This window comes from Vibrio sp. ZF57 (assembly GCF_001691235.1).
Lineage (GTDB): Bacteria > Pseudomonadota > Gammaproteobacteria > Enterobacterales > Vibrionaceae > Vibrio > Vibrio crassostreae_C.
In genome coordinates, this window is the sequence record NZ_MAKD01000085.1 from 57,672 (window position 1) to 115,342 (window position 57,671).

At 45.2% G+C, this 57,671-nt stretch carries 44 protein-coding genes and 2 pseudogenes (1 of these 46 only partly in view); 26 read left to right on the forward strand and 20 right to left on the reverse strand.

Annotated features, from left to right (window positions below; genetic code table 11):
• Positions 1-56 precede the first annotated feature (56 nt).
• The 5 genes from A6D97_RS22210 to A6D97_RS12240 all read right to left on the reverse strand — a co-directional run bounded on the left by A6D97_RS22210 (position 57) and on the right by A6D97_RS12240 (position 7,166).
• Positions 57-281 (reverse strand): hypothetical protein, encoded by a 225-nt coding sequence (locus A6D97_RS22210; protein WP_081324486.1) that lies wholly within the window; start codon positions 279-281, stop codon positions 57-59.
• Between the two features lie 351 nt (positions 282-632).
• Entirely contained in the window at positions 633-2,123 is a 1,491-nt protein-coding gene (gene putP / locus A6D97_RS12225) for a sodium/proline symporter PutP (protein ID WP_065584497.1), read from the reverse strand.
• A gap of 183 nt (positions 2,124-2,306) precedes the next feature.
• Entirely contained in the window at positions 2,307-3,011 is a 705-nt protein-coding gene (locus A6D97_RS12230) for a 1-pyrroline-5-carboxylate dehydrogenase (RefSeq protein ID WP_065584474.1), read from the reverse strand.
• Positions 3,012-3,022: 11 nt separating this feature from the next.
• The gene (gene putA / locus A6D97_RS12235) at positions 3,023-6,160 is read right to left on the reverse strand and encodes a bifunctional proline dehydrogenase/L-glutamate gamma-semialdehyde dehydrogenase PutA (protein ID WP_017065151.1); all 3,138 of its coding nucleotides are present in this window, start codon (positions 6,158-6,160) and stop codon (positions 3,023-3,025) included.
• A gap of 181 nt (positions 6,161-6,341) precedes the next feature.
• Positions 6,342-7,166, reverse strand: coding sequence for an AraC family transcriptional regulator (locus tag A6D97_RS12240; RefSeq protein WP_017065150.1), 825 nt, complete (start codon positions 7,164-7,166; stop codon positions 6,342-6,344).
• 264 nt (positions 7,167-7,430) lie between these two features.
• Here A6D97_RS12240 and A6D97_RS21580 point away from each other — a divergent pair.
• Positions 7,431-7,607: pseudogene (locus tag A6D97_RS21580) on the forward strand (SUMF1/EgtB/PvdO family nonheme iron enzyme); the annotation flags it as partial.
• A gap of 364 nt (positions 7,608-7,971) precedes the next feature.
• Positions 7,972-8,754, forward strand: coding sequence for a helix-turn-helix transcriptional regulator (locus tag A6D97_RS12245; RefSeq protein ID WP_032546410.1), 783 nt, complete (start codon positions 7,972-7,974; stop codon positions 8,752-8,754).
• 102 nt (positions 8,755-8,856) lie between these two features.
• On the opposite strand, the gene pdxH is transcribed toward A6D97_RS12245, so the two are convergent.
• Positions 8,857-9,492 carry a pyridoxamine 5'-phosphate oxidase gene (gene pdxH / locus A6D97_RS12250; protein WP_017061203.1) on the reverse strand — a complete coding sequence of 212 codons (636 nt, stop codon included), beginning with the start codon at positions 9,490-9,492 and terminating at the stop codon, positions 8,857-8,859.
• A gap of 167 nt (positions 9,493-9,659) precedes the next feature.
• Between pdxH and A6D97_RS12255 the strand changes: the two genes are divergently transcribed.
• From A6D97_RS12255 to A6D97_RS12285, 7 genes are all read left to right on the forward strand, one after another.
• Positions 9,660-11,582, forward strand: a complete 1,923-nt coding sequence (locus tag A6D97_RS12255) for an ATP-binding protein (protein WP_065584475.1) — start codon at positions 9,660-9,662, stop codon at positions 11,580-11,582.
• 84 nt (positions 11,583-11,666) lie between these two features.
• Positions 11,667-12,953 (forward strand): response regulator, encoded by a 1,287-nt coding sequence (locus tag A6D97_RS12260; protein WP_065584476.1) that lies wholly within the window; start codon positions 11,667-11,669, stop codon positions 12,951-12,953.
• A 112-nt stretch (positions 12,954-13,065) separates the two neighbouring features.
• Positions 13,066-14,457 (forward strand): HlyD family type I secretion periplasmic adaptor subunit, encoded by a 1,392-nt coding sequence (locus A6D97_RS12265; RefSeq protein ID WP_017061206.1) that lies wholly within the window; start codon positions 13,066-13,068, stop codon positions 14,455-14,457.
• 59 nt (positions 14,458-14,516) lie between these two features.
• Positions 14,517-15,185: a transglutaminase-like cysteine peptidase gene (locus A6D97_RS12270; RefSeq protein ID WP_019823329.1), complete on the forward strand. Its 669-nt coding sequence runs from the start codon at positions 14,517-14,519 to the stop codon at positions 15,183-15,185.
• A gap of 5 nt (positions 15,186-15,190) precedes the next feature.
• On the forward strand, positions 15,191-17,101 hold the full coding sequence (locus A6D97_RS12275) for a LapD/MoxY N-terminal periplasmic domain-containing protein (protein ID WP_017061208.1): 1,911 nt from the start codon (positions 15,191-15,193) through the stop codon (positions 17,099-17,101).
• A gap of 18 nt (positions 17,102-17,119) precedes the next feature.
• On the forward strand, positions 17,120-19,234 hold the full coding sequence (locus A6D97_RS12280; protein WP_017061209.1) for a type I secretion system permease/ATPase: 2,115 nt from the start codon (positions 17,120-17,122) through the stop codon (positions 19,232-19,234).
• A gap of 167 nt (positions 19,235-19,401) precedes the next feature.
• Positions 19,402-20,595 carry an ISL3 family transposase gene (locus A6D97_RS12285; RefSeq protein WP_083190233.1) on the forward strand — a complete coding sequence of 398 codons (1,194 nt, stop codon included), beginning with the start codon at positions 19,402-19,404 and terminating at the stop codon, positions 20,593-20,595.
• 63 nt (positions 20,596-20,658) lie between these two features.
• On the opposite strand, the gene A6D97_RS12290 is transcribed toward A6D97_RS12285, so the two are convergent.
• The 4 genes from A6D97_RS12290 to A6D97_RS12305 all read right to left on the reverse strand — a co-directional run bounded on the left by A6D97_RS12290 (position 20,659) and on the right by A6D97_RS12305 (position 27,134).
• Positions 20,659-22,329: a FapA family protein gene (locus tag A6D97_RS12290; protein ID WP_065584477.1), complete on the reverse strand. Its 1,671-nt coding sequence runs from the start codon at positions 22,327-22,329 to the stop codon at positions 20,659-20,661.
• Positions 22,330-22,749: 420 nt separating this feature from the next.
• On the reverse strand, positions 22,750-24,843 hold the full coding sequence (locus tag A6D97_RS12295; RefSeq protein ID WP_065584478.1) for a GNAT family N-acetyltransferase: 2,094 nt from the start codon (positions 24,841-24,843) through the stop codon (positions 22,750-22,752).
• Between the two features lie 93 nt (positions 24,844-24,936).
• Positions 24,937-25,911 (reverse strand): ParB/RepB/Spo0J family partition protein, encoded by a 975-nt coding sequence (locus A6D97_RS12300; RefSeq protein ID WP_017065141.1) that lies wholly within the window; start codon positions 25,909-25,911, stop codon positions 24,937-24,939.
• Between the two features lie 5 nt (positions 25,912-25,916).
• Positions 25,917-27,134, reverse strand: coding sequence for a ParA family protein (locus A6D97_RS12305; RefSeq protein ID WP_017061213.1), 1,218 nt, complete (start codon positions 27,132-27,134; stop codon positions 25,917-25,919).
• A 1,260-nt stretch (positions 27,135-28,394) separates the two neighbouring features.
• On the opposite strand from A6D97_RS12305, the gene A6D97_RS12310 reads away from it, so the two are divergent.
• Positions 28,395-30,374 (forward strand): replication initiator protein RctB domain-containing protein, encoded by a 1,980-nt coding sequence (locus tag A6D97_RS12310; protein WP_017061215.1) that lies wholly within the window; start codon positions 28,395-28,397, stop codon positions 30,372-30,374.
• A gap of 380 nt (positions 30,375-30,754) precedes the next feature.
• Here the strand turns inward: A6D97_RS12310 and A6D97_RS12315 are convergent, their stop codons facing one another.
• Positions 30,755-31,273, reverse strand: coding sequence for a transcriptional regulator (locus A6D97_RS12315; RefSeq protein ID WP_065584479.1), 519 nt, complete (start codon positions 31,271-31,273; stop codon positions 30,755-30,757).
• Positions 31,270-32,124: pseudogene (locus A6D97_RS12320) on the reverse strand (ATP-binding cassette domain-containing protein); the annotation flags it as partial. The pseudogene A6D97_RS12320 and the gene A6D97_RS12315, both read right to left, overlap by 4 nt.
• 218 nt (positions 32,125-32,342) lie before the next feature.
• Between A6D97_RS12320 and A6D97_RS12325 the strand changes: the two are divergent.
• Positions 32,343-32,537, forward strand: a complete 195-nt coding sequence (locus tag A6D97_RS12325) for a hypothetical protein (protein ID WP_017061218.1) — start codon at positions 32,343-32,345, stop codon at positions 32,535-32,537.
• A gap of 189 nt (positions 32,538-32,726) precedes the next feature.
• Positions 32,727-33,287 carry an NADAR family protein gene (locus A6D97_RS12330; protein ID WP_050643559.1) on the forward strand — a complete coding sequence of 187 codons (561 nt, stop codon included), beginning with the start codon at positions 32,727-32,729 and terminating at the stop codon, positions 33,285-33,287.
• Positions 33,288-33,461: 174 nt separating this feature from the next.
• Here the strand turns inward: A6D97_RS12330 and A6D97_RS12335 are convergent, their stop codons facing one another.
• On the reverse strand, positions 33,462-34,220 hold the full coding sequence (locus tag A6D97_RS12335) for a transporter substrate-binding domain-containing protein (protein ID WP_065584480.1): 759 nt from the start codon (positions 34,218-34,220) through the stop codon (positions 33,462-33,464).
• Positions 34,221-34,308: 88 nt separating this feature from the next.
• Here A6D97_RS12335 and A6D97_RS12340 point away from each other — a divergent pair, with 88 nt between their 5' ends.
• Complete coding sequence (locus A6D97_RS12340; RefSeq protein ID WP_065584481.1) at positions 34,309-36,741, forward strand: hybrid sensor histidine kinase/response regulator; 2,433 nt, start codon at positions 34,309-34,311, stop codon at positions 36,739-36,741.
• 151 nt (positions 36,742-36,892) lie between these two features.
• Here the strand turns inward: A6D97_RS12340 and A6D97_RS12345 are convergent, their stop codons facing one another.
• Both A6D97_RS12345 and A6D97_RS12350 read right to left on the reverse strand, forming a co-directional pair.
• Positions 36,893-37,645: an SDR family NAD(P)-dependent oxidoreductase gene (locus A6D97_RS12345; protein ID WP_017061222.1), complete on the reverse strand. Its 753-nt coding sequence runs from the start codon at positions 37,643-37,645 to the stop codon at positions 36,893-36,895.
• A gap of 12 nt (positions 37,646-37,657) precedes the next feature.
• Positions 37,658-38,353 (reverse strand): sulfite exporter TauE/SafE family protein, encoded by a 696-nt coding sequence (locus A6D97_RS12350; RefSeq protein WP_017066352.1) that lies wholly within the window; start codon positions 38,351-38,353, stop codon positions 37,658-37,660.
• 362 nt (positions 38,354-38,715) lie between these two features.
• Between A6D97_RS12350 and A6D97_RS12355 the strand changes: the two genes are divergently transcribed.
• Positions 38,716-40,032 (forward strand): aspartate aminotransferase family protein, encoded by a 1,317-nt coding sequence (locus A6D97_RS12355; protein WP_017065135.1) that lies wholly within the window; start codon positions 38,716-38,718, stop codon positions 40,030-40,032.
• Positions 40,033-40,199: 167 nt separating this feature from the next.
• Here the strand turns inward: A6D97_RS12355 and A6D97_RS12360 are convergent, their stop codons facing one another.
• Positions 40,200-41,714, reverse strand: coding sequence for a PLP-dependent aminotransferase family protein (locus A6D97_RS12360; protein WP_017066354.1), 1,515 nt, complete (start codon positions 41,712-41,714; stop codon positions 40,200-40,202).
• A 239-nt stretch (positions 41,715-41,953) separates the two neighbouring features.
• Here A6D97_RS12360 and A6D97_RS12365 point away from each other — a divergent pair, with 239 nt between their 5' ends.
• From A6D97_RS12365 to A6D97_RS12380, 4 genes are all read left to right on the forward strand, one after another.
• Positions 41,954-42,820 carry a transporter substrate-binding domain-containing protein gene (locus tag A6D97_RS12365; RefSeq protein ID WP_065584482.1) on the forward strand — a complete coding sequence of 289 codons (867 nt, stop codon included), beginning with the start codon at positions 41,954-41,956 and terminating at the stop codon, positions 42,818-42,820.
• Positions 42,821-42,951: 131 nt separating this feature from the next.
• Positions 42,952-43,593 carry an amino acid ABC transporter permease gene (locus tag A6D97_RS12370; protein ID WP_017066356.1) on the forward strand — a complete coding sequence of 214 codons (642 nt, stop codon included), beginning with the start codon at positions 42,952-42,954 and terminating at the stop codon, positions 43,591-43,593.
• A gap of 115 nt (positions 43,594-43,708) precedes the next feature.
• A complete protein-coding gene (locus tag A6D97_RS12375; protein ID WP_016767936.1) occupies positions 43,709-44,374 on the forward strand; it encodes an amino acid ABC transporter permease in 666 nt (221 codons plus the stop codon).
• Entirely contained in the window at positions 44,367-45,221 is an 855-nt protein-coding gene (locus tag A6D97_RS12380) for an amino acid ABC transporter ATP-binding protein (protein ID WP_065584483.1), read from the forward strand. The genes A6D97_RS12375 and A6D97_RS12380 overlap by 8 nt, the downstream gene beginning before the upstream one ends.
• A 104-nt stretch (positions 45,222-45,325) precedes the next feature.
• Here A6D97_RS12380 and A6D97_RS12385 read toward each other — a convergent pair whose 3' ends face one another.
• Positions 45,326-46,054 carry a UTRA domain-containing protein gene (locus A6D97_RS12385; RefSeq protein ID WP_065584484.1) on the reverse strand — a complete coding sequence of 243 codons (729 nt, stop codon included), beginning with the start codon at positions 46,052-46,054 and terminating at the stop codon, positions 45,326-45,328.
• A gap of 211 nt (positions 46,055-46,265) precedes the next feature.
• Between A6D97_RS12385 and A6D97_RS12390 the strand changes: the two genes are divergently transcribed.
• The 6 genes from A6D97_RS12390 (at position 46,266) to A6D97_RS12415 (ending at position 51,706) form a co-directional block, all read left to right on the forward strand.
• Positions 46,266-47,390 carry an ABC transporter substrate-binding protein gene (locus A6D97_RS12390; protein WP_065584485.1) on the forward strand — a complete coding sequence of 375 codons (1,125 nt, stop codon included), beginning with the start codon at positions 46,266-46,268 and terminating at the stop codon, positions 47,388-47,390.
• Positions 47,391-47,451: 61 nt separating this feature from the next.
• Positions 47,452-48,351, forward strand: coding sequence for an alkaline phosphatase family protein (locus A6D97_RS12395; protein ID WP_065584486.1), 900 nt, complete (start codon positions 47,452-47,454; stop codon positions 48,349-48,351).
• Positions 48,348-49,241: an ABC transporter permease subunit gene (locus A6D97_RS12400; protein ID WP_065584487.1), complete on the forward strand. Its 894-nt coding sequence runs from the start codon at positions 48,348-48,350 to the stop codon at positions 49,239-49,241. Before A6D97_RS12395 ends, A6D97_RS12400 begins: the two co-directional genes overlap by 4 nt.
• Positions 49,241-50,026 (forward strand): ABC transporter permease, encoded by a 786-nt coding sequence (locus tag A6D97_RS12405; RefSeq protein ID WP_004732591.1) that lies wholly within the window; start codon positions 49,241-49,243, stop codon positions 50,024-50,026. Before A6D97_RS12400 ends, A6D97_RS12405 begins: the two co-directional genes overlap by 1 nt.
• Entirely contained in the window at positions 50,026-51,045 is a 1,020-nt protein-coding gene (locus A6D97_RS12410) for an ABC transporter ATP-binding protein (RefSeq protein WP_065584488.1), read from the forward strand. The genes A6D97_RS12405 and A6D97_RS12410 overlap by 1 nt, the downstream gene beginning before the upstream one ends.
• A gap of 1 nt (position 51,046) precedes the next feature.
• Positions 51,047-51,706: an HAD family hydrolase gene (locus A6D97_RS12415; RefSeq protein ID WP_065584489.1), complete on the forward strand. Its 660-nt coding sequence runs from the start codon at positions 51,047-51,049 to the stop codon at positions 51,704-51,706.
• Between the two features lie 75 nt (positions 51,707-51,781).
• On the opposite strand, the gene A6D97_RS12420 is transcribed toward A6D97_RS12415, so the two are convergent.
• From A6D97_RS12420 to A6D97_RS12430, 3 genes are all read right to left on the reverse strand, one after another.
• On the reverse strand, positions 51,782-52,447 hold the full coding sequence (locus tag A6D97_RS12420) for a response regulator (RefSeq protein ID WP_017094156.1): 666 nt from the start codon (positions 52,445-52,447) through the stop codon (positions 51,782-51,784).
• On the reverse strand, positions 52,444-53,814 hold the full coding sequence (locus A6D97_RS12425; RefSeq protein ID WP_065584490.1) for an ATP-binding protein: 1,371 nt from the start codon (positions 53,812-53,814) through the stop codon (positions 52,444-52,446). Before A6D97_RS12425 ends, A6D97_RS12420 begins: the two co-directional genes overlap by 4 nt.
• Before the next feature lie 288 nt (positions 53,815-54,102).
• Positions 54,103-54,348 (reverse strand): hypothetical protein, encoded by a 246-nt coding sequence (locus tag A6D97_RS12430; protein WP_010432281.1) that lies wholly within the window; start codon positions 54,346-54,348, stop codon positions 54,103-54,105.
• 301 nt (positions 54,349-54,649) lie between these two features.
• On the opposite strand from A6D97_RS12430, the gene A6D97_RS12435 reads away from it, so the two are divergent.
• Both A6D97_RS12435 and hppD read left to right on the forward strand, forming a co-directional pair.
• On the forward strand, positions 54,650-56,698 hold the full coding sequence (locus A6D97_RS12435; protein ID WP_065584491.1) for a DUF3466 family protein: 2,049 nt from the start codon (positions 54,650-54,652) through the stop codon (positions 56,696-56,698).
• Between the two features lie 437 nt (positions 56,699-57,135).
• Positions 57,136-57,671, forward strand: the 5' end (the start) of a protein-coding gene (gene hppD, locus A6D97_RS12440) for a 4-hydroxyphenylpyruvate dioxygenase (protein WP_065584492.1). 538 nt of this gene lie beyond the right edge of the window; the window shows 536 of its 1,074 coding nt (coding positions 1-536); it begins with the start codon at positions 57,136-57,138; its stop codon lies off the right edge, out of view.

Genomic DNA, 57,671 nt, shown 5'->3' on the forward strand with positions numbered 1-57,671 from the left:
AAAAACCTCCTAGCACGGAGGTTTTTTGAATCAAGTTAGTAAGCACTTACTATGAGTTAGGCTAGGCCAACTTGGGGAACAGCACTTCCAGTTTCGCAACGACAATTGCACGTGCGGCAGAAGTGCTGAGTTTCCATATCGTAGTACAGGTTTCCACTAAATAGTTTTGACGTCCATTGCATCATACGGCCAGAAGCTGTCTCGGGCTCTGACTCACAACGTTTCATTATAGACTTATGTAGTGTTGTTTTTTTACATCCTTTGCAATAGAGATCAGGCATACCTTTGTCCTATAGGTCTTTAGTGGTTACTGACAATTGACACATCATGTCCAATTCGGTTCCACAATTCACCGAGCTAATGACAAAAGTGAGCGCCAAGTTCAAAAAATAGCCATTTTTCTATTTTATTTTTTGACATCAAACGCCACCAACAAGACAGACCTTTCATTTCTCGCTCAAGATCCTTCGCTTTCGATTTACATTGTAAACCCCCATTTCAATATCAGAAAACCTCGAATAAACTTAATTTGAAATAAGACAAAGGTCGTACTCACATAAAAAAATAGAGCCACCGAAGTGACTCTATTGTTCATGTCTTTTGCTAATTCATTGGTATTTTTACAATGTAAATTAGTCTAGCTCAACAAGGTTCTTCTCGAACTCAGCGTGTTGCTTCTTAACTTCGTCTTCTGGCTCGCCAGTGATTAGGCTCACGATAACGATAGAGATAGTTGATAGGATGATTCCCGGTACGATTTCGTAAACATCGAACCAACCGCCCGTGAACTGTTTCCAAAGTACAATCGTAACACCACCAACAACGATACCCGCTAGAGCGCCGTTACGGTTCATACGAGACCAGTATAGGCTCAACACGATAGCTGGACCAAATGCAGCACCGAAACCAGCCCATGCATAAGATACAAGGCCAAGAACTGAACTGTCCGGCGTCATCGCTAGCACAAGAGCAATCAGAGAAATTAGGATAACCGCGAAACGGCCAACACGAACAATCTCTTCTGACGTTGCGTCTTTCTTCAGAATTTGCTTGTACAAGTCTTCTGCCATTGCAGATGAAGAAACAAGAAGCTGTGAATCAGCAGTACTCATGATTGCCGCTAGGATTGCAGCAAGTAGGATACCGGCGATGACTGGGTGGAACATTGCGTTAACAAGAAGCATGAAGATCTTCTCGCCATCGTCTAGTTTAGGCGCGCCAGAGTTAGTCACGTAGATTAGACCAACCAGACCTACTAGCATTGCACCAACCATAGACAGAGCAGACCATACCACCGCGATACGACGCGCTGTTGTTAGGTCTTTGTTGCTACGTGTTGCTTTGAAACGAGCAAGGATGTGTGGCTGACCGAAGTAACCTAGACCCCATGCCGCTAGCGAGATGATCGCGATAGCAGAAAGTGGCTCACCTTTCACATCATTCCATAGCGTGAGAAGCTCTGGGTTGATGTTGTGAAGATCAGTCGATAGCTGACCAAGACCACCGTTCATCGCTGCGATTGGTACAATCAATAGCGCAGCAGACATCAGCAGACCTTGAACCAAATCCGTCCAAGATACCGCAAGGAAACCACCAAATAGCGTGTAAGAAACCACACATACTGTACCGATGATTACCGCTGTTGTGTAATCTAGGCCGAATACTGTTTCAAACAATTTACCACCTGCTACCAAGCCAGAACTTGTGTAGAAAAGGAAGAATAAAAGGATAAAGAAAGCAGAAATTGTTTGGATCAGCTTAGAATTATCATTGAAACGACGAGATAGGAACTCAGGTAGCGTCAGTGACTCTGTTGTAATGCTGTAAGTACGCAGACGCTTAGCACTGATTAACCAGTTCGCCCAAGTACCAACTAGCAGGCCACCAGCAAGCCAGAATGCTTCAAAACCAGCAGCATAAGCGTAACCCGGTAGACCAAGTAGTAGCCAACCACTCATGTCTGATGCACCAGCAGAAAGTGCAGCAGGCCATGGGCCTAGCGAACGACCACCTAGGAAGTAGTCTGTCGAGCTAGAAGTACGTTTGTAAGCAATAACACCGATTGCCAGCATCATAATTAGATACGCAATGAACGTCGTCGTTATTGCAAAACTGTTTTCTATCATTTGATAGTCCTCATTTGTAAAAAGCCTTCCATACCTAATTCAATGCAAGACACTCACCGTAAAGGCAAGCGAGTGCATTGAGTTAGGTATTGAGGCTCCAAGGCACTATGAGTTAAATCCAAAGATGGTGAAACCAACAATGGAGAAAACAAAAGTGCTTAGAGCCAATGTTACTGAAGGTTAGTGAGCTTCGCTTCCAAGTTCGAGCAAGGTCGCGTTACCGCCCACGGCTGTTATATTTATAGTTCGCGTACGCTCGGTAATGAAACGCAGCGATAAGTGTGGATCGTGAGCAACATGCATTGCTGTCAGATCCGTTTCAGCTACTAAACTGACGATGGCACCGTCACGCTTAGCAAGTTGTAAATTGATAGCTTGAGCCGTTTGTGAGTTACCTACGTAACCTGCGCTACGTACATCGCAAGACAGCAGCTTTTGAGCCGCGTCGTACGAAGCAACCTGCACCAAGTTCGTCGGTAAATTCGCTTGTTTCGCTGCATCAGCGATCAAGGTGTTGAATTGCACGTCATCACTGCACAATTGCACGCTGTTACCCGCTAATAGTGCTGCGGTAATCATCGCGGTTGCTGTTTGCAGTGCTGGCACTTTCTCTTCGCAATCATCAACAATCACCAAAGCCACACCACGTCCTGCAGCATACAGCTCGTTTGTTTCACCAGTCGGGCCAGCCATTAGGTGCTGCTCAGAAAGCAGCGCAGAGGCTTGCTCTAGGTGATAAGTTGCCACTGCCGCCAAAGACGTAGATTGGCTTTCGATCTCTGATTTGAATGCAAGTACCTGAGCACTCTTATGATCAAAGTCGGTAAGATTCCATTGTTCCCACGCTAACAAAGCATCAGAAAAACCTGTCACTTGATGAACCATGATACTGCTCCTTATGCCTTGTCTTGTGATTGAGAAAAATGAACATCAGTAAAGCGGTATAGGTAGTGAGGACCACCCGCTTTAGGGCCAGTACCCGACAAACCTTGACCGCCGAATGGTTGAACACCAACAACAGCGCCCACTTGGTCACGGTTGATGTAGCAGTTACCCACACGAATGTGTTTCTCGATCCAACGGTAAGTTGTTTCGTTACGGCTGTGGATACCCATAGTTAGACCAAAACCGGTTTGGTTAATTTGGTCTACTACTTGTGTCAACTCACTCGCTTTGAAGCGAACGATATGCAGTACAGGACCAAACTGCTCTTCTTTCAAGCAGCTGATGTCATCGATTTCAAACGCACTTGGTGGAACAAAGTCACCATGTTCACAATCCGCTCCTAGAGAAAGTTGAGCCACTTTCTTCTGGGTCTTAGTCATATTTTCTAGGTGCGTCATCAACTTCTGCTTCGCGTTTTGGTCGATAACTGGGCCCACATCCGTTTTATGAAGATGTGGAATACCAACGCTTAGCTCATCCATCGCACCGTGAATTAGTCCAATCACGCGATCTGCAATGTCTTCTTGAATGTAAAGCACACGTAGCGCAGAACAACGTTGACCTGCAGAAGCGAATGCCGAACGAATAACATCACGGACTACCTGTTCAGGCAGTGCGGTACTGTCGACGATCATCGCATTCTGACCACCGGTTTCCGCGATAAACGGAACAGGCTTAGCGTTACGACTCGCCAATGACACGTTGATACGTTGTGCTGTTGGTGTTGACCCCGTAAAGGCAACGCCCGCAATCGCATCATGACTGGTTAGCGCACTGCCGATCTCAGCGCCACGACCCGGTAGTAACTGAATCGTGCCAGCAGGGAAACCCGCTTCATTCATCAATTCCACTGCGCGAGCTGCAATTAAGCTTGTTTGCTCTGCAGGTTTCGCCACAACCGTGTTACCCGCCACTAGTGCAGCTGTAATTTGGCCAAGGAAGATCGCCAATGGGAAGTTCCAAGGGCTGATACAAACGAATACACCACGACCTTGTCGCGAAGCGATTCGAGTTAGACCATCAAAGCCTTTTAGCTCAAAACCTTGTAGGTTGTTCGCTTGTTTTGCGTAGTAACGACAGAAGTCGACCGCTTCACGCACTTCATCAATGCTGTCGTGAATTGTCTTACCCGCTTCTTGATGACAAATTGCCACCAGCTCAGCCAGGTTTTCTTCCATCAGATCCGCCAACTTCTCAAGCGCAGCGGCTTTGGTTTCAACCGATGTCGCATTCCAATCAGCAAATGCGGCGTCTGCACCAGTGATCGCTGCGGAAACATGATCAAGGTTTGCAAAAGCCACCTGACCCACGCTAATACGACGATCGTAAGGTGCTGTTACTTGTTCAACATTCTGATCAGCCTTGATCATGCTTTCGGCAAGAGATTCGCCGTTGATCACAGGTCCAGCAGTCCATTGATTGTTCAAAAAGCCTTTTACTTGCTCTTCAAACTGATGCGCTTCGCTCTCGATATCAATGTTCACACCGTATGAGTTCTTACGCTCAGGGAATACCGCTGGCGGCAGAGGAATCTTAGTGTTGTTCAACGTATCGAATGCCAAAAGCATGTCGACTGGATGCTGTGTTAGCTCTGCTACAGGGCAACGAGCATCAACCAAACGGTGTACAAACGAGCTGTTTGCACCATTCTCTAACAGACGACGTACTAGGTATGGCAGTAGATCTTTATGGCTACCAACTGGCGCGTAAATACGTACCGACTGTTGGTAAGCTTCCATTGCATGGTTGTAAAGTGAATCACCCATGCCGTGTAAGCGTTGGAATTCAAAGTCTTTATGGTCTGTCATCACTGCAATAGCGGAAACCGTATGAGCATTGTGGCTAGCAAACTGCGGGAAGATATTGCCACGAACACTTGGGCTCAATAGATAACGCGCACACGCTAGGTAGGCTACATCAGTCGCTTCTTTGCGAGTGTAAACAGGGTAGTTATCGAAACCAGCTTGTTGTGACCATTTGATCTCACTATCCCAGTAAGCACCTTTAACTAGGCGAAGTGGGATTAAGTCACCCTGCTCTTTTGCTAGGCGGTTTAGCCAAACTAGAACCGGTAACGCACGCTTTGAATACGCTTGAATAACCAGACCAAACTTGCCCCAGCCTTTCACTAGCTCGCTGCGATACAGTTTTTCGAATAACTTAAGCGAAAGCTCTAGGCGATCCGCTTCTTCTGCATCAATCGTGATCGCAACATCAAGCTCAATCGCACGGCGCAGTAACTGCTCTAGCGTGTCGCATAGCTCAGTCAGTACGCGGTCTTCATTCGCCACTTCATAACGTGGGTGAAGCGCAGAAAGCTTGATAGAAACAGACGGTGCTGGGCTAGATTTTGAAGAGACGTATGTGTCTCGACCTACGGCTTCAATCGCCATTAGGTAATCTTTGAAGTATTTGTTTGCGTCAGCAGTGGTCAGTGCCGCTTCACCTAGCATGTCGTATGAGTAGGTAAAACCTTTGTCACGCATAGACTTACCGTTCTTCTGCGCTTCAGCAATGCTGCGACCAAGAACGAATTGGTGACCCATCACCTTCATCGCTTGGTGCATCGCTTTACGAATCACCGGCTCAGAAAGCTTGTTCACTAAACGGTTAACCGCTTGACCTGCACTCTGCTCTTTAGATGAAAGTCCAACCACCTTGCCTGTTAGCATTAGGCCCCAAGTTGATGCGTTAACAAAAACCGAGTCAGAATTCTTCAGGTGAGATTTCCAATCCGCAACGCTAAGTTTGTCGCGAATCAACGCATCAGCGGTTGCCGAATCAGGAATACGCATCAAGGCTTCCGCCAGACACATTAGCAAGATGCCCTCTTGAGTATCTAAGCTGTATTCAAGCAACAAGGCGTCGATCATCTGAATAGATGTTTTATCCGCACGGATAGACTCAATCAACGACGTCGTTTTGTCTGTAATTTGCTGCTTTTCAGACTCAGAAGGGGTAGCTAGCGGCAGAAGTTGCTCTAGCCATTGGGTTTCATCCACCATATATAATGGTGAGATAAGCGTCCAAAGATCAGCAAGCGACTGCTCATTGAATTCTGGCTTTAACACATCAGTAGCTGTAAACATGCGTTTTCCTTAATCTCACACCCGAAAAGAGTTCGGGATCTCTACAATGGCTGCAGTGTATTTAGAGTATATAAGGATTACTTGTCAAAAACTCCGAGTTTTTTGCTAAAAACTCGCTTTATTAACAAAACAAACACAAGGTCACATATGAAACTTTAAAATAATATGCCGTTTTGTTTCACTATTTAACAGAAATTTTCTTTTTGTATTGGGATGGTGACATGCCTTGAAGGCGTGAAAAGGTGTGAGTAAAGGAAGATTGACCGGAGAAACCAGCCAGTTCAGCGACCTGACCAAGGCTTAGATTACCTTGTTCAATTAAACGACGAGAACGGTCGATGCGCTTGCCAAGAACGTACTGGTGAGGGGTAATGCCCATTTGCTCTTTGAATAACATATGGAACTGGCTTTCACCCAAGAACACACTACCCGCAAGCTGCGCGACGGAGATCTTGTTTGCTAAATGCTGTTCTATGTAGCGATCCAACGCTTCAAGATCAAAGCGTGAATCTTTGATTGAGGTTTCAAATGCCGAGATGTGCCTTTGCATCAATGCAATCACCGTATCATTGCACGCACGGCTTAATAACAGATCATCAGGACTGGCCTGCATCTCTTGCACCAACATATGGATAAGCTTTTGAATTTGCGCATCTAATTGGAAGTAGACGTTCGATGATTCTAACTGGTTAATCTTCTCTAGCATCAGAGGGTCATCATCGGTTGGCATAGGCATGTTGAGCACGAGAATATCCGACTGACCAACCACTCCGCCGAAAGCATGATCAGAGCTCGCTGTCACCACACAACCTTGTCCTGGGCCAACAAGATTCCCCTTACCACTCACTTCAAATTCCGCCTGACCTTTTAAACCAATCACCACCTGAGAATAATGGTGATCGTGGCAATCCATATGCGATGGCAAAGTGATGATCTCAGCAGGACGAGGGCCAGTAAGGCCTAGCGGAGAAAGGTCTAGGTTAGGAAAGGGTAAAGGTTTAGACATGACAGAAAAATACTCGGGTCAACATAGTAAGAATAATACTCTTAAATGCGCATAAGATGAATTTGTAAATGCTCATGAGAGTTATTTGCTCGCGAGAATGAAAAGATCATTATCGCGATCATCTTGATCATGCCTCCGGAAGGATGATCAAGAGTGTACAAACTACGGGCATTGTAAAACCAATCGTTCCGGCGAGTTTAGGGACTTCACAAGCAATCACACAAGCACGAACACGAACACGAACACGAACACGAAAAACATTTTACAGGCTTCTACGACATGGTGGGTAATGTATGGGAATGGACAACCGTTCAGAAAGGCCTAGCGAAAGGTGGCGCGTGGAGCTTCTCTCCTGAAGAAGCAAAAGTGTTTAACGAACTGTACGTACCGCCTTCAACGGCAGCGAACTATCTAGGATTCCGAGTAGTACGAGAGCTGTAGGCTCCCAGTCATAGGCTCAGAACCCCAAATATTTACTCTAGGTTCTCAATTATCACATTGAGCAGCATTTATAGGGGAATTCCCCCCTTATGCATAAGCACTCCTAAGAGTAGATTCGTCGATAGAGTAGTAAGTCACTCTGGGTATCAAATTGATGCCTCAGTTTAATTTACCTGACCCTCGTAAATTAGACTGAAAATCTTCTACATGTCGACAAGGCATATCTTGTCTTTAGCCAGCCCCTCTTCAGGCTGGCTTTTTTTTGCCTGATTATCACCCTTTATGCCCATCGATTCTCCGTGATTGACACAGTTAGTCAGCAGTCCGTTTAACTGTCAGTCCCCCCTTATTTTTCGTACTCTAATTGCCATTGCAGCGCTATAAGAAACTGATATTATTGCAACATCGCAACACACGAGATAAAACCTTGCCAGATCCACTCAACTCCATACATCGTTCTTTATTCGAACAACTTCCAGGCTGCTGGGGCTGCAAAGATACTGACTCGGTCTTCGTGTACGCCAACCTTGCTTACAACCAATTGATTGGCTTAAAACCCAATGAGACTTGTACTGGCTTGACCGACTTCGACATGCCCAGTCAAACCACCGAGTGCGCACAAGATTTCAGAGCTCAAGACAAACATGTGATGGATACACGCAGTACCCTTAAGATTCTCGATATTCACCCCTATCCAGACGGACGCTGGCACGCCCATATCTTTACTAAAACACCATGGCTTGATGACGACGACAACGTCCAAGGCACCATCTTCTATGGCCAAGAGCTTACCGATACCGCGATCTTAGAGGTCGGTCATTGGGTTTGTCAGGCCACAGGAACAAAAGGCGATCAGGCATCGCTTGCGGGGTCAGAGCCGCGCGTGTCTAAGCTGCAAAAGCGGCTGACTTCGAGAGAATCAGAGGTACTGTTCTTACTGCTTTTCGGCAAGAAACCACAGTACATCGCGTCGACGTTAAACATTTCAATCAAAACGGTCGAAGGTCATGTCGCCAGATTGAAACAGAAGTTTGATGCACGCAGTAAAAGCCAATTGATTGAGTATGCATTGGATTCAGGATTGGGCTCAGTGATCCCAGAAACTCTGCTCAAAAAACAGATCTCTGTTGTTCTTCACAGTGACTGATTGACTGTTCAGCTGAAAATGCAGACAAAAAAATGCCGTTGATTTGATCAGTCTAATCAACGGCATTTTTGGATCTGTTAAGCAGCTAAGCGATCAAGCAGCCTAAGGCGCTAGGCGATCAATATCCCAACTGTTGTCTTGGCGTGAGAACAAGAAACGGTCGTGCAAGCGGTGTTCACCACCCTGCCAGAACTCAATACTATCCACACGAACTCGGAAGCCACCCCAGAAAGAAGGCACAGGAATCTCGCCTTTGGCAAACTTCTGTTTAAGCTCTAGATACTTACCTTCTAAAATTCCACGCGCTGAGATGCGGCTACTCTGCTTACTTGCAATCGCGGCCAATTGGCTCTCTTTTGGACGTGACGAGAAGTACTTCATATTTTCCATAGCCGTCAGCTTTTCAGCCGTGCCCGTAATATGAACTTGTCGCTCAAGTGGATGCCAAGGAAAGTGCAAACTGATTTTGCTGTTGTGCTCAAGCTGGTGCGCTTTACGGCTACCTAGGTTGGTGTAAAAAACGAAACCGTCTTTATCCACATTCTTCAGCAGAACAATGCGTTGGAATGGCTGACCATTTTCATCAACCGTAGCAACTGTCATGGCAGTAGGGTCCGTCAACTTCGCTTCAATGGCTTGCTCTAGCCATAAATTGAATTGCTCAATCGGGTCTGCGGCCAAGTCTTTACGTCTCAATCCACCCTTAGCGTATTCGCGACGAATATCTGTCAGTTCCATTTGCTTGCTCCTTTAAATTTTTTTGTGATTTTGCGCCGTAATCCTTTGAAACACAAGTCTAAGCCATGGTTTTGTCTCACAGAAGGTGCTCTGTGTTAACAAGATCTCGGTACTCTCTCCATCATATTGATAATCTTTATACAAACCGATGACAAGCTGAGATCCGAGTGACCAAAATACTGCCTAACCTAATGACACCCTTTGTTTTATTCTCATTGTTATTGGGAGCTGCAGGGCTGACCGCAACCCACTTTATGGCAGTGCAATTCCAAGAAAAAATCGTCACTCAGCAACTCGATGAAGCAGCAAGTAAAGCCAATCTACAAATCGACTCTGAATTGGATAAATTCAAACAGATCCCGGATTTGCTCAGCCATGACCCGCGCTTGCTCTCTTATTTTGACTCATCACCACAAGCAGACAAGATTTCCGCTGCGCAGCTCAATCAATTGCTATTTGAATGGTCGAATCAAAGCCAAGCCGACACCATCTATATTCACGATCCGAACGGTACTGTGGTCGCTTCCAGTAATTACCAAAAGCCTCGCACTTTTGTGGGTGAGAACTTCTCGTTTCGTCCCTACTTTGCTTCTGCCATTCAAGGTAACAACACACAATATGTCGCGCTAGGCGCTCGTTCGAACGTACGCGGTTATTTTCTGTCTTCACCTCTGTATATCGACAAGGAAATTGTTGGCGTTATCACCGTAAAAGTGAGCTTAGAAAATCTCGAAAACATCCTAACCAGCGACGATTTTGAGATCGTAGTACTCGACTCTAACCAAGTGGTCTTTCTATCAAGCCAAGCTCCATGGCTTTACCATTCATTGTTGCCACTAACTCAGCAACAACAAACGGATATCGCACTTCAACGCCAATACGGTCAAAGCGAAATTTCGATCATCGAAGCCTTTCGCTCTTCAAGCTCTCAATCAGAAACTAGCAACGCCAATCAATCTAGCAACCTTCAATCCAATGAAATCCGAAAAGAGCTCACCGCCAACCAGTTATTCAAGCTTGGTGCATTTAATCTTTACCCCGCTACCATCAGCAACAATCAGTACCAAGTTGTTGCCCTAAAAGAGACCAGAGCTGAACTTATTAAAATCTTGCAGATCGATGTCATCTTCGTGGTGATTTACAGCTTGGTGATGCTCATCGCTTGGTCGTGGCGCCAGACTTATCTCGCGAAAGTGGCGTTGACCCGACTCAACCAAAACCTAGAGCAAACCGTTGATAAACGCACTCACTACTTGAAGCAATCCAATCAACAGCTGCAACAAACCCTTTTTCAATACCAAGAGTCGCAATCCAAGTTGAAACAGACAGAACAAGAGCTGACACAAACCGCGAAATTAGCGGTACTCGGCGAGCTGTCAGCGAGCATTAACCACGAAATCAACCAACCGCTTGCAGCGTTGCGAACCTACAGTGAGAACAGCTTAAAACTGCTTGAAATGGAACGAACCGATTTGGTGAAAAGCAATCTTGAGAAAATGATTGGCCTCAACAACACCATTACCGACATCATCGCGCGACTCAAAGTCTTTACTCGCAAGGTCACTAAACAAGAGCATCATATGGCGAACCTGCACCAAGCGGTCAACAACGCCACCAGTATTCTCAGTGCGCTGATGATCAAGCAAGGAATTACGCTAAGGCTAAGCACGGTGCCAGATGACATCAATATTGCGATTCATCCAACCGAACTCGAGCAAGTACTGGTGAATCTGATTCACAACGCGACTCAAGCGCTGCAACATCAAGTTCTTGAACAGAAAATCTTGCAGGAGCAACAAAACCTGGAAAGCGTTGACCAACAGGCTAGCCCACAGATAGGCATCGAATGGCAACTGCATCATGACTCTTGTCAGCTGATCATTTGGGATAACGGAATTGGCATGCCGAACGATAAGCTAGAACAGCTGTTCGACCCGTTTTTTACCACCAAACCGGAAGGTTTAGGGCTAGGGCTTTCAATATCGAAACGGATTATTGAAGCGTATCACGGCACGATCAGCGCGAACCGGTTAGAGCCTTCAGGCATGGTATTCTCGCTAAACATCCCGTTATATAACGATAAGCGCTAACACGCCGTTGTTATTGTTAACGGAAAACGAATTTCACATTACTGCTAATCTCACCTACAGCTAAGGAATCGGCTTTTGCACTCTATGCCTAAACTCTATTTTGTCGACGATGAACCCGCCATTCGAGACTCGGTAGAACAAGCCATGCTCATTGAAGGTATCGATATCGTCGGCTTTCCCAATGCTATTGAGGCATTAAAGAAAATAGATACCACGCAAGCCGGAATTGTCATCACCGATATTCACATGCCGGTAATGGATGGCATTCAATTAACGCAAAAGTTGCTGAGCCAAAATCCTCATTTTCAGGTCATCGTACTTACCGGACATGGTGACGTGCAAACCGCGGTATCAGCGATGAAAGCCGGTGCTTACGATTTTCTGGAAAAGCCATTTGTGGTCGATGCCCTACTCACTGCCGTTAAAAAAGCCGCAGATAAGCTCGCACTGGTTGAAGAGAACAACCTATTGCGTAAAGAGTTGGCAATGCAAAATCAGGTTGGCCCGAAACTGATTGGTCAATCACCATCAATGCAGGCATTACGCCGAGAATTGATCACCCTAGATACCAAAACTAACCCACTTCTATTGTTTGTTGGTGATTTAGGGACGGGGAAAAGGGTCACTGCACAATACACCCATGATTTACACAGTCATCAAACCGCGGAGCTTTGCCCTGTCGCGGCGTTTAATTTGCCACGCAGTGACGAAGCGACATTCCATCAGTTTGTTTTGCAACTGTTCTTAAAGCATCAAGGTGGAACACTCTATATCCATGAAACAGAAGCGTTAACTTCGCAGCAATGGCTATGGTTAGCCGCTCTAAAACCCACTCTACTTCGTGAAAACTCATGCAAGACCAATGCAACTTGTATCATTATCGCAACTACAGTAGTTCCTACTACAATTACAGGTGAACTACGCCGGTTTAATTTACTACCCTTGGCGCAAAGAACGGAAGATATTGGCTCTTTATTCAAACACTTTGCTCGTGGTGCGGCCAGTCGCTATCAGCTGCCACCCCCCGTCATTACAGAAAAAGAGATTCAGCGACTCATTGCAACGCATTGGACGGAGAACATTCGTCAGCTTCGCCAACATGCTGAACTCAGAGTGCTGACTCAAATTAAGCAGCCGTCGCTCGACAGCGATACTGATGAGCAAAATGAACTCGATATGAGCATTGAAGAGCAACAACAGTCGTTGAACCAACGCACCGATAGCTTTGAACAAATTATCTTGATTGAGGCGCTACATCGCCATCAAGGTCGTTTAAAAGAGGTACAACAAGAGCTGCAGGTGTCGCGAAAAACACTGTATGACAAACTAAGAAAGCACCAACTCGATAAAACAGATTTCAAGAACCGATAAGTCTTAAAAAATATATAAATTCAAAGATTTAAATGAGCAAAATCTTAACATTTATCAAAAGTAAGAATACACTCAATAGGCTTGCACTTTTATTTAGCGAACAAGGACTGTTATGAGTCAGAAAAATTTCAGCAAATTGAACGAGACCGAGCTTGAGTATGTCGATGATAAAACAGCGGCACTACTACTCAATACGCCCACCAGTGCGCGAATTATGTTGTGGGTGATCGTTCTGTTTTTTATTGCTGCTATTGGGTGGTCTGCATGGGCAGAGATCGACAAAGTTACCGTTGGCCAAGGCAAAGTGATCCCCTCCTCTCAGATCCAAGTGGTACAAAACCTTGAAGGTGGCTTGGTTAAAGAGATCTTAGTTAAAGAAGGCCAACGCGTTCAAAAAGGTCAACAACTGCTGTTAATCGATGACACACGATTCCGTTCTGACTTCCGCGAACGTGAACAACAAGTCGCGAACTTGACCGCCAACGTGTTAATGCTTTCCGCTTCCCTGACCAGTGTTGTCATCAACGAAGAATTCTCTGAAAAAGAATGGAAGAAAAGTGTCACTCTCGATTATGGCAAGCTTGCGTTCCCACCTAAATTCTATGAACTTCAACCTCAACTGGTTAATCGTCAAAAAGCAGAATACCGTCAAGATCTCAATAATCTGAGAAACCAGCTTTCCGTTTTTGATCAACAAGTTGAACAGAAACAGCAAGACCTAGTTGAGATTAAAGCGCGTGTTCGAAACCTAAAACAGAGCTACCAGTTTGCTCGCCAAGAACTGGATATCACCAAACCTCTCGCCGATGAAGGGGTGGTACCACGAATTGAATTACTTAAACTGCAAAGACAAGTGAACGACACTCGCCGAGAAATGACTTCGAGCGAGCTAAAAATTCCTCTTTTACGCTCAGCAATCAAAGAATCCATGCTCAGCCGTATTGACGCCGCACTGAACTTCCGCTCCGAACAACAAGAAAAACTCAATCAAGCCCAAGACAAGCTCTCTGCAATGACCGAATCTGCCGTTGGCCTAGAAGACAGAGTAAACCGTACCGTGGTGGTTTCTCCTGTAACAGGCACCGTTAAAACATTGGGTATTAATACTGTCGGCGGGGTTATCCAACCGGGTATGGACATCGTTGAGATTGTACCAACAGAAGACTCTCTATTGGTTGAAGCGAAAATCGCCCCGCAAGATATCGCGTTCCTACGCCCAGAATTGACTGCCATCGTTAAATTCAGTGCTTATGACTTCACTAAATACGGTGGTCTAGAAGGCGTGCTAGAGCACATCAGTGCCGATACCACTCAAGATGAAGAAGGCAATAGCTTCTATATCGTGCGCGTGCGCACCGAAAAACACAATTTTGGACAGAACGAAGAGTTGCCAATCATTCCAGGTATGACCGCCTCTGTCGATATCATCACGGGTAAAAGAACCGTGCTTGAGTACATGTTGAAGCCACTATTAAGCGCTCAAAACAATGCACTAAAAGAGTAAGGACGTTTGATGTTTGATAACGCCTTTCAATACACAGCAAATAGACAAGAGCAGAGGCTATGAAGTCTCGGATTTCGCTATTGCTGCTGGTCCTCACCTCTTTCACCTCTGTGGCGCTCAACAAGAGCGACCAACGGTGGATAGATGCAGTGACCAAAACCTACGGCGATAGAGCCGGAAAGCGAGTGGCAACATGGCGCTCAAATATGACGTCATACGACGGATTAAGTGAAAAAGAGAAGCTCAGGTCGGTGAACCAGTTCTTCAACCAGATGTACTTTGTCGATGACAACATACTGTGGGGAAAGAATGATTACTGGGCAACACCACTGGAATTTTTAGGCAGCAACGCCGGTGATTGTGAAGACTTCACAATCGCAAAATACTTCTCTTTGCTTGAACTGGGCGTCCCAGATAAGAAATTACGATTAGTGTACGTAAAAGCACTGGAACTAAACCAGTTCCACATGGTGTTAGCTTACTACTCAACACCGAGTGCAGAGCCATTAATTTTGGACAACTTAAACCCTGAAATTAAACGCGGTTCCAAACGCCCAGATCTAAGACCAATTTACAGTTTTAACGGTAAAAACCTTTGGTTGATCAAGTCGGCAGCAGGCAGCGGCAAGTTGGCAGGGAAATCTTCAAGATTGAGCTTATGGAACGACTTACGTTCACGTGAGCGCTCTCTAAAATTAAACAAACCCATTATCAATTACGATGAGTAGGTACAATGACTTTATATAAACAGCTTGTGGTCGGGATGGTTGCAGTGTTCATACTGCTGATGACGTCAGTTTTTATGATCGAATTCAATACCACCCGTGGATACTTAGAGGAGCAGCAACGCTCTGAGGTAAGTAATACCATTAATACTGTTGGACTGGCTCTCGCCCCTTACCTAGAAGAAAAGGACAAGGTGGCAGTGGAGTCTGTTATCAACGCCCTGTTTGATGGCAGTTCTTATTCCGTCGTTCGATTAATCTTTCTCGACAGCGGTGAAGACATTCTCCGCTCATACCCTGTAAAGCCAACCGGCGTACCGGAGTGGTTTACCAACCTAAACCTGTTCGAGCCTGTTCATGACCGCCGCGTGATCACCAGTGGCTGGATGCAATTGGCCGAAGTCGAGATCGTAAGTCATCCAGGCCCTGCCTATGATCAACTTTGGCAAGCATTCATCCGCTTACTGAGCATATTTGGCACGATCTTCTTGCTCGGTTTGGTATCTATTTCTTGGATCCTTAAGCGCGCTTTACGCCCGCTCTCGTTGATCATTACGAAGATGGATCAGATCGCTAAGAATCAGTTTGGTGAACCTCTGGCTCGTCCAAAGACAAAAGATCTCACCTTGGTTGTCGATGGTATCAACCACATGTCGACTCAAGTTGAACTGGCATTTAAAAACCAAGCGAAAGAAGCTCAGAAGTTACGTGAAAGAGCATATATCGACCCTGTATCTCAGCTAGGTAACCGTGCTTACTACATGTCTCAGTTAACTCAATGGTTAGAGGAGTCGAGCTTAGGTGGTTTAGCGGTACTTAAAGCGGAGTTTATCAGTGAAGAGTACGATGAAAAGGGCTATCAAGAAGGTGATGCCTTGGTTCATCAACTGGCTGAACAGCTGCAAGCTTCAATTTCATCTCCAGATATCACCATCGCTCGTATTTCTAGTGACGAGTTCGGTTTCATCATGCCAAACATTGATGAGAGCGAACTGAAACTTGTCGCGAGCAGCATCGTAAACTGTATCCAGAGCCTAGGTTCAGACCCAACAGGCACTGCGAATCCACATATTGCTCTTGGTGTGACCTACAGCAACAAGCGTAAAACCAGTACTGAAATCATGTCGCTGGTGGATAACGCACTCTCAAGTGCCAAGGCGAATCGAGAACTTGCTTACGGCTACGTAACCGCAGACGATCACGGCGCAGTGATGGGCAAACAACAATGGCGTATGTTGGTTGAAGAAGCGATCATCAACGACCTCATTACCTTCCGTTTGCAGGCTGCAAACAATGCCTTTGGTAAAACGTATCACCAAGAGGTGTTCTCTGCGATTGAAAAAGATGGCGTGCGTTACGGTGCTAACCAGTATCTATACGCGCTAGAACAGCTTGAAATGAGCCACATTCTCGACCAATACGTTATTGAGAAGATGGTTGAAAAGCTCAATGCAAAAGAAGTAACCAGCCCAGTCGCTATTAATCTCTCGCCAAGCAGTATATCTCAACCAAGCTTCATCCGTTGGATCGGTAAGACGCTTGAACAGAATGCTTCAATCGCTCACCTGTTGCACTTTGAGATTCCAGAAAACTGCTTCATCAACGTTCCGCACTACACGGCACTTTTGTGTAACACCATTCGCAACGCTGAAGCGGTGTTTGGTGTCGATAACTACGGACGTAACTTCCAATCACTGGATTACATCAACGAATACCGTCCAAGCTATGTGAAGCTAGATTACCTGTTCACACATAACCTTGATGACGAAAAACAGAAGTTTACCTTAACGTCGATCTCTAGAACCGCTCACAACCTAGGCGTCACCACCATCGCGTCTCGAATAGAAACTCAGACTCAGCTAGATATTCTGTCTGATAACTACGTAGAAGTGTTCCAAGGCTTCATTGTTGATAAATAGTTGTAAGGGTTATATCACATGCAAGATCCACTATTGAACTCACTGATCTACGTTAGCCGGTATTACGGGTTAGCTAACTCGCCCGAAGCGTTGATCAATGGGCTACCACTATCCGATGGAAAGCTAACCCCTTTCCTATTCCCACGCTCTGCTGAACGAGCAGGATTAGTGGCAAAAGAAAACCGTTCCGACTTAGAAAAGATTCCTCACCTGATACTGCCTGCGGTCTTACTACTTAAACAAGGTGAGGCGTGCGTTCTCAACAGTATCGATTTAGAGAAGCAAGAAGCGGAAATCATTACTGCGGAAAGCGGAATGGTGCCAATCATCATTCCTGTCGAAGAGCTGAAAGAACAATTCATCGGCCGCTACTTCTTGGTAAAGAAACAGTTCCGTTATGATGAACGTTCACCAGAAGTTCTAAAAACACGTAAAGGGCATTGGTTTTGGAGCACGATTTGGGAATCTAAAAACATCTACCGAGATGTGTTGATTGCCTCCATTCTTATCAACATCTTCGCGATTGCCGCGCCGATGTTTACACGCTTGGTGTACGACAAGGTAGTTCCCAACCTCGCCTTTGAAACTTTGTGGGTGCTGGCAAGTGGTATCTTTGTCGTGTTCCTATTCGATTTGCTGCTCAAATTGATGCGCAGCTACTTCATTGACGTTGCCGGTAAGAAATCCGATATTCTCATTTCCTCCAAACTGTTCAGTAAAGTACTGGGGATTCGTATGGAAGCGAAACCTGCTTCCGTCGGTGCTTTCGCTAAAAACTTGCAAGAGTTCGAATCCATTCGTGAATTCTTTACCTCTGCAACCATTGGCTCGTTAATCGACTTACCGTTCGCACTGATGTTCTTAGCGCTAATTTGGCTAATGGCTGGAAACCTTGTATTCGTTCCCGTTGCTGGCGTGGTCATTTTGATCGTCTATGCATTGCTAATCCAAGGCCCACTGCGCCGCACCATTGAAGAAGGCTCTCGTCTTGCTTCGCAGAAGTACGCAAACTTGATTGAGAGTTTGGCAGGGTTAGAGACGGTTAAGCTGTTCAGCGCGCAAAGCCAATTCCAATTCCGTTGGGAAGAAGCTGTTGCTCACATGGCGAATTGGAATATCAAAAGCCGACGCATCACTGACAGCATCCAAAACACCGCCGGCTTTGTTCAGCAAAGTACTAACGTTGGTATGATCATCTTTGGCGTGTATCTAATTGCAGAAGGTGAACTTACGATGGGTGGCTTGATCGCTGCAACCATGTTGAGCGGCCGAGCGATTGGCCCGCTTGTTCAGCTGTCTTTGCTTTCGACTCGTTACAACCAAGCAAAGTCATCAATGACTCTGATTGAGCAAGTGATGTCGATGCCTGATGAACAAGAAGAAGGTAAACGCTACATTCACCGTCCGATTATTCAGGGCCATATCGCGCTAGATAAAGTGACGTTCCACTACCCAGATTCACCAGTGGCTTCAATTAGAGACTTAACCCTCAATATTAGTCCTGGTGAGAAAGTAGCAATCATTGGTCGTATTGGTTCAGGTAAAACCACACTAGAACGTCTGATTATGGGCCTGTACAAGCCCACAGAAGGCCATGTACGTATTGATGACACGGATATGGAGCAACTGCATCATGTCGACGTACGACGCAATATAGGTTGTGTTCCGCAAGACAGTAACCTGTTCTACGGTTCAGTAAGAGACAACATTACTTTAGGTCGCCCTTTGGTGGATGACCGTGACGTAATGGATGCGGCAAACCGTGCAGGCGTAACTGCGTTTACTCAGCAAGATCCTGCAGGTTTGGAACGCCAAGTGGGTGAAGGTGGTGCCTTGCTGTCTGGTGGACAACGTCAGTCAATTGCCATTGCTAGAGCCTTCCTTGGCCGTCCGCCAGTGTTGTTGATGGATGAGCCGACCAGTGCTATGGATAACCGTTCAGAGATGCACATCAAACACCAACTTAACCAATTGCTACCAAGCGAGACGTTAATTCTGATTACACACAAAACGTCGATGTTGGACATTGTCGATCGAGTGATCGTAATGGAGAAAGGCTGCATCATTGCAGATGGTCCTAAAGCACAGGTTCTTTCAGACCTTAAACAAGGCCGAGTGAGAGCCGTTAGTTAGAGCGCTCAAGCCACCTAAATAAATAATTATCAGTAGAAACCAAAAGGGGGAGCATCAGCTCCCCTTTTTTATGGTTCATCGCGGATTAGCGGGAACTAAAAACAAAAACGGTAGTAAGTGATATGGTTTAGTCGCCAAACAAAAATCATACACAAACTACCGTTTTCATGCCGAATCATACTTTCCTATCTTCATTCTGGGAAGGCTTTCAAATAGTAAAGTCTCACCAGACAGCATCACTTATTACCCTGACTCTTAAACCTAACTCTGAGGCTAAGTGCCTTTGTGGTCTTGAAGCCGAAGCTATCCATGAGTATCAATGGCGTAATGTGAAAGAAGTCATGTTGCTCGGTGTTCCTGTTGAACTTTCCGTTCAAACACGAAGAATTAAGTGTCGTGACTGCGGCATAAAAACAGAATCTCTATCTTGGCTAGAGCCTTATGCTCGCATCACGAAGCGCCTAAAAAGTTATATAGAACAACTGCTGCCTCTTCTTCCCATTAAGCATATCTCCCAGTTAACAAGCGTACATTGGCACACCATTAAAGAGATAGATAAACGCCGACTTCGCCAAGTGGTACCGTCAGTGAAATGGGAGGGGCTAAGGCAACTCGTCATGGATGAGTTCGCTATCTTTAAAGGACATCGGTATGCCACGGTCATCGCTGACGCTAAGACTCACCAAGTTATTTGGATAGGGTTAGGCCGTAGCCGCAAGGACATACGACCGTTCTTCGAGCTGTTAGGCAAGCATGGCAATAATATCGAAGCGGTCGCGATGGACATGAATACGGCTTTTGACCTTGAAGTTCAAGCGCACTGCCCGAACGCAAAAATCGTTTACGACTTATTCCATGTTGTTGCTAAGTTCGGTCGTGAGGTAATGGATAGAGTCAGAGTCGACCAAGCCAACAAACTCAAGCAAGATAAAAAAGCGAGGCAATGGGTCAAGCGCTCACGCTGGGTGTTGTTGAAAAATAGAGGCAACTTAAATCCACGGCAAGACAGCTATCTTACAGAAATATTGAATATCAATAAGGACTTAATGACCACTTATATACTCGGGGCACAGCTCAAAGAGCTTTGGTATTGTGAATCAGAAGCACATGCTAAAGGGCTCTGGGAGGCGTGGTGGGCACAAGTACAAGAGAGTGGAATTAAGCCATTGAAAGAGTTCGCACGAAAACTGAGTCCTTATCTTCACGGTATTATCGCATCGGCAAGTTATCCGCTAAACACCTGCACCCTAGAAGGGATAAACAACAAGATAAAGCTAATCAAGCGAATGGGGTATGGGTATCGAGATACCGACTACTTCTTCTTGAAGATAAAAGCGGCTTTCCCCGGAAAGCCGCGATGAACCTTTTTTATTTGTCAGTATCGGCACCTTAACCATACGTAACTTTGTGTTCAGCCCAAAAGTCTACAAAGCAATATCCTCTTGCTCCATCTTGAATGAACATTGGATCTCGTATTGGTTGAATGAGAAAACACTTCCGCCGTGGGTTCGCTTGGTTGTGACTGTCTCATCACCAAATTGAATCGTCACTCGGGTATACACTTTTTCGTGTACCTCTACAGTGCATTCAGCAAGGTTGGTTGCAAACTCCGCTTCGAGTGTATCTAGCTGCGACTTTGTGTTTTCAATTGCGAGATTATTCTTCTCACGTTGCTGCTCAATTTCTAGGGCTTGCTCTTCGCTTCTCTCGGTTTTAGGGCGCTTCTTAAATTCTAACTCTTGGCGAATCACACCCATGGTTTGCTCTTGAGTGTGTTTATAAGCTTCCTTCAGCTCGGCTAGCTTTTGTCGGTAACCATCGTAGCGCGCAAAGCCATGTACTTTAGTTGCGGTGTCTCCCTCAACACCTAAGAAGACACATTCTACTTTCCCGCCGACTTTGGCTTCACCACCGCTGAGCGTGCCGTGTTTTTTCAAACTGTCCATCACGATAAGGTTGTTACCACAGCGAATGTCATTACTCATACTGTGCACACCAAGTCTAAGGTCGTTGGCCGTTTGTAGCTCAGCATTCTGTGCGTAGCTTGCTGTGATAGAGCCTTTACTGAATACCTTACAACTTTTTGGCTCCCCCTCTTTAGTCGTATGGCCGATAATGCCTTTGGCGACTTTGATATCCCCCTGGGCTTGAACTTCGGCCGATTCGATAAAGCCACCAACCGTAACACTTCCGGTCGCCTTGACGATCATCCCCGGCTCGATGTTGCCAGAGACGAAGACATTACCTTTAAATTTAACATGCCCAGTTGAGACATCGACGTTGCTGACACATAAGGCGTCATCCACTTCGATGGTTCGATCTTTAATGATGGGCAATCCAGGGTGTGAGGCGAGTAGTAAATTGGGATCTTCAGGGGAGATGTAGGTGCCCTTTCCTGGCTTGATTAAACTGTCTTGCCCAGGAAGCGGTGGGATAATTCGGCCTTGAACGGTAAAGCCAGCGATACCTTTGGTAGCGGGGGTACGTTTCATTAAGTGATCATTTTGACCAACGGTAATGGTTTGTCCCAAGTCTCGCATATCAATCTTGCCTTCGTCTTTGCTGCGAGGCTTCAAGACTTGGCGAGTAATATCTTCAACCAAAGCGGCAAACTTAGCATCCTTACCTTTTACTGGTTGTGTCCCTTTAGCGACGGGCTGAGTAAACTTTTCCCCGGGCTTAAGTTTGCTACTCATCATCAGAACTTTTCTGAGCGCTAACTTATTTATTCCTTTTGTTATTTGAGCTAGAGATAAGCACTGAATGATGTCGCTACCACGCAGTGGGTGTCCATTGTAGGGACCAGTGACCACGAGACTCGCCAACATCTCATCATCAGACAGTTCGACCGCAACAGTGGCATTTCGAACTTCAGCAATCAAGATTCCTTCATAAGCTTCACCCTTACCTTCTTTAGCAAGAGTAACGAAACGCAACACCTCTTCTTCGAAAAGAAAATAGTTTGATGCATTCAAAGCTTCCAAGGTTGGTGGCAGCGTCTTGTTATCAAAGCTTGCGTCAACCACAATCCCGGTTGGCAGACATGCCATTACTTGTTGCTTGTCTTCCGACAATGTAACGATGTTATCCCACATTCGAATTGAGTATCCCTAATGACTCAGTTGTTATTCAGTCTATATAATTCATTCTGCGCTGAGTATCACATTATTAGAATAATCAGCGTCACATCACTTACTTTCGATTCTGCAAACATGACTCATAAATAAGACTTACACATTTTATGATCTGCTTCGCCTTTACAAATACATAGGAAGATTTTTTCAGAATATTTCGTGTGATTGAATGTCGATTCGATATTGGTGCAAGATAGTAAAGGCGAATAGCTTTAGAAGATTAAAGGCTGTCATGGAGAGATGAAACAGAAGTGATGTAACAGATAGTCAGGGTAAAAACGGATTTCAATATGGAGCTTCAGTTTACAGTGTAAATCCAAGATTCTAATTTACACTGTAAATCTAATTTGTAGCGGTCAGTCTATTTAAATGATGGCTAGCCTATTTACACTGTAAATTTGCTAACAGAGCATCGACATCTTTACGAAACTGAATCTCTGCTTGTTTACGACCAACCAGATTAAACTGTTCGACACAAGCCTCCCACTCTTTCTGCTGAACAACCTTTGCGATGAGTAAGTCAGAAATACCTACGTTTCGATCGTTACTGAGTAGAATCAAGTTCAGTACGCTGAAGCTGATCGCATCATAACTGTTGCCACCGTTCACGTAATTTCTAACTAACTGAGTTTCAAACTCGCTAACGGTTTGGACACTCTTTGGCAGCAGCGCTCGTACCATATCGGTTTCAAGTGAAACCAAAGAACCTGAAACAAGAAAACAGTAGCTACGCTCGAAATGATTTTGAACTTGGTTTATCCAGCCTTGAGAGTTTGAGTTAAGCGCCTTAACCATCAGAACCGAGTGACAGCCACTTGCCTGATCTCGCTGGTGGGCGATGTGCACAGCTTCAAATTCACTACGCCGCCAAAAAGAAATCAATTCGCTGGTCGCGCCAAAGCTTGTCGCCAGATAATCTGCTTGGCTGGTTTGCTGTGATAACTGAGCCAACATCCAACGGCCAATACCCAAACCTTGATGACGTGCTGAAACAGCAATGCGCATAACTCGAAGGCAACGACTGGTCGCCGCCTGAGTACAGCCAAGTTGGTTTGCCAGTAATACTGGAGCAAGGTGACCTTGAGGCCTGCGTTTTCCAAGTTGAATTTGAGTAATCAACTCGCTGTCCAAACCACCCTCTTCCGTCACTAACATACAACCTAAACATTTATCTTGCTGCCAAGCGGCGTATAAACGGATTGCTGGATTGTTGAGAAATTGCATTAAGTCATTTGGCGAGGTCTGATAGTGCGCATCCACGAGAAGAGAAAAACATTGTTGTAGCTGCTCAGGATTAGCCAAGCATTCTGATTTTGATAACTCGCCCAAGTTTAATTGGTTGATTGCGTCAGCAGAAAAGCCTTCGATTTCATCAACCGCCGATTCAGTGACTGATGCGTCATTACCAAGTAGGAAGCAATCAAACAACCAAGCTTCTAGCGGATCGTTGCTATTCCAACGAATCGGTTGTTCGAGCTTAAAGCCTTTCCACCCCGGACGATGCTCAGAAAGCCAAGACTCAAACTTAATACCGAACCCTCGTCCACTGCCTTCGTAACCGTGTACCGTGGTCGAAAAAACCATACGGTGATAGATGTCGACCATGGATTTAAGCATCGGAATTGGAATTGTAGCCGCTTCGTCAACAAATAGAAGGTCACAATCGGGCTTGGATTTAAGTAATTCATCTGGCGCGACGAATCTCAAACTTCCCCCTTGATGGCGAATGTGAGTAGCGTTGACCACTTCGCAAGATTCCAACCCTTGGCTAGCATGGGAAAATACCGGCTCTACCGCTTTCACTGAAGGTGCAGTAACAATAATATTAAAACCGTGACGCTCAACTAACAGCTGCGCTGCGGCAATACCCAATGTCGAGCTTTTACCACGCCCTCTATCCGCAGTGAGAATCAAAGGACGTTTACGATGTCCAGACACCACTTTTTTGACTAATTCAACAGCCGTGTTTTGCTGTTCAAATTTATCCAATCCGTTTTGGGCGCTTTGCATCTGAGGAAGAGCGTGAGTTGCTTGAACTACATCGCCGGCTTCATTGTGTTGTGAAACAGAAATCAGTTTATCGAAATGACGTTTTAACCAACGTTGGCCAAAGCTTTCACTATCTTCAGAGGCATTAACTTTTGGCGGCAACACCAACAACAACCCACCACCAACTAACGAACCCAACGCGGCACTAAAACCATTCGCATCGAACTGCTCTCTAAAATCACAAACAAGAACTTGGCACTCACGACCAAGCAGTTGTTGGCCTTTTTTTACTGGAGCATGAATCACACCTTCAAATGGCGTACCGCCAACCTGGAAGATGCTCGGAGTGTTTGAATCTTGAAGGAAGGTAAAAACAGCAGAGTTTTGCCAATAAAAATCGCCATCAAAGACCACGCCGTAACGGTGATCGTTATGCTGAGCAATATTAGAAAGTGTATGTAGAAAAGTGTTGGTTGGGTTTGTCATAGTTAGCGTCCAGATTCATCTAAACACAGTTTATCACAGCCAAATAAAAAGCCGCATAAAGCGGCTTTAGAGGAGTAATGAAAAGTCGTCGACTTAGTCGAGCTTCGATTGTACGAAGGCGAGGATTTCTTCCATTGTTGCGTCATCAACTTTCTTAAGGTTCAACGCCAAGTTTGAACCCTTGCGGCTGTATGATGCGCGGCCCTTAATAAGCTCAACTTTTGGAGAAGCTTTCTTCGCTGGCGCTGGCGCCAATTCAAGAATCCAACCTTCCAAAGTTTCTGTCACGTCTTTGGTTAGACGAGTTACGCCTTGAGCTTCGCTACGCTGCCATACAAAACCTTCAGAAGCATCACACTTAGTCAGCAGTGTTTGCTGCTGTTCACTCGTCAATCCACCAAACTGCTTGTGCAGTTTAACAATGGTTGGACGACCAAGGTCGCTCACATTTGGGTAAGCTTGTAGCAATTCAAGTGGTAAAGCGGCTGCTTTCAATGCACCACTCACCAAAGCTTCACTGCACTGGAACATTTTCGCCAGTGCTTTCTGGTCTTCAGCTTCGCCTTTATCTAGCTTCGCTTGCATCTCTTTGCCCTTCTCATAAAGAGAAAGCGGTTTATGAGCGTTAGCTACGTCTGATAGGAATTTAGCGTGTTCGCCGTTAATGTTTTCAGCAACATAGATTAGGAACTCTTTGTCAGCCAAAATACATGACATACGACGACGGCTACCATCAAGAACTTCAATCTTACCGTCTTTGTTCTTACGACCAACTGCTGGGTATTGCTGACCACGTTCTTTCAATGTTGTAAGAACATCAGAAAGCGCATGCTCGTTTAAGAAAGATTGCTCACGAGCATTCTCTTCAAAAACAACCGTTCGAGTTGCCACTTCAGCCGCAGGAATTCGAACCAATTCAAATGAAACCAAATCTTCGCCAGCAACAGAAAGCTCAATCACTTGAGCCTGCTCTTTTGCCGCTGTTTGCGCTTCTTGTGGTGTTGCTACGCGACGTTTGTTTGCTTTACCAAATAGCTTTGCATTTAAGTCAGATGTTTTAATTGCCATTGTTGTTATCCCTGATTAAGTGAAGGCCAGTTGCTATGTAATACGCGCTCTAATTCTAGAGCACTTTTTTGTACTGCGTCTTGAGCAACAGCTAGAGTTTTCTTACCGCCCTCAAAGTCGCTCACCGTTAGATCGAAAACCGTGCTGTAAGTGTCGGCACAGGTTTCAAAAGCACGGCTTCTTGGAATGGTTGCCATCATTACTTGGTCATTCAACAGGTAGTTCATTTCAGTCAGAACTGACACCTGTTTCTTGTTGTCGTCTTCAAACATGGTTGGCATTAGACGAACAAATTCGAGCCCTTTCCAGTCATCCGGGAACATTTCGTAAACCGTTGGTAAGTGCTGGAAGAAGTTAACCGTTGAAGCCCAATCCAAACGCTTAGCTGCACATGGAATCAGAAGTGCGTTCGACGCGTACATTGCATTCCATACTAGAGGGTCAACGTGCGGGCCGGTATCAATCATAATCACATCGAAGTCATCGGCGATTTTGTCGATAAGCTTCTCTTTTAACAGACGAACAATATCAAGTGACTGATCTTGTGAAAGGCTTTGCCACGCTTCAGCGTTAAACATCGCATCTTCTGGGAAAGCAGAAATTGTCTTCAGGTTTGGATACTGAGTTGGCAATAGTACGTTCTTACGAAGAAACTCTAGATCGACATCTTGGCCTTCAGGCACATTGTCCAACATGATATCGACGGCAGAATAGATGCTGTCGTGCTCTGCCCCACTAATTTGTGGATTTAGGAACAGACGCAAAGAGCCCTGTGGGTCCAAGTCAATCAGACAGATACGGTAGCGCTTATCCAAATTCAGAGACAAACAAGCGGCTAAGTGAACTGCTGTCATTGATTTACCCGTACCACCCTTCTGGTTTTGTACGTTGATAATCCATGGCTTATTGTCAGCGTGCTGCTTACGTTCATGGAACTTCGGCACTTCTGCCGCGTCCATCAACATGTGAGCTTCTGTCAATGAAATCGAGTAATGATTAGCGTTGTTCTTTGTGAACTGATGGCCATCAGCTTCAAGTTTAGTGATCGCTTCATCGAGCTTACGACGCGTTAAACCAGAACGAGTCTCCATCATAGCTTTAGACATTGGAGGGAAATGTTCATCACTTCGCTCTTCCAAAATAATCTCAATTCGGTCAGCCTGAACTTGTTGAGTTTGTTCGGCTAGCTGATAGAGCTTATCAATCGTTTGTTCTCTTTTCATTGCCAGTTTCCGTAATGATTAACTAAGTACAAATTGTACAGCGATTAACAACAAACACAACAAAAACATGAACATACATTTATGAGTAAAATCACATAAAATAGACCGCGTTTTTACAATTTGATGAAACATCGCCTTAGACAAACACAAAAATGACTGTTTCTATCATGTATAACCATGCTATTTCTAGTCTACATTTTAAATGTTACAGCATCACTTATTTACAATGTAAATGGAATTTCAACGAAAAACCTTCGGAACGATTGAAATACAACCGTAGATTACGGTTGGTGTGATTTGCATTCGAATTTATAGATTTTCAATCCAATAAAAATTAAAAAACACTCAATGACCAAAAAATTCAAAACAGAAGAGAAGATGGGGTGTCAAAAAACAACAGAGGATTGGAACCTAACCGGAAGAATGATCATGGAGCACATCCAGTGTAAGATAATTGATAACGCCAAATTATGAAGCATGATCAAGGCGTAAACTGAGCAATATTGATCCGAGCAACTGCACATTGAAAATGATCAACCTCCGGAAAAATGATCAAGTAAACATAGTTCCGGAAGCATGTAATTTATGAACTAAGTTACGGACAAATGCTTTTGGAATGGGGATTCAACGCCTATAAGGGCTCAATGATTGAAAATTCAATCGACACAGACCAAGAATACACAAACATGACAATTTCATGATCATGCTTCCTAGTTAAGACCGACCCGCTCTAAATACATCAAAGCAATCCATTTCCAGCGGATACAGACTAAATTTTGCACTCAATAGGGTAGGAACGATAAAAAAGTATGCTCTCTTGATCATTGTTCCGATAGATTGGTCACCACAAGTGTCCACTTAGACAAGTCAAAAGCGACTTAGAAACCGATGTTGAATTCCGATCTGTGGATAAGCTGTATAAGTATAATGATCATGCTTTCGAACCAATAATGATCATGCTTACAATGACTTAATGATCATCGTTCTGATGTTCTGTGATCATGCTTTCTTAAGTTTAATGATCATAGTTTCGGAACCTTTATGATCATGCTTTCCAAGGCGATTTATTTTAATGCTTTAAATTCAGCCACTTATAAGCAAAGTTACGTCCAGATCATTAGATCACTTAATCATTTAAGATCATATTAATCAAAAAGATCAGTTATTTAAAAGCCAATAAATTCTCTTTATTTATGATCATTCTTTCTTTATCATTCAGGAACTATAGTGAAATTACGGTTAGTGTGATACGGATCAAAAATGAAACCAGAAGAGAAATTGTTAATTAAGGCACGAAGCCACAAAGATGGTCATTTATTTGAGGTATCTGAAACAGCCGTTGAATGGATAGAACAATATCAACACTTCAAAGGTGTCACCAAAAGCATAGTTGAGCTTCTTAACCTAATTTCACTTCGTGGGTTTAGCAGTAAAGACGGGTACGTTTCCACCACTGAGATTATTGAATCAACCGATGGTCAAGTCACTCGCGCAGCCTTACAGCAAAGGCTGAGAGCTGCAGTTAATATCGGATTGTTCAAACAAATCCCCGTTCGCTTTGAAGAAGGCCTTGCTGGTAAAACCATGTTGCATCGCTTTGTGAACCCAAACCAATTGATATCGGTGCTGGGTGCCACCAGCTTAGTGACAGAAAGCGTGAAGCAAAATGAAAAGCAAAAGCGCTCTAAAGCCCTAGCTCAAACCAAAGTAAACAAGCGCTTACTGAATGAACATGGGTTGAATACCCCACCAACGATGAAAGATGAAGCGGATCAATTCATTGTTTCGCCAACCAATTGGGCGGGGATTATTGATCAAGCGTTAGCGCCACCTAGAACTCGTAAGAGCTACCAGAAATCCATGGTTTCGATCTCTGGCACTCGAGCTGTGATCGAGACAAGATCTTCTAAAAATATCATGACCGTTGACGATCTGATGACGTTATTCGCGTTATTCACGCTCACCGTTCAATATCATGATCACCACCAAGATGATTACCATCTAGACGCGAAACACACGCCGAACAAAACACCACTCTACATCACTGATATTTTGTCTTTACGTGGCAAGAAAGACAGCGGCCCTGCTCGTGATTCGATCCGCGATAGTATTGATCGTATCGAATTCACGGATTTCCAACTGCACGAGCTTACAGGCCGTTGGCTTAGTGAGAACATGCCAGAAGGCTTTAAGAGTGATCGTTTCCGATTCTTAGCTAGAACCATTACAGCATCGGAAGAAGCGCCTACAGAGGGCTCTGACGGCGAAATTCGCATTAAACCGAACCTATACATCCTGGTTTGGGAACCTTCGTTCTACGAAGAGCTGCTGACGCGTGACTATTTCTTCCTATTTCCGCCAGAAATCCTGAAGCAACATACCTTGGTTTTCCAAGTGTATTCGTACTTTAGAAGCCGCATGGCACGTCGCCATTCAGATAGCATGTTGCTCAGTGAGCTCAACCAGAAATTGGCGCGTAACATCGATTGGCGTCGTTTCTCGATGGATCTGATCCGCGAGCTCAGAAAATTGGGTGAAGTCGGGGATCAAGAAGATACCTTCCTGGTTAATCTATGGGGTTATCACTTGACGATCACCGCGTTGATCGAAAAAGGGAAAACGACCGATTATCAGGTAGATATCAAATGTAATGTGGAAGAAGTATTACGTTACTCAAGAGCGCGTACCACTAACGCAGGTAAGCGTAATATGGCACCAACGCTGCCGAACCCACTTCGTAACGAAATGGTGTCTAAGCAGAAACTGGAAGAGCTGTCTGAGATTATCGATGGTGAGTTTGAACCCATTCAGCGTAAAGCACCGTCGCCAAGAGGCAAATTGGGACGTCGAGTTAAGCAGCGTAAACACTCTGTTGAGATCAACGCTGACGAGATCATGATTACTCTCTCTAAATATACCTCTGCAGAGGCTCTAGAACGCAGCATAACGGCTTTATCTGCTATGACAGGGCACTCACATGCCTCAATCAAAGAAGAGTGCTCAGAGCTCATTGAGAAGCTTGATTGGTTGAGAGTAGGGGAGGACGTTATCCCATACGAAACACTGAGTCGCTTGATTGAGCTATATAACGACCGAGATAGCACCAGCAATCGACATCTGTCCATTGAACGTTTGATCTCTGGTTTAGCGGTGCGTCGTAAAGTGTGTAAACAAGTTCATGAAGGTCATTTAGACGAAAACGTGTTCCTTGCGCTCGATGAAATGGCGATTGGCCACTAGTCATTATCCTATCGCGATAAGCCTGTTTTACCGTCGCTGAATGGATAGTTTTGAACACATTAGGTGCTGATTAAAATCGCACCTAACGCTGACAAAGTGATGACAAAGTAGCGCATCTAGTTGATTATTATTTATCCCGAATAGACAACCTTTGTCCTTTCTTGTGATTAATAGATTGGCTCATATTTTGTTACATCATACTGAATAGATTTTTGCGAGTTCCCAAGGGACTCGCTTTTTTTTGCCTAAAATTCAGTCAATCATTAAAATTCAATAGCTTACAGAGTTAAACGCCGAAGCATGATCAAGGCTCGATCATGCTTTCTACGGATCTAGCTCTGGTGAGATTCTGATTTGATGCTTGATCGAGAAGGGCTTGATCAGTGGAGATGGCGTTGAATAATGCCTTGATCATCGTTTCGGGGATGGGTTGCCATAAAGCGTACATGCGACTCGATCAATTTTTCAGACTCTGCTTTCCAACGTGGTTCTTGCTGTTGGTTCGTAAACTCCAAAGCCAATACACACAAGTGTTGTAGCCGCTGTGTACACCACTCTTGCAATCCTGCTTCTGATTTTGGGTCACATGACACCGCTTGCAGCTTACTGTAGGCAAACATTAGGTATTGGTAGGCTTTATCATGATGGCTTGAGCTGTTGGCCTCCTGCGAAGCCAAGTCCGGATTCGATGAATCCGCGAGGTGGCGATAGAAAGTAAAGATTCTCAGGCATCCGTCTAGCCAACATGCGATGCCTTTGCTCTGCTCATCCGTGATCAATGGCCCCCAGAGCGCATCTGGAGGCGTTAAGATCAAAGGTTCTAACCGGTCCACTTGATCATGCTTTCGGTCTTTGTACCAATCTCCGATCCGCTCTAACCAAGTGTCTAGTTCATTCATGCAACGTTATCCCACTGTTTTACAAAGTGATTATCAGAAACTTGTTTGATTTCATGCTGTATTTCACTGCTCTGCTCTCGAATACGATCAGCGTCTATTGAATAGTTTGGCTCATTTTTGACGAGTTCGCCAAATGGCAGATCGGGATCTGGTACCGCAGAGATCAACAACTTAGTGTACGGGTGTTGTGGATTGGTCAAGATCGACTGGGTTGATCCCCACTCGACGATCTGCCCTTTGTACATCACCGCCGTCTCTTCAGCGATGTAATGTGCCGTGGCAAGGTCGTGGGTTATGTACAAAAAGCCTATGCCTAACTCTTTCTTCATTTTTTGCATCAAGTTCAACACGCCAAGTCGAATCGAAACGTCCAACATCGAGGTGGGTTCGTCAGCAAGAATAACCTCAGCGCCAACGGCCAGTGCTCTCGCTAGGTTAACCCTCTGTCTTTGGCCTCCACTGAGCTCGTGCGGGTATTTGGCGAGCGTTTCGATGGGTAACTCCACCAGCGTTAATAACTCTTTGAGGCGTTCTGTGAGAGCCTGTTTAGTGGCTACCTGTTTATGGATCTTAAGTGGGCGCGTTAAATGGTGCTCAATGGTGTGAGTGGGATTAAGTGAACCAAAGGGGTCTTGAAACACCATTTGCACACGGCTGCGATAATCCAAGATATCTTTACGGCTTTTCAGCGTAGAGATGTCTCTGCCTTTGAACAGTATCTCTCCCTCTGTCGCAGGGTAAACCTTGGTCATCCATCGTGCGCAGGTGCTTTTCCCGCAGCCTGATTCTCCGGCTAAGCCGAAAATCTCGCCTTAGCCTATGTGAAAGCTAACGGATTTGATTGCATTGAAAGAGGGGAAAATGAGAGTTGGATCAAACCACATTTCTTATGGGGAATCTTTTAAATATAATTGCAGAAAATGGCTTTGGCAAAGTTTAAATGAGGCATTTATTAATTAGCTTTGTGAAGCGTCGGAATCATCACACTTCAGTACAGAATTTCTTAACAAGCGAAAAAGCATTTGCTACAGATTACCTGTCCATTACATGGTGCTTTTCGGAGGAAAACATGTCCATTAATTCTATCAACCATGATGAAATGACAAATATTGCAAACAAGTGGGATGCTGAAGAAGAAGTATCTTTCAAACCAGAAAAGAAAATGAAGTCTGCTGAAGCTCGTCGTCGTATCGAGACTCTAAGAGAAATTAGAGAAAGCGGTTTGAGTCTGGAAGAAGCGAGGGAGCTAGGTCTTATTCACTAATAATCCCCATTGCATTTAGAAGGGTGGCACAACGCCACCCTTTGATTGATAATTGTTTTTTCATGTTTCCTATCCAGATTTAATCAACTCCTTGATTCTTTGGCTCACTGTTCTGTTTAGCCTAACCCTTTTGATATTACGCTTTTCAGATGAAAAACACGCACATGGCATACTCTTGAGCTAAGTTGTTTGACAGTCATATTCAACGCCACTAATTTTAAAGTTAAAGCAAAAATATGCGATGTCGTTGGTAAGGAGAAGGCTATGTCTAATTCTGTGGCTCAAGCTAAAGAAGTGCTGTTTTACGAACCCGAAGATCCGAACGGATACCTGTCAAATTTTGCCGCTTGTCCTATCAAGGTAGGTGATCAAGTTTGGGCAACCAGCGAACATTATTATCAAGCGATGAAGTTTGCCTCCGAAGCGCTACGTAATACCATTTTGGAAGCCAGTACACCTGCTGAAGCGTTCTCTTTAAGTCGTGACTACGAAGACCAAGTTCGCGAAGATTGGTATGACATTCGTGTTGAAGTGATGCAGTTTATTGTGACGGAGAAGTTCAGACAGAATCCACAGTTTGCGCTGTTTCTTACCAATACCGGAGATTCGGTGATCAAAGAACATTCGCACAAAGACCACTTCTGGGGCGATGGCGGCGATGGAACCGGCGAGAACCATTTGGGTAAGATTCTGATGGCAGTGCGTCACCAGCTTCGCACTCAGCAACTGCATTTGATTGCTTCGCACTGATTCGTCGATTCAGATAGCGGCATGCTTATCATTACTCCTTAGACGCATTTAGAAGGCCGCCCTGCTATCTAGTATGAAGCAGGGCGGCCTTTTCGGTTTTAGAGAGTCAGGCATCAACGAGAGTTAACGTACGTGACTAAGCTATCCGTTGATAAGTTCTACGTTACGCTGGTGCTATAAGTAACTCTGTACGATGTCGTCAAGCTGTCCATCGTCTTTCATTTGGTCTAGGCGTTGGTTGATGAAGCTTTGCAGCTTAGGATCCATCTCAGGGTCAAACGCCAAATGGATAGGGTAGTTATTGATGACAGAACCAAACTCATGCATCTGGTAATCATCAATACTCAGTTTTTGCTCGTTTAGGTTGTATTTGATTCGTGATTCCATTTCCACAAACACGGTGTCGCCAGGTGCTCGGTTCAGGACACGAAACGCAGCAGTGTAATCTTTTACTCGAATCTCGTTGAGCTTGCCCTGTTGGATATAAGATTCCAAGTTCGGATACTCAAATCCTTTCAGCAATACCACGGCTTTCCCATCGAGATCATCGATTGTATTGAACTCAAATGGCTTTTTACCGCTGCTGAGTAATACGTGTTTTACATTGTAAATCGGGTCTTCAGATAGGTTCGCAGATTGAATATTCCCCCAACTAGGGCTGCCATAGGTAACCCAGTTTGGATTCTCTCTCGCATCGAGCTTATCGATCATTCGATTAAAAGGGTAGGTGTGGTAGTTGATCTCATATTGGCTGTCATCAAACACGGCTTCCACAATATCTGAAACAATTCCTCTGTGAGATGACCCGTCAGTTTCGATTTGAAAAGGTTGCGCTTGGCTCGCAATAATGTAGTAGTGAAGAGGTTCGCTTGCAGAAGCATAACTGCTTGAAAACAAACTGACTATGGATGCAACGATAAGATGTTTTTTCATAACCTTCCCTAGTTATTTGATGAATGACGACTATTATACTAGTTGAGTAATTGTAGTTTGCTAGGATAACAATAATGGTAATTTGTGTATGGTGACAAAAGGAAAACGCTACGTTGGACTCTCCCGACAGTTGATCGGGATGATAATAGCGATCAGTACCTTATTCACAGTTATAGTGACAGGTCTCGGGTTGTATGTAGAGTACCAAAGTCGAGTTTCTTTTATCAGCTCTCAGATCGAGCAGGTCAAGGCTGGCTACCTTTCTGGTTTAACGGCAAGTTTGTGGGTTGAAGATCGAGAGCAATTGTTTGTGCAAGCCGAAGGCATCTCTCGCCTCCCTTCGGTCAGTTACCTTCTTATCGAAAGTCCCGATGAAAAAATTCTAGAGTTAGGTCAAAAGACCGAAGGCCAATCTTATTCTCAGTCTTGGGAAATGGTGCACCAGATGGGCGGCACAGACTTCCCGTTGGCGACGCTCACGGTGCAATCAGACTTGAGCATGATCCTAGATGACTTTGAAGAACGAGTGTTATTGTTGCTCGCCTTCGAAGCCGTTAAAATCTTCTTGTTGTCTCTCGTATGTTTAACCATCGTCTATCGTCTTGTCGTAAAACGTTTGATGACTATGTCTTCCCAAATCAACCAACAACAGGTCGAAGACAACAAACCGCGCTTTATAACGCCAACTCACTCTACTTACAAAGATGAGATATCGACTCTAGAGAGTAGCTATAACCGATCGGTAGAACGTATTCGTCAACAATATCAAGAGCTGGAAAAAGCCAAAGACGTTGCTGAGGTGGCCAACCGCAATAAAAGTGAATTTCTTGCCAATATGAGTCACGAAATCCGTACACCAATGAATGGGATTATCGGGTTGTCGTCTTTGCTCTCTGAAATGGATATGCCGAAAGAGCAAAAAGAGTACATCAACATGCTCAACACCTCTTCGCTTACGTTGCTCGACTTAATCAACGACATTCTCGATTACTCGAAGATCGAAGCGGGGCGACTAGAGCTTCAGCAAGAGCCGATGAAAATGATGGGCATTGCGGCCGACGTTGAATCAACCTTTCGAGTGAAAGCCGAACAGAAAGGGCTTCGATTCCAATTAGCGATCGACCCTAAGATCCCAACCATGGTGATTGGCGACGGTACTCAACTAAGACAAGTCCTAAATAACTTAGTAGGCAACGCGATTAAATTTACCGAGCATGGCCACGTCACGCTCTCGCTTCGTTTGGAAGAGGTGGTTGAGCCTGAGCAAAAACTCAGAGTGAGGTTCGAGGTTGTCGACAGCGGTATCGGTATTGCAGAAGACAAACAGAAATCGGTGTTCGATAAGTTTCAACAAGCCGACGGCAGTACCACACGTATTTATGGAGGCACAGGGCTTGGTCTAACAATATGCGAGAAGATAGTGACATTGATGGGCAGCAAGCTTGAACTCACCAGTGTTGAAGGTAAAGGCAGTACCTTCTATTTTACGGCTGACTTTGACCCGTATTTAGAAGCCGATGAAAGCAATATCGATTTCAATAAGGTTTCGGTTCTGCTTGTGGATGATAGCCAGCTGAACATGTGTATAACGTCTACACAGCTTCAATCCTTTGGCGTTAAGTCTGAGTGCTGTGAAACGGCAAACCAAGCGTTAGAGTTGGTTTCAGAGTCTGTGGCTAAGTCATCACCTTATGATCTCGTTCTGATAGACAAAGTAATGCCGTCCGTTGATGGCTTTCAACTGGCGAGAAGCTTAGTTGAACGCTTTGGTAGCGAGTGTCCCAAGTTAGTGATGATCTCTGCTGACCCTAGAAAGCAAGATGAAGCTCGTGCTAAACAAGTCGGTTTTGTTGCCTACATTGCGCGTCCTTACCAAGATAATCAGCTTAAATGGACCATCAGTGAGGTACTCGCGAGAGCGGCTGATACTTCAGTCTTTACCTATCCGAACAGAGGAGAGGTTGCGTTTAATGACAATGAACCTGTGCCGTTAAGTAAACCTGCAGCGGTTGTTAAAGATGCTCCCATTGTCTCTGTAAACGCCACACCAGCCGATAAACAAGCTCCAATTCAAGCAGAGTCAAAACCTGTCGCAGTTGCCGGAGAATTTAGTGGTACAGTTTTAGTTGTTGAAGACTCGCGAGTAAACCAACAAGTCGCCAAGATGATGCTCAAGAAGCTTGGCTTTGAGGTTGATATTGCCGACAACGGTGAAATTGGTGTCGAGAAATTCAAAGTCAACGAATACGAGATGATTTTTATGGATTGTCAGATGCCGGTTCTCGATGGCTTCGAAGCGACCAAGCAGATCCGAGCGCTCGAAGAAGGGGCTGCAAAGCATATTCCAATCATTGCGCTGACGGCCAACGTCGTGCAGCGAGACAAGCATTTGTGCTTCGATGTAGGCATGGATGAGTTTTTACCTAAACCGGTTAACCAAGGCAAACTGAGAGAGATCGTAGCGAGTTTCTTGTCGAAAGAGACGGAATCAAACAAAGAACATGAGCAGCAAATTGTTTAGTTGAGTATCTCTAATCTTACTTTCATTAAAAGAGTAATGAGGCGAATTAGACATAGTCTTTTATGCCGTTGGTTATATTTGAAGTATCGTGTGAAAGAAATGATAAAGGTGGCCTGAAAAGACCACCTTTTTTGTATGTGTCGGTTTGAACTTAATCTCTATCGATTGCGAACGCAGACCATGCTTGACGTGTCGGCATCACTTCGACTCGGTTAATGTTGATGTGATCTGGCAAGGTTGCGATATAAAACATCTGCTCGGCAATATCCTCTGCTGACAACGGTGTAGTGCCTTGGTAAAGGTTGTCTGAAGCCGTCTGGTTACCTTTAGTTCTTACAAGAGTAAATTCCGTTTCTGCAATACCAGGGGAGAGGTCAGTCACTCGTACCCCTGTGCCTTGTAAGTCACAACGTAGGTTGTAACTGAACTGCTTTACGAACGCTTTGCTGGCACCATACACATGGCTTCCTGGGTAAGGCCACTGTCCGGCGATTGACCCAACATTGATGATTGAGCTTCCTGCGCCTTTTTTAATTAACGTAGGCAACAGCGCATGAGTAACATTAACCAAGCCTGTGACATTGGTATCGATCATAGTGTGCCAGTCTTTCAAGTCCACATCAGGCGCGCCTTCTGGTGCCAAAGCTAACCCAGCATTATTGACCAATGCGGTAATCGATGAAAATTCAGCGGGTAATGAATCAATGGCTTGTTTTACGGCGTCTGCGTCTCGAACGTCGAGTTGAATTACATGCACAGGCACCGTTAATTCTTCCTTTAGGTCGAGTAGCCTTTCGATTCGACGACCAGACAGCACTAACGACCAGTTATCTTCTGCGAAACGTTTTGCTGCCGCTTTGCCGAAACCAGAGGTTGCCCCTGTAATGAACGCTATCTTATCCATAAATACATCCTTCTAATTTGAAATTAACATAAGTAGTGCCATGCCGATCAAAATCGGCGCGGTCGTTGTTTTTGCAGACAAGTTCGGTACTGATAGATACAGTTTTTGCCCCAGTACATTGCCAATCAAAGCTGCCGGTAATAGCCATAAACCTGTGATGAACGATTCTTGGTTAAATGCGCCAATCCATATGAAGCCGATCAGTGAAATCGCTGAACTCAGCAGAAAAAACACAATCGCGGTGGCTCTCTGTTCACTGGTTTTAATGGTCAGGTTCATCAAATACGTCACTAATGGCGGACCTCCTGAAGAAGCGGTGGTCATGCTAAACCCCGAAATGGCTCCCGCCCAAAACGCGTGTCGTTGGTGCAACCAAGTGAGGCGTAAGTCCAAAATAATCAGCGTGCTAGCGACCAAAGACATCATCGCGATAAAGGCCTTCAAGCCTGATTCCGATATCGTGCTAATGAAATACAGCGAGAAAGGCACCGCAACCAACATGCCAATACACAGCGGCGCAATAAGCCGGATATTGATGGTGGTTTTACTTCGCTTGAGCAGAGGAAAGGCACTTAAAAAGTCCAACAAGATAGCGATGGTTACCGCTTGCAATGGTGGAACAATAAAGCTGAGGGAAAGCGCTACGATAATCGCAAACCCAAATCCTGAATAGCCTCGAACTACTCCTGCAAACAGAATCAATGTCATCGCTAATCCTAATTCCACTCTTGCTCACCTCTTTGCTTTTGATATTGCTGCTGCGTTAATTAGCGTTCGATGAGACCTGTCTCGTCTGCCTTTCAATCTATTCACACCTAAGAGTTTTGAATAGAGCCAGATCGACGATTGGATTGGGTCAGGCTGTTTGTTGGATCGGGGATGAGACTTGGGCTGATGTACTGGCCCAATGTTTTGTTGAAACTGACACTATGACCTCCGCCCTGTTTGGGATGAAGATTATTCCATCCGATAGCGCAGCCTTTTCAATGTCGTGTTTTGTGTTTTTCATTCTCGAAGACGAGCCAAGCACGAGCGGCTGTGAATCTAGTGTTGTTAATGGAGACGATGAAATGGAAGTATCAACAGAACAGCTTGTGAACCAAGATATTATCGACCTCGACAAGAGCGTATTTCATTCTTGGTCGATTCAAGAAGCAGCGGAGCCTATCGCCATTGCGGGTGGGCAAGGATGCAAAATGTGGGACTACGAAGGTAAAGAGTACCTTGATTTTAGTAGCCAACTGGTTAACACCAACATTGGTCATCAGCATCCACAAGTGATCAAAGCGATTAAAGATCAAGCGGACTCATTGGTAACCGTTGCCCCTGCGACCGCCAACCTCACTCGCGGTTTGGCGGCCAAGCGCATCTTGTCGAAAGCGCCAAGCTCGTTTAAGAAGGTGTTCTTTACCAATGCAGGCGCAGACGCCAACGAAAACGCGATTCGCATGGCGCGACAATTCACAGGGCGCGACAAGGTGCTATCTGCTTACCGTTCTTACCATGGCAATACAGGTACTGCGATTGCTGCGACGGGGGACTTTCGTCGAATTCCAAACGAGTATAGCCGTGGGCACGTTCACTTCTTCAATCCATTTCTCTATCGAAGCGAGTTCAATGCGGCGACTGAGGCAGAAGAGAGTGAGCGTGCCCTGCAGCATTTAGAGCGAGTGATTGAATGCGAAGGACCAACGGCGATTGCGGCGATTATCCTAGAGACGATTCCGGGAACGGCTGGTTTTCTCATTCCGCCTAAAGATTACCTTATCGGCGTGCGTGAGCTGGCAACCAAACATGGCATTCAGTTGATATTCGATGAAGTCATGGTCGGCTTTGGCCGCACGGGTAAGTGGTTTGCGTTTGAGCACTTTAATGTAGTGCCGGATCTGATTACTTTCGCGAAAGGGGTGAACTCGGGTTATGTGCCGGCTGGTGGCGTGGTGGTCAGCGAACCGATCGTTGAGTACTTTAAGTCAAACTTCTTTATGGGCGGCTTAACGTACTCAGGTCACCCTTTGGCGATGGCTTCTATCGTTGCAACGCTCGATGTGATGGAGCAAGAGGGCATTGTCACACACGCTGATAACGTCGGTAACAGCGTTTTAGGGCCGCTTCTACTGAGCCTTCAAGAGTTGCACCCTATGATTGGTGATGTGCGCGGCAAAGGGATGTTCTGGGCTGTAGAGCTGGTGGAAGATCGTGAAAGTAAAACACCTTTGAGCAATGAAAAAATGGGGCAATTGAAAGCGCAATTGACCAAGCGAGGCCTGTTGACCTTCATTGTGAATAACCGCATTCACGTTGCGCCACCTTTGGTTATTCAGCCAAGCGAGATAAAGAAAGGCGTTAAGATCATTGATGAAGTGTTGTTTGAACTCGCTTCTTAAGTCTCCAATAAGATAGCCAGCACAGCAACCAAGGCACTTTGACAAAGAATTCCCCGTTCTTTTCAACGTGCCAAACCTAACCTTCAGAAACGACAAAAGAGCATCGATTGATGCTCTTTTTACGTTCTTTCACTAAATCAGTCTGGTCAAACTGCTCTTAAGTAATGCTAGATCTTCATCACCTCTGACAGCTCTTTGATACCGGGTGCGATCAGATCTTTGTCGATGGCGTGAAAGCCCAATCGAAAATAGGAATTGGGGTCATATTCTGACAATGCTTCACAGCCCGATTCCGTTTCGGTATTCGTCATAAAGTGTGAATAGCCTGTCTCAATCAATATGCCCTTTTGGGCGGCTCGTGACGCTAAGCGTTGGCTATTGATGTGACTGGGCGTTTGTAGCCACAGAGAGTTGGCCTGCTCGCTTTGAGCCAGTCGCTTGCAGTCAGGTAGGTACTTCAAGACCGCATCGTTGATCAGCTTCCAGCGCTGGCGAGTGTTTTCTCTAAAGCGCCTCACAAAGCTGTCGTAGTAGCCTTGTTCAATAAAGTGCGCTACTTCCATCTGAACACGGCTTGGCGCATGTCGGTACATCAAGCGACGCAGTATTCTAAGATCGTAGATTAACTCTTCAGGTGCCACGATGTAGCCTAACCTCAAGCCGGGTGCCAGTAGCTTAGAGAAGCTGCTGACGTAGATGACTCTCCCTTCCTTGTCATTGGCTTTTAGCGCGGGTTTAGGATTCCACTCCACGTTGCACTCGGCGTCATAGTCATCTTCGATAATTACCGCGTCATTGGCTTTGGCCATTTCAAGTAACTGAGTTCGACGCTCATCACTCATGGTGACGCCGGTTGGAGCTTGATGGCTAGGCGTGACATAGAAGTGATCACACAGTGAAGAGTGCTCATTGAATCTCAATCCTTGTTCATCCACTTGATGCGGGTGTAACTGCGCGCCAGAGAGATTGAAGATGTGATTCGCTTCTTTGTAGCCGGGGTTCTCGACTCCGACTCGACTCTGATGGTTCATGAGCAAAGTCGAAATCAAATACAGCGCATTCTGCGAACCTAAGGTTATGAGGATCTCATCACTTTGGGCATGAATACCGCGCTGTGGGAGCACCCTTGTGCGTATCTGTTCGACCAGCATGTCGACGTCTTTATCGACCTTGTCGCAAAGCCAGCGGTGATCATGTGGGTCTGAGGTGACCTTTCTTGTCGCTTCTCGCCATTGAGCTAATGGGAAGTCATTGATAGAGGGTTGGCCAAAAATAAATGGGTATTGGTAACAACTCCAATGCGAGGGTTTGACGATGCGTGGGTATTGGCCCAATTGCAGCTTAACGCGTTTGCTCCAATCCGGTGCATTGTCGCTGTCGGCTGATTCAAAATGATCCAAACTCGCGTCGATAGTATCACTCGGGTTTTCATACTTTTCTGAAAGGTAATAACCACTGCGAGGCTTACTGATGAGGTAGCCATCGTCGAGCAAACTGTCGTACACCAACGAGACAGTATTGCGTGAAACACCCAATTGGCTAGACAGCTTACGACAAGACGGAAGCGCTTGTTCAGCCGGAAAAATACCATTCAATATCGCCGTCACCAAATAGCTACGTACTTGTTCTTGCAGGCTTCTTTTGGAATCAAACTCGATGAAACAATTGTGATTTATCGCCATGAGATACAGTCCTTATTCTCAGTGAACCTCAGTCCAATTTGTATAAAAGAGCAAGAAATGCGCCAGAGTTCATATTGATGTTTTAAGAGTGTGTTTTGCTCTCTCTCAACCCCGAAAATTACGTTGTCCCAAACTAGAAAATCGTTCTGTCCCAACCTGAAAATTAAATTGGCTCTACGTCTCCGATGCATTCCGTTCATAAAGTAAAGGCAGGCAAATAATCTCGATAAGGAAAGCGTATGAAACAGGGAATGACGATGAAGGCATGGGTTTCAACAGCGGCAGCGACAGTTGTACTGGGTTGTTTTGGAGTCGCACAAGCATCGGAGCTTGCAGCCATCGAAAAGCAAGGCTTCATGAAAGTGGCGACAGAAGACAACTACTCTCCATTCAACTATATCGACCGCGGTAAGCCTGCGGGGATTAACAAAGATTTGCTTGATGAGTTACGTGAATATTCGAAGTTCGATATCGAACAAGAGATCTTACCTTGGACAGGACTACTCGCTTCGGTATCTGCGGGTCAATATGATGTGGCGTTAACTGGCGCGATCATTACCGATGCTCGCTTGAAGGCCTTTGATTTCACTCCACCTATCGCTTCAGCGCAGCATTACTTCTTAACCAGAGCTGACGCGGAAGATATTAATACGGTAGCCGATTTAGATGGAAAAACAGTGGGCTTACAAGCGGGCAGTGCTTTGCTAGAAAGGCTTCCAGAGCTCGAAGTGATGCTCGAAGCACAAGGCAAATCTTTGGGTAAAGTGGTGCAGTATCAGTCCTACCCAGAAGCGTATTCCGACTTGGCAATCGGCCGAATAGACTATGTGATCAACAGTGTGGTTTCAGTTAACGAGGTAGTGAAGTCGAAGTCAAAGGTATTCAAAAAAGGCGAAGCAGTCTCTGGCCCAGGTTTCGTTAGCTGGCCAGTTCCTAAAGATAATCCTGAGCTTTTGGCTTACCTAACGGAATTCTTCCTACACCTTGAGCAAACAGGAAAAATGGCAGAGTTGCAGAAGAAGTGGTTCGGTGAATCGTTCGACCAACTCCCTTCAGAAGCCATCACTTCGGTTGAGCAGTATCACAAGCTAACAGCCGTTCAATAGATGAATAAGCATGCGCCGACACAAACAGTTAGCGGCTGTTTGTGTCCATGCCAATGGGTTCAAAGCGGTTTAACCCATGAGTCTTTGGCGCACAATCTATCGAAAGAAGTCGCTGATCAAAGAGGTCGTTTATGGATTATTACGCTTGGGAACAGTTACTACAGGGCGCGTGGGCAACGGCATGGATATCGGCAGTATCGATTGTATTAGGTGTCGTCATCGGCCTAATGATTGCCTTAGTTAGAATGATGAAAATCCCGTTTGTGGATCAAATGTTGGGTATCTATGTCAGCTGGGCACGAGCAACGCCTTTGGTGACACTGGCTCTGTTTATTTTCCTTTCTTTTCCGTCATTTGGCATCAATTTAGATAAACACGTTTCTGCTATTTTAGCTCTCACACTCAATACATCGGCATTCAATGCAGAGATTTGGCGCAATGCCTTTCTTAACTTTTCAAAAGGACAAATGGAAGCGGCAGAAGCCATTGGTATGAGACGTATCACTTATTTTCGCCGCATCATGTTCCCGCAAATGGTGATCATGAGCCTACCAGCGCTAGTCAATGAGATGTCGTTCTTAATCAAAGGCAGCCCAGCGATTGCGGTGATCGGCATCGTCGACCTAACTCGTGTCACCAATCGAATCTCTGCGGTTACCTATGAACCACTTGGGCCGATTCTATGTGCCGGTGCCATTTACATGTTGATTATTGGCGTGTTGGTGAAGTTGCAAGCTGTGGCTGAAAACCGAGCCACTTATCTGCAGCAATAAGTGCATACATCTGTTTACAGTAGCAGCAACAGTTTGGCCGTCATCACTACTTGGTCAGCTACACCATTTACCTGCTTGTGAAGCGTCATTGAGTGGGTAAATTTAAGGAGTAAATATGGAAGAATGGAATATTATCTGGCAACAAAAAGAGCTGTTTGCTTCTGGTTTTGTGACCACGTTTTATCTTTTTGTTTCGTCTTCAATCTTGAGTTTCGTCATAGGCATTGGTTTGTTGTACTGTCTCGAAAACTCGAGACTCGGTGTTAAGTACACCATCAACAGTTTGATAGGCATGATGCGCACCTTACCGTTTCTGATTTTAGCCTATCTGCTCTATTACGGTTTGCCTCAGGTTGGCATTCGACTAGATGCAGTGACTGCGGGAATCATCGCACTCAGCCTCTATCATGGTACCTATTTCTGTGAGATTTTCCGAGGTGTTCGTAAGGGGTTAGAGCCTGGTTACATCGAAGCGGCGCACGCTTATGGCTTTTCTAAACTCAAAACATTTACCCGAGTTATTACCCCAAATGTGTTGTTTAAGTCGGTTCCACTGATCACGAACCAACTCATCATCTGCTTAAAAGACACTGCGTTTCTTAGCATCATCACCGTCGCAGAAATTACCGCGGCCGCCAACAGCATTCAATCAACGTACTTCATCCCATTGAATGCGTTCATCATTGCTATCGCGCTCTACTGGGCCGTGAGTATTGCACTTGAAACCATCACCAAACGAATCCAAACCAAAGTTGAACTTAGAGGACTTAGCCATGCTTAAACAATCAGAGATTATTGAAACGGAAGCACCGATTAACCCTTCTTTGGGCGTGAATTTGGAAGTGATTGAGTGCGAGCCACTATTGGAAGAACGAGAGACGATCATCAAGGTTGAAAACCTGTCGAAACAGTTTGATGGCATCGAAGTACTGCGAGACATCAACCTCAACATCAACAAAGGCGATGTGGTGAGTATTCTCGGCTCGTCAGGTTCGGGGAAATCGACGCTACTGCGTTGCATGAACTGGTTAGAGCAGCCAGAGCGCGGCACGATTTTTATGGGTGATGAGCGTATTGGTATCAACTCTGAAACGGGTAAGCCACTCAAATACAAAGAGTTGGCGAAACTTCGAGAGCGTCTTGGAATGGTTTTCCAAAGCTTCAACTTGTGGCCGCATTTAACCGTGTTGCAAAACGTTATGGAAGCGCTCGTTCACGTTAAGAAGATAGCGAAATCAGACGCCGAAGAGATGGCACGTAAGCAACTCGATAAGGTTGGGATGTCGCACAAACTAGAGAACTACCCAAGCATGTTATCGGGTGGGCAAAAGCAACGTGTCGCTATTGCCAGAGCTCTCGCGATGGAGCCGGATGTGTTGCTGTTTGATGAACCAACGTCAGCACTCGATCCTGAATTGGTCGAAGAGGTGTTGTTGGTGATGAAGAAACTGTCGCAAGAGGGCTACACCATGGTGGTTGTGACACATGAGATGGAATTCGCGCGTCAGGTGTCGGATCAAGTGGTATTCCTTGAGAAGGGCATCTTGATTGAGAAGTCCAACCCAGAGAAGTTCTTCACTAACCCAGACTCACCAAGGGTAAGGCAGTTCCTCAAGCTTGATTCGTGAACTAGATGATCCACATCACCTTAATGTTTGATTGTTAAAAAACTCCGACTGAATCAGTCGGAGTTTTTGTATTTGTGTTGCTACCGCATTAAGAGGATGTGGTACTAGCCAATACTATCAATATTAATCACTACAGAATCGGGTCGCCAGTATTCCAACTCGCAATCCATTAGTTCACCGTCCTGTTTGTAGTTCACTCGGCAGATCTTAAGAACAGGCTGGCCCTCTGCCAAATTCAGCGCCTTGGCGATATGCGCAGGGGCAGAGGTGGGTATCACATCAAAGCGCGAGCGTTTGGTCTCGTAGCCGTATTTTTCTCGGTAGATGCCTGTCAGCGACATGGTGAGGTTTTCTGACAACACTGTCTCAAACAACGGCGCTTTTAAGACGTTTTCAACAAACAGCACCGCTCTGCCATCAATAAAGCGTAATCGCTCAATCACGTGTATCGGGGTTATCTGTTCTATTTCTAATGCTTTGGCGTAATCGCCTGCTGCCATCTCTGTACGGGTGCTGAGCAGTCTGGTTTCTGCTATGCGGTGTTGTTCGCGGATCATTTGATGAAAGTGAGAACGTGACAATGGGTTATAGCGAACACGTTCGGGTGACACATACCAGCCACGGCGCTCTTCTCGGTATATCAAACCTTCGGTTTCCAGAGACACCAACGCATCTTTGAGCGTGATTCGTGTGGTGGAAAACAGTTCGCTAAGGTTTCTTTCTGATGGCAGTTTTTGCCCCTCGGTGAAGATGCCAGATTGAAGCTGTTCTCTTATGCTCGCCTTAATTCTGCCTAGTTGTGTCCCTGATTGCCCTGTAGCCAATGTTCTCATTACTGATCTTGTCCATAAGTTCGTGTGCTCAATAAGGTAAACCACGGAGTTAACAGGAATGTGACAGTAAACAATGGCTTATTGTCATATGAGTGAAATATAACTACCACGTAAATACACTCGAACTGTCAAATAACTTACGGCAAACCGTCATATTCCGGCTATAGCATACAAACCGAACTTACTGACCTAGTCCAGAAGGATAGAGACAATGAAAACTTTGCTTAGCCGTTCAACTGTATCGCCAGCTAAATTAATCGGTTCACCTGCAAAATTGATAGGCACAACCGCTAAATTGATTGGTGTAACAGGACTTACGGCAACACTTTCAATGCCAGCGATGGCGAAGGATGCTGATCTTGAGTCACTGATTGAAGCCGCTCAAAAAGAGGGTGCAGTTTACAGTGTGGGTATGCCAGACAGTTGGGCAAACTGGAAAGGCACATGGACTGATCTGAAAGCAAACTACGGTTTGAAGCATCAGGATACCGATATGAGCTCGGCTCAAGAGATCTCGAAATTTGAAGCAGAGAAGAAAAACGCAACCGCTGATATTGGTGATGTGGGTTTTGCATTTGCACGTGTGGCAGTGAAGAAAAACGTCACTCAGCCATACAAACCAACCACTTGGAATGACATTCCAGACTGGGCAAAAGACAAAGATGGTCACTGGGCTCTGGCTTACACTGGCACCATCTCTTTCATTTCCAACAACAACCTTGTTGAAGATGCGCCGAAAACTTGGAGTGACTTACTAGAAGGTGACTACAAAGTCACAGTCGGTGACGTAGGCGTAGCAGCGCAAGCAAATAACGCGATTTTAGCGGCTGCATTTGCTAACGGTGGTGACGAGTCAAACCTAAAACCGGCGATTAAATTCTTTGGTGAGCTAGCGAAGCAAGGCCGTCTGTCTTACACCGACCCAAGCATCGCGAATCTTGAAAAAGGCGAAGTGGAAGTGGCAATCATGTGGGATTTCAACGCACTGAATTACCGCGACAAGATTGACCGTGAGCGCTTTACCGTCAGCATTCCACAAGATGGTTCAGTGATCTCTGGTTACACCACCATCATCAACAAATACGCGAAAAACCCGAACGCGGCGAAGTTGGCTCGTGAATACATCTTCAGCGACCAAGGCCAAATCAACCTAGCAGAAGGTTACGCACGCCCTATCCGTAGCAGCGTTACGTTACCTAAATCAGTACAAGACAAGCTGATCTCGAACGAGCAATACAGCAACGTTCACCCAGTGACTGACTTCTCAGCATGGGAAAAATCAGCACGTCGCCTACCACGCCAATGGCAAGAAAGCGTATTGATTCATCAGCAGTAACCCCGCTTAACACGCCACCTTCAATAGGTGGCTTTTAGAAACAAGCAATAGAGAATAGACCATGAGCAATAAGGCTATCCTTGTTGTTCTAGATGGACTGAACTATCAGGTAGCCCGTGATTGCATGGGCTACCTGAACGGTCTTCTAGAGCAAAGTGATATGTATGAGAAACAGGGCGATTTGCAGACAAAACAGGGCGATTCGTACAGTAAACAGGGCACTTCGCAGAGCACGCAAAAAAATAAGCTGCGCGCCACGCTTTACCCTGTGCAGTGCGAGCTGCCGTCTATGTCACGTCCACTGTATGAGTGCATCCTGACCGGTGTTCGCCCTGTTGAGAGTGGCATCGTCAACAACCAAATCGTGCGTTTGTCGAATCACGAGTCGGTATTTAGCTTGGCGAAGTCGCAGAACAAAGTGACGGCAGCTGCGGCTTACCATTGGGTAAGCGAGTTATATAACCGAGCGCCATTTGATGCAGTACGCGACCGTTTCACCAACGATGAGACCATGAACATTCAACACGGTTGTTTCTACCACTGGGATCACTACCCAGATGAAGCCTTGTTCTTGGATGCAGAGCACTTGCGCGTGACTCATCAGCCTGATTTCTTGCTGATTCACCCAATGAACATTGACGACATGGGACACAAGCATGGGCTGGATTCTCGCCAGTACCGTAATAGTGCTCGTGGCGCGGATATCTACCTATCGAACTACCTTGAGAAATGGGTAAATGATGGTTATCAAGTGATCATCACCAGTGACCATGGCATGAACAATGACTTGTCTCATGGTGGCATTCTGCCTGAAGAGCGTGAAGTGCCTTTCTTTGTGATTGGCGATAAGTTTACACACCAAGCATGTTCAGTGAAACAGACCGACATCTGCGGCAGCGTGTGTCAGCTACTCAACCTTGAACACGATAAATCTTACACTCAGGAATTGTTGGCCCTATGAGCAGTTCTGTAATCACGCAGACCGATGGCTCTGCGCTTAAACCCAAAACCAAATCTTTTTTTCAACGCTTCAAGCCCGCTTTGTGGCTTGCGCCTTTCGCGCTGTTCTTCTACCTATTCCAACTGGCACCTATGGTTTGGGTGCTGATCAACAGCTTCTTCTATGACGATGAGCTCTCTCTCGAAAACTATTCTGAAATATTCGATTCTGCTTTCATGATGCAGGCTTTTGGCAACAGTTTATGGTTGTCGATTTGGTCGAGCATTGTTGGCTTGGCGATTGCGACTCTGTTGGTCTCTTCATTGCGCCGTGTTGATTCTAAAATCCGCGATGCGGTGATCGCGTTTACCAATATGAGCAGCAATTTCTCTGGTGTGTCTCTGTCGTTCGCATTCATCATCATCTTGGGCACCAATGGTGCGATTACCTTATTGCTCAAGCAGTATGGATTGCTGGGTGATTTCGACCTTTACGGCAAGTGGGGCTTGCTGGCGATTTACATCTACTTCCAGATCCCATTGGCGGTGTTGTTGCTGTATCCAGCGTTCGATGCCTTGAGTGACGATTGGCAAGCCGCCTCTGCGCTGCTTGGTGCGAAAACTTGGCAATACTGGACCAAAATCGCGCTGCCTGTGTTGTCTCCTGCCTTGTTTGGCACCTTCATCATCTTGATTGCCAATGCGATTGGCGCGTATGCGAGCGTGTATGCGTTGACCTCAGGAAACTACAACGTGATTACGATTCGAATCGCGAGTTTAGTATCAGGCGACTTGTTCTTAGAGCCAAACCTAGCTGCCGCAATTTCCGTGATTCTGATGGCGATGCTGGCCTTCATCACAGTGATTAACCAATGGCTGATCAGTAAAAGCTACGCAGGGAAGAGAAAGTAATGAACACCGTAAATACTCGCTTTCATAAAACGGTTGTCTATTCGATTGTCGGCATCATGATGATCCCGATCTTAGCGACCTTTATCTACTCGATCTCTTCTCGATGGGGCGCAACGATCCTGCCGGATGGCTTCACGTTAGATTGGTACATCAACCTGCTGACCGATCCTCGCTTCTTGCAAGCCTTTGGTCGTTCACTGTTTATCTGCGTGGCGGCACTGTCATTGAGTGTAGTGTTGGTTCTGCCTGCGATTTTCGTGGTGTTTTACTATTTCCCGAAACTCGACAAGGTAATGAATATCCTGATCTTATTGCCATTCGCTGTACCACCAGTAGTGTCATCGGTTGGTTTACTTCAATTGTATGCAGACAGTGAAATCTCACTGATAGGCACGCCGTGGATTTTGATTGGCACCTACTTCACCATCGCGCTGCCATTCATGTACCGCGCGATTGCCAACAGCTTTGAAGCAATCAACTTGCATGACTTGATGGACGCTGCTCACCTGCTCGGTGCAAGCACCACCAAGGCGTTCTTGTTGATTATTCTGCCAAACCTTAAGAAAGGCTTAATGGCGTCGCTGTTCTTGTCGTTCTCGTTCCTATTGGGCGAGTTCGTGTTCGCCAACATCTTGGTGGGTACACGTTACGAGACGCTGCAAATCTACCTATACAACATGCGTCAAACCAGCGGCCACTTCACGTCAGCCCTTGTGATGACGTACTTCCTGTTTATTTTCTTACTGACTTGGTTGGCAAGTCGTTTCAGCCAGGGAACAAAATAATGAGCTATGTAAATGCGAAAAACCTCACCAAGCGCTTTGGTGACAACACAGTGTTTGAAGACATTGAATTTTCCATCGAGAAGGGCGAATTCATTACTCTGCTTGGCCCAAGTGGCTGTGGTAAATCGACTCTACTGCGTAGCTTGGCAGGTTTGAATCCGGTCGATGGTGGCGAGATCTGGGTCAACGGTGAAGAGATAACTCACCAAGTGCCGCAACAACGTGGTATCGGCATGGTGTTTCAATCTTATGCCCTGTTCCCTAACATGACGGTTGAAGGAAATATTGCGTTTGGCCTGAAAATGAAAAAGCTTGCTGCTGACGAGATTAAGCACGAAGTCGCGAAAGTGATTGGGTTGGTGGACTTAACGGGCAAAGAGAAGTTCTACCCGCATCAGTTATCGGGCGGTCAACGCCAGCGTGTGGCCTTGGCAAGAGCTTTGGTGGTCAAGCCGCGTATTTTGTTATTAGATGAGCCGCTTTCGGCGTTGGATGCGAAGATCCGAAAGCACCTACGCCAACAGATCCGAGATATTCAAAAAGAGATGAACCTGACCACGATCTTCGTGACCCACGATCAAGAAGAGGCGATGATCATGTCTGACCGCATCTTCTTGATGAACAAAGGCGAGATCGTACAAGCGGGGACACCCGAAGAGATCTACACTCAACCTGCCAATGAATTTGTGGCTGGGTTCATGGGGCACTATAATCTGGTGCAAGCAAACCAAGCCAAGCAACTTTTCAACATTGAAACGGAATGGAAAGTGGCGATTCGACCGGAATCTATCTACGTGAAAGAGCAAGGTCGACAATATGGCGAACATATCTCTGCGCCAAAAACCGGTACAATTCGTAACCACCAGCTCTTGGGCAACGTGATTCGCTACCAGGTAGATGTCGATGAATGTGAATTAACGGTCGACTTATTAAACCGTTCCTCTGAACGACTGTTGGCAAACGGCAGCCAACTTGAACTCCTGTTTAACCTTAACGAAATTCAACCTGTGAGAGCCTAAGATGTTCAAACCTTTGTATGTATTTGATATGGACGAAACGCTGATCAATGCCGATGCAGCGATGCTTTGGAATGAGTTCTTGGTTGAAAAGGGCATTGCTACTGCGCCTAACTTTATCGAAGAAGATAAGCGCTTAATGGGCCTGTATTCGGAAGGCAAACTGAACATGGAAGATTACCTAGCATTCTCCATGCTGCCTTTAGCCGACATGCCAACAGAGCAAGTTACAGCATTGGTCGAAGAGTGTGTTGAACAGCATATTTTGCCTAAGCAGTTTAAGCAGTCTAAACCCTTGATTGAGCAGCTAGATCGCGACAACATCGATATGTTGATCATCTCTGCTAGCGTGACTTTCTTAGTAGAAGCCGTGGGTCGTAAGGTGGGTATCGAGAATGCACTCGGTATCGACTTAGTAGAAAGCCAAGGTCGTTTTACGTCTGAAATCTTAGGTGTGCCAAGTTACCGAGAAGGTAAAGTGACTCGCTTAAAAGAGTGGTTAGATAAGCAAGAAACCAATTACTCAGACATCCATTTTTATACGGATTCAATCAATGACTTACCTTTGTGTGAGCATGCTGATTTTGCCTATCTGGTGAATCCATGCCCGCGTTTGAAAGCACTGGCCGATCAACCGAATTGGTCGATTCTCAACTGGGATTAAATTGAATCTTATATTCGAATTAGGTTCATTCTAGAACTCATCAAGCCGCTGACTACAGCGGCTTTTTGATTCGTATTATTCTATTTCTAGTTTGTAACCTATCCCGTAAATGGATTTAATGTAGTCACATTTTTCATTTATCGAGACCATTTTTTTGCGTAAGTTTTTAATATGGCTATCGATAGTGCGATCACTGACCACTCTTCTATCGTCGTAGATTTTATCAATCAATTGATCGCGACTATAAATGCGGCCAACATTTTGATAGAGAAGGTGCAAAAGCCGAAACTCAGCTGGCGTTAAACTTAGCTTAATACCACATAGGACGGCGGTCATACTCAATTCATCAATATCAATGGCGTTCGTTGTTGACGTGGCTTGGGGCTTGTTGGAACGGCGCAAAATATTTTTCACCCTCACAACCACTTCTCTCGGGCTGTACGGCTTACATATATAATCATCTGCACCCAGTTCAAGCCCAACGAGTCGATCAATCTCTTCGACCTTGGCTGTCGCCATAACCACTGGGATGTCACTGAACGTTCTCAGCTCTCGATAAATATCCAACCCGTCTCGATTGGGTAGCATGAGGTCGAGAATAATGAGTTTAGGCGATGCTTGCTTTACCCAGTCAATGACAAGGTTACCATCGATAATATGATGACTTTCAAGGCCAGAGTGCTCTAAGTACTCACACAGTACACTTGCTAATGCAGGCTCATCTTCGACGACTAAAATCACGATTTTATTTCCTTTGGTAACGCTATGATGATTCGTAGTCCACCCAATTCTGAGTGGTCGGCAGTAATGTGTCCTTGGTGCGCTTCAACGATATTTTTACAGATAGATAAGCCAAGCCCAGAACCGCCACTTGATCGACTGCGCGATTTATCAACGCGGTAAAGCCTCTCAAACAAACGCGGAAGTGATGCATCAGGTACACCTGGATCACTGTCTTCAACGTTGATAATAATACTATCACTAATGTCGGTAACATCTATCGATACATGCCCATTATCGCTAGTGTATCGTGCGCTATTTTCCAACAGATTCACAAACAGTTGTGTCAGTAATCTCTCATCACACGAGGTAAACAGTGGGGCTGAATGGTCATAGTGCTTTGTTAATGTGATGTTTTTTTGTTCTAAACGGATCGAGTTTTGAACGATCACAGAATCAATCAGTTTATGTATATCAACGTTGTTTTTAACATTGAGGTTAAATCCGATGTCATACAGGGAGAGTTGGTGAAGATCCTCAACGAGTTGACCCAACGTGATGATTTGTTGATGTAACGAGTCGATGTATTTTGGTTCAGGTGATCGAATACCGTCTTGTAGCGCCTCTAGTTCACTTCTAAGCACGGTGATAGGCGTTCTAAGTTCATGTGAAATATCTGATAACCACTGTTCTCTAAGTGTTTTCTGTTTTCTTAGTGTCTCGACAACACCGTTGAATATTCCGATGAGATCAGACAATTCATCATTGCCGCTTTTTTTAATGTAGAAATCGAGATCGCCATTTTCGATAGATTTGGCACCTTTCGACAAAGCACGCAATGGTTTCAAAAATCGCCTAACAAGAAACAAAGAGATAAGGAATGAAAGTAACACGGTAATCGATGCGATAGTGCTTACATGCGTCGTTTGTTGTTTGAAAAAGCTTTCTGCTAAAGGCCCTGATATTTTATCCATCTGGACGATAGAGATATACCCAATAACTTGATCATCCAGTGTTATTTCGACTAGCGCTTGATGCTGACCATCTTCAAGGTGATGTAGGTTTTCAGGCGGTCCAATTATGGCTCGCCCGTCTTGATCTAAAATGTTGAGTCGTTGCCAAATAGGTTGAAGGCCTGGCGCTTCCGGCTCTCTTAATGGTGGTGGCGATGGGTGTCTGTCACGAGGATGTGGTCGTGAGGGGCCGCCAATGCTACTGGCGATTAAATGTGGTTCACGCTCTAGCCGCCTCCACTGTTCGGAAGGTGAGTAATATTGCTTTAAGTTATTGGCGAGTTCTTGAGCTAGGGCAATCTCATTATTATTTGTGAAATCTTGGAGCCCTCTTTGAAAACTGGAGTTAATAAAATAGGTCAGTACAAAGAGCATGGTCACGCACACCATTAGTATTGAAACAAACAGTTTGGTGAAAATTGATATGCGCACGTTCTCTCCAGAAATTAAAGTGAATTAAGACGATAGAGTGAGTTAAGACAATAAAATGAGATAAACCAATATTAGCCCTCGATCGTGTGGGAAATATGGACATTGATTTCTTTATTCATCTTAGGCCATGTATAAGCACTCTTTTGTTAGAAATGAATAGCGAGCTGACAGGGTGCTATACCCCATCAGCTCGCATTGAATTATCACTATTTTAGGATAACCCTCTAACCATTATTGACGTCTTGGTGGTGGTGGCGGAACTTCCTCTTCCGATAGACCACCGCTTCCATCTGCGTCTAGTTTATCAAAGTCATCGGCGAGTGGACCTCTGAGCTCTTCTAATTGTAACTCGCCATCACCGTTTGCATCCATTTCTTCAAAACTTGGCATTTCTCTTGGACCTTCACGGCTTTCAGCACACGCTTGAAGCGCGAATGTCGATGTCAGTAAAAGTAATGCTGTCGTGATTTTTTTCATAATTTAATTCCTATTCGTAACCAAATATAAGTGTATTTCTTTGACGCAAATAGGTTAGCGATCAAATTAGCAGAGAAAATGGATAAATCTAGGAGATGAAAGTTAGCGTTTAACTTTAATAGGGCATCAGTTCATCAGCCCATCAAGTCAGGTTGTTTAAACCTCCATTGTTTCTACATAGTTTCCACATTTTCTATTTTTATCCTAGTCCATTATTGAACTCATGAATTTAATGCCTTTAGCAATAAAGGCAGAAAGCTATCGTTGGTATTGAAATGGATTATTTTTTAGGAGCCGTAGAATGAAGGCAATGGTAAAAAAATCAGTCGTTGTCTCTTCTACGTTGTTGGTTGCTTCTTATAGTAACGCTGCGCTTTATAGGGTGGTTTTGGAGGAATCACCAGTAGAAACTGAATCGGTGTATGGGGTCGCAGTTGAACCAGAGCTTGGTACAACGGATTGCTTTAGTACCAGTTGTGGTGACACCGACTACGCATTCGCAGGGGAAGCTCAAAATGCAGAACCAGGTTTTTCCTTTAAAGAGGAGGTCCCCTTTGGTATCGATAACACGTTCTACTATTTGGATTATGACGATATCTATAGCTACTGCACGAGCGAACTTGGCTACGCGACTTGTGAAGCTTGGAGTTCTTTATTGTGGTATGGCGATGATGATGCGGGCATTGGAGGCTTGAAAAATGAGCGTGATGCGTATTACGGGCTGAGCTATCAGACCAATTCCACGGCTTTTTATGATTCTTCTTCGCTAAGCGAGATCCCAGATGTTGGCAGCAACCCACCTGATGTGAGCAGTTATAGTTATTCCTTTGTTGATGGAACAGAGGAGAAGGTCATCACTAAAGTTGACGAGAATGGTTTTGTTCTTGGTAACACCAGCAGTGGTTACTACAGTTATAACAACCAATATATTCAGTTGTATAGGCAGCGTGGTTACTACGATACAGGCACTGAATTTACGGTTCTCCAACCTGAAGCCGATACCAGCATTACGATCAGCGATGCTGACGGCGAAGCGAATATAATCTCCCAAATGGGAAGAACGATGGCTTTTGACTCTTTCAGTTATGGAGGGGAAAGCTATGTGGTCGGAAGCGCGTCCGTTGCGACTTTTTATTACAGTGATGGATACAAAGATTATGACTCTCCGTACACATCCGACAGTGATGCTGAGGATCTAGATAATTGTATCGATGAAGATATTGAGCCTGCTTTATATCCAGAGTGTCAGAACTTTGCTTTTGCTAATCGAGCTTTTGTCTGGAATATAACCGATGCGAATGGTCCCAATGATGATGGAAACCGTTTTGCAGTATCCGATTGGGAAACCAGTTCGACCTATTACTCTTACAACGATGATGAAGCTTCAGCACAAGCGAGTGTGAGGGCTGCAACGATTTCGTCTAGAGGGACATATAGCTCTTATCCTGTTTTAGTTGGTTACAATACGGAACTAGATGATTCAGATAACTTTCTTATGCAGGCTGCTGTGTTTAGGCCAAGCAGTACGTCAAATTTCAGCGTTTCGGAAAATGCTTGGACGACTACATTTATCGCTAATGCGACGGTAGAAGTGAGTGATTCATACATTCACAGTAATTCTGTCGCAACAGACATTAATGAAAACATGATGGTTATTGGTTATGCAAAAAGAGATGGTGATTATCCGTCGGATCGTGTGTCTGATAATCGTATGTTCGTCGCTGATGCGAATGACACAACGCCAACAGCCACATTCTTCGCAAGTTTAGGTGAAGACATTTTCTTTGACAGTGCAGAGGGAAAAGCAAGTGAGATCAACAGCTACAATGAAATCGTTGGCTATGTTGACGCCGAAACTCACGCTGAAGTAGACGGACATGAAAGAAGGCATCGCGGCTTCATTTTCCCTTATAACGACACTGGTACCGATGCTGATAGACGTGCAAGATATAATGATCAAGCTTGGTGGTTAGACGACCTAACTAACGGTGGTGACGACAGTGATGCCAACAACCACTTTAGAATATTGGACGCAACCGACATTAATGACGCGGGTGTTATCTCAGGGACGGCAATACAATGTTTTGCGAGTGAAAGTAGCTCCTCTTCTATGGCTTATGATTCAACCGCACACTTTGCTTATTGTAATGATGGAGTAGGTGACGAGAGGGTGGTGGCTGTAAAACTTATCCCGATATCTGGAGCAACAAGTGAAGACATTGCTGAAAGAAGTGATGATAGCGCTGAAGATGTTGAACGTAGTGGTGCCGGTACCGGGCTATTGGTGCTTATCAGTTTAATGTCCGTGCTTTCAGTTCGCTTGAAAAAGTCTCGTTCTGTGATTGCCTAAATTGATGACGTGCTCACGAGAGAAACAACCTCTATTTGACCGTCAACCATTAAAGTAATGGGTTAGGTTTGATACTTCGTCCCATAAGAATACCGCTGGGATATGAAGCTTTTTAAAAGAGCATCACCTGTTTTGTGATGCTCTTTTTACGTTCAACATACACTTATCTCTTTCTGCTTTAGCCAAAAAAATCACTTGTAACAATTAAGTAACATCTCTTGCTTTGCTGTAAATCAAACCACCACTCTTCAATCCCTTGATAGCACTCACTTTCCTGTTGTGAGGGTTTGTGTGTAACAATTATTTTACAATTTGACGGGTTTTTAGCGTTATTGCCCATTTCCTTCGATGCATTCCAATCTTTCCGCTTGTGGGCCAAATTTAATTAAGGACAAAAAACACGTAATACAAAACCAATAGGTACAAGGAGAAAGTTCATGGTGGATACATACAACCCGCTTGGTACGGATGGATTCGAGTTTGTTGAATACACGGCCGTTGACCACAAGGGAATCGAGCAACTTAAAGCGCTGTTTGTGTCACTTGGTTTTGCCGAGATCGCTAAGCACCGTTCAAAAGAGGCTTGGCTGTATCGACAAGGTGACATCAACTTTATCGTCAATGAGCAGCCACACAGCCAAGCGGAAGCGTTCGCTAAAGTTCACGGCCCATCGGTGTGTGGCATGGCTTTTCGTGTTAACGATGCAACTGCGGCAATGACACAAGCTTTCAGCGGCGGTGGCGAAGAGTATAAAACAGAAATTGGACCGATGGAGCTGAGCATTCCTGCCATTTACGGCATCGGTGAAAGCCTGCTCTATTTTGTGGATCGCTACGGCAAGCAGAGCATCTACGACGTTGACTTCCGATTCTATGACGATGCGGAACAGCGCATGGCCGAAGCCAATGTTGGCTTGTATGAAATCGACCATCTCACGCACAACGTGAAGCAAGGCAATATGGATGTATGGTC

Bases quoted from the DNA above. Each gene is read 5' to 3' on its own strand.
- A6D97_RS22210 (WP_081324486.1), bottom strand. From the start codon at position 281: ATGCCTGATCTCTATTGCAAAGGATGTAAAAAAACAACACTACATAAG.
- A6D97_RS12230 (WP_065584474.1), bottom strand. From the start codon at position 3,011: ATGGTTCATCAAGTGACAGGTTTTTCTGATGCTTTGTTAGCGTGGGAA.
- putA (WP_017065151.1), bottom strand. From the start codon at position 6,160: ATGTTTACAGCTACTGATGTGTTAAAGCCAGAATTCAATGAGCAGTCG.
- A6D97_RS12240 (WP_017065150.1), bottom strand. From the start codon at position 7,166: ATGTCTAAACCTTTACCCTTTCCTAACCTAGACCTTTCTCCGCTAGGC.
- pdxH (WP_017061203.1), bottom strand. From the start codon at position 9,492: ATGGAACTGACAGATATTCGTCGCGAATACGCTAAGGGTGGATTGAGA.
- A6D97_RS12260 (WP_065584476.1), top strand. From the start codon at position 11,667: ATGCCTAAACTCTATTTTGTCGACGATGAACCCGCCATTCGAGACTCG.
- A6D97_RS12265 (WP_017061206.1), top strand. From the start codon at position 13,066: ATGAGTCAGAAAAATTTCAGCAAATTGAACGAGACCGAGCTTGAGTAT.
- A6D97_RS12270 (WP_019823329.1), top strand. From the start codon at position 14,517: ATGAAGTCTCGGATTTCGCTATTGCTGCTGGTCCTCACCTCTTTCACC.
- A6D97_RS12275 (WP_017061208.1), top strand. From the start codon at position 15,191: ATGACTTTATATAAACAGCTTGTGGTCGGGATGGTTGCAGTGTTCATA.
- A6D97_RS12280 (WP_017061209.1), top strand. From the start codon at position 17,120: ATGCAAGATCCACTATTGAACTCACTGATCTACGTTAGCCGGTATTAC.
- A6D97_RS12285 (WP_083190233.1), top strand. From the start codon at position 19,402: ATGCCGAATCATACTTTCCTATCTTCATTCTGGGAAGGCTTTCAAATA.
- A6D97_RS12290 (WP_065584477.1), bottom strand. From the start codon at position 22,329: ATGTGGGATAACATCGTTACATTGTCGGAAGACAAGCAACAAGTAATG.
- A6D97_RS12295 (WP_065584478.1), bottom strand. From the start codon at position 24,843: ATGACAAACCCAACCAACACTTTTCTACATACACTTTCTAATATTGCT.
- A6D97_RS12300 (WP_017065141.1), bottom strand. From the start codon at position 25,911: ATGGCAATTAAAACATCTGACTTAAATGCAAAGCTATTTGGTAAAGCA.
- A6D97_RS12305 (WP_017061213.1), bottom strand. From the start codon at position 27,134: ATGAAAAGAGAACAAACGATTGATAAGCTCTATCAGCTAGCCGAACAA.
- A6D97_RS12310 (WP_017061215.1), top strand. From the start codon at position 28,395: ATGAAACCAGAAGAGAAATTGTTAATTAAGGCACGAAGCCACAAAGAT.
- A6D97_RS12315 (WP_065584479.1), bottom strand. From the start codon at position 31,273: ATGAATGAACTAGACACTTGGTTAGAGCGGATCGGAGATTGGTACAAA.
- A6D97_RS12325 (WP_017061218.1), top strand. From the start codon at position 32,343: ATGTCCATTAATTCTATCAACCATGATGAAATGACAAATATTGCAAAC.
- A6D97_RS12335 (WP_065584480.1), bottom strand. From the start codon at position 34,220: ATGAAAAAACATCTTATCGTTGCATCCATAGTCAGTTTGTTTTCAAGC.
- A6D97_RS12340 (WP_065584481.1), top strand. From the start codon at position 34,309: ATGGTGACAAAAGGAAAACGCTACGTTGGACTCTCCCGACAGTTGATC.
- A6D97_RS12345 (WP_017061222.1), bottom strand. From the start codon at position 37,645: ATGGATAAGATAGCGTTCATTACAGGGGCAACCTCTGGTTTCGGCAAA.
- A6D97_RS12350 (WP_017066352.1), bottom strand. From the start codon at position 38,353: ATGACATTGATTCTGTTTGCAGGAGTAGTTCGAGGCTATTCAGGATTT.
- A6D97_RS12355 (WP_017065135.1), top strand. From the start codon at position 38,716: ATGGAAGTATCAACAGAACAGCTTGTGAACCAAGATATTATCGACCTC.
- A6D97_RS12360 (WP_017066354.1), bottom strand. From the start codon at position 41,714: ATGGCGATAAATCACAATTGTTTCATCGAGTTTGATTCCAAAAGAAGC.
- A6D97_RS12365 (WP_065584482.1), top strand. From the start codon at position 41,954: ATGAAACAGGGAATGACGATGAAGGCATGGGTTTCAACAGCGGCAGCG.
- A6D97_RS12370 (WP_017066356.1), top strand. From the start codon at position 42,952: ATGGATTATTACGCTTGGGAACAGTTACTACAGGGCGCGTGGGCAACG.
- A6D97_RS12375 (WP_016767936.1), top strand. From the start codon at position 43,709: ATGGAAGAATGGAATATTATCTGGCAACAAAAAGAGCTGTTTGCTTCT.
- A6D97_RS12380 (WP_065584483.1), top strand. From the start codon at position 44,367: ATGCTTAAACAATCAGAGATTATTGAAACGGAAGCACCGATTAACCCT.
- A6D97_RS12385 (WP_065584484.1), bottom strand. From the start codon at position 46,054: ATGAGAACATTGGCTACAGGGCAATCAGGGACACAACTAGGCAGAATT.
- A6D97_RS12390 (WP_065584485.1), top strand. From the start codon at position 46,266: ATGAAAACTTTGCTTAGCCGTTCAACTGTATCGCCAGCTAAATTAATC.
- A6D97_RS12395 (WP_065584486.1), top strand. From the start codon at position 47,452: ATGAGCAATAAGGCTATCCTTGTTGTTCTAGATGGACTGAACTATCAG.
- A6D97_RS12400 (WP_065584487.1), top strand. From the start codon at position 48,348: ATGAGCAGTTCTGTAATCACGCAGACCGATGGCTCTGCGCTTAAACCC.
- A6D97_RS12405 (WP_004732591.1), top strand. From the start codon at position 49,241: ATGAACACCGTAAATACTCGCTTTCATAAAACGGTTGTCTATTCGATT.
- A6D97_RS12410 (WP_065584488.1), top strand. From the start codon at position 50,026: ATGAGCTATGTAAATGCGAAAAACCTCACCAAGCGCTTTGGTGACAAC.
- A6D97_RS12415 (WP_065584489.1), top strand. From the start codon at position 51,047: ATGTTCAAACCTTTGTATGTATTTGATATGGACGAAACGCTGATCAAT.
- A6D97_RS12425 (WP_065584490.1), bottom strand. From the start codon at position 53,814: ATGCTCTTTGTACTGACCTATTTTATTAACTCCAGTTTTCAAAGAGGG.
- A6D97_RS12430 (WP_010432281.1), bottom strand. From the start codon at position 54,348: ATGAAAAAAATCACGACAGCATTACTTTTACTGACATCGACATTCGCG.
- A6D97_RS12435 (WP_065584491.1), top strand. From the start codon at position 54,650: ATGAAGGCAATGGTAAAAAAATCAGTCGTTGTCTCTTCTACGTTGTTG.